Genomic DNA, 54,839 nt, shown 5'->3' with positions numbered 1-54,839 from the left:
CCGAAAAAGAAACCAATATTCTTAAGTTCCTGTACCGTTCGACCGATGGCGTGGTTGCCCGCGACGTTCTGCTGCATGAGGTCTGGGGTTATAACGCCGGTGTCACCACCCACACGTTAGAGACGCATATCTATCGTCTGCGCCAGAAAATCGAACCCGATCCGTCAAATGCGCGCCTTTTGGTCACAGAATCGGGTGGATATCGCTTGGTCTCATAACTCGTTGTGGATTGACGTGGATCAAAGTGATACTCTGGATACGAAATTAGATTACTCCCAACCCGCGCATGTCCGGGTAATGACATGCACCTCCCTGTTGGACTGCCGGGCCTGATGGCCCGGCCTTTTTTTTGAAACAAGCTGGGTCGAAGATACAAATCCGATGGCCAGATTTGTTCCCTCAAACACAGTTTAGCTGGTGCCGTCGTTTTCCAGAACGGTACCGTAGGTTATGCCGCTGCGCAGGCTACGAAAATCAGCATAAATCTTGCCATCTTCAAATGTGGCATCGATCAACCCGTTGACCTGGCGGTCTTCTCCGACCCGGGTTTCAACCATGGCGATTGAACCAGTGCCATCGCGGCTGATTGTTCCGGTAACCTGACCTTCGTTCCACCGGTCCGAGCCGATCCGGCTCCATTTGCTGGTTCCCCAGAACGCATTGTCCTGCTGTTCTTTGATCTCAAGAACCCACTCAGATTGATTAAAACGCGGGGCTCCGTCGCTGTGTTCGTTGGGCAGGGCCGCAACGGTGTGGGTGCCGCTCCAGACGCCGCGCAAATCAGGTGTGTTTTCCGCAACTGCATGGGTTGCAAAGGCAAGGGTGCTGGCCAGCGCGGCGGCGCCAAGTGTCTTGAATCTGGTCATGGTTTCCTCCGTTTTCTAGTCTTAAATGTTGGGAACCGCTGTTCTGATTTCCATGCTGGCGACGAAACATAAACAGGATTTAACCTGCGCTTTATGTTGCGAACGGTGTGGTGGATTGAGCCCGTTTGCCCTCAAAACCAAAAACTGGCTCAGGACAATTTTTTCTCGTGGCACCGGCGGAAACGCCACGCTAACCTGCGCCAATTGCGACAGAGGAATCCCCCATGCCCTTTACCCTTGCCACCTGGAACATCAACTCGGTCCGCCTGCGCGAGCCTATCGTGCTGAAATTGCTGCAGGAGGAAGCGCCGGATGTTCTGTGTCTGCAGGAGTGCAAGTCGCCGGTTGAAAAGATCCCGACCGAGGGGTTTGCCGAGCTGGGTTACACCCACATGATCGCACGTGGGCAAAAGGGGTATAACGGCGTCGCCATCCTGTCTCGGCTACCAATGGAAGAGGTCGGCGACAAGGATTTCGCGGGTCTCGGTCACGCGCGACACATTGCCGGACGGTTGGAAAACGGGGTCACAATCCACAATTTCTATGTCCCGGCTGGTGGCGACGTGCCGGATCGTGAAAAGAATGAGAAGTTCGGGCAAAAGCTCGACTACCTCAGCGACATGCGCGATTGGTTCCATACGGAAAAGCCGGAAAAATCCATTCTGGTGGGGGATCTGAACATCGCCCCGCGCGAGGATGACGTCTGGTCGCACAAACAACTGCTCAAGGTTGTTTCGCACACACCGATCGAGGTCGAAGCGCTGGCTGAAACCCAGGATGCAGGCGGTTGGGTTGATATCACCCGCCAGGATATTCCCGAGGGGCAATTGTACAGTTGGTGGTCCTATCGCTCGCGCGATTGGGACGCCGCTGACAAGGGGCGGCGGCTGGATCACGTCTGGGCCACGCCCGATATCTCGAACGCGGGCCACTCCAGCCGCGTCCTGCGCGACGCGCGCGGATGGGAAAAACCCAGCGACCACGCACCCGTTTTTGCCAGTTTTGACCTGTAATTACGCAACTCTGCCCTTGGTTTCCGCTGCCAGCGGTTGCATATAGGGCGCAAGTTCGAACCGGAGAGTGAAAACCATGGATCTTCTGAACGCCGCAGCCAGCCCCGAGGCCACCGATCTGATCAAGGACGGGTCCGAGGCGACCTTTATGGTCGACGTGGTCGAGGCCTCTCAGGAAACGCCTGTCATCGTTGATTTCTGGGCGCCTTGGTGCGGGCCATGCAAGACGCTGGGGCCCGCCTTGGAAGAAGCTGTAACCGCTGCCAAGGGTGCGGTGAAGATGGTCAAGATCAACGTGGATGAGGCGCAGATGATCGCGTCGCAAATGCGCATTCAGTCGATCCCGACCGTTTATGCCTTTTTCAAAGGTCAGCCCATCGACGGGTTTCAGGGCGCGCAGCCGGGTTCGGAAATCAAAGCTTTTGTTGATCGTGTGATCGAAGCCGCGGGCGGCGAAAGCCCCGGTGGGCAGCTGGATGATGCGGTCGAAGCTGCCGAAGATATGCTGGCCGATGGCGCCGCTGTTGATGCGGCCCAAACCTTTGCTGCGATTTTGGGCGAAGATCCGAACCATGCCGGGGCTTACGGCGGGCTGGTTCGCGCACACATCGCGTCAGGCGATTTGGAACAGGCCGAAGCCATTCTGAACGGCGCACCTGCCGAGATTTCTACCTCGGCCGAGGTGGAGGCGGCGCATGCGCAGCTGGAACTGGCCAAGCAGGCCGCTGATGCCGGTCCGGTGGCCGAACTGACCGCTGCGGTCGAGGCTGATCCCGACAACCTTCAGGCCCGGTTCGATCTGGCGCAGGCACTGCACGCCAATGGCAATGTGGAGGAGGCCGTGGCGCAGTTGCTGGACCTGTTCCGCCGTGATCGCGAATGGAATGAAGGTGCCGCCAAGGCGCAGCTGTTCACCATCTTCGACGCGCTAAAACCCAATGATCCGATCGTTCTGAACGGGAGGCGCAAGCTCAGCTCGATGATATTTGCCTAATTCGGGATCAGAGCTACACTCGGATACATGATGCATCCCGCTGATCTGCCGGAAACGGTATCCGTTTTTCCATTGCCGGGGGCGCTGTTGTTGCCCCGCTCGCGCCTGCCGCTGCATATTTTCGAGCCGCGCTATCTGCAGATGCTGGACGACGCACTGAAAACGCAGGAGCGGCTGATCGGCATGGTGCAGCCGAACCCATGTCACAGCGACGAAGATAAGCTGCACCAGATCGGCTGTGCTGGGCGTGTGACGCAATTTTCGGAAACCGAAGATGGCCGTTACCTGATTACCCTGACCGGGATTTCTCGGTTCCGCGTCCAATCTGAGTTGGACGCCTTTACGCCTTACCGGCGCTGTGCCGTGTCGTGGGGTGGGTTTGATCGGGATTTGGGCCGGGCCGAGATGGACGATAGTTTCGACCGCAGCGCATTTTTGGGTTTGTTGGAACGGTTTTTCGCCTCGCGCCAGCTTTCGACCGATTGGGATACGTTGAAAGACGCAGATGATGAGTTGCTGGTGAATTCACTGTCGATGCTGCTGGATTTCGATCCCGAGGAAAAACAAGCGCTGCTTGAGGCCCCCTGTCTGCGCACCCGGCGCGAGACACTAACGACACTGATAGAATTCGCCATGCGCGGCGGCACGAATGAGGAAAAACTGCAATGACCGAACCCCAACACCCTTTCGACCGGCATATGCTTGAGGCTCTGATTTGTCCGCAGACACACACGACTTTGCACTACGATGCCGACAAGCAGGAACTGGTGTCCAAGGCGGCCAATCTGGCCTTTCCGATCCGAAATGGGATTCCGGTGATGTTGGTCGATGAGGCGCGAGAACTAGACTAAATCGCGCGACCCTGCAGCAGTTTTGGCAGGTCTCCGGTCAGCCCGGCGGCCTCACGCACGAAGCCGCGGCGCAGGCCGGGCAGCGAACCCACAATTCCCATTCCAATGTCGCGTCCGATCCGCAGCAGTGGGTTGTCGTTGGAAAACAGCTTGTTGAACACGTCTGTCGCCATAGCCAGCGCCGCCGTGTCGAACCGCCGCCATTCCTGATAGCGTTCCAGCACCAGGATAGATCCGATATCCTCGCCGCGCCGTCCGGCCAGTGTTAGCACCTCGGCCAGAGCCCCGACATCGCGCAGACCCGCGTTCAGGCCTTGCCCCGCGATAGGGTGCATGCCGTGGGCGGCGTCTCCGACCAGGGCCATTCGGTCGCCAATGAAGGAATTGGCGATGGTCAGGTTCAGCGGATAGGTGAACCGGTCGCCCTGCAGGCGGATATCGCCCAGAAAATCTCCGAACCGGGGGCGCAGGACCTGCAGGTACTCGTCTTTGGGCAGGGTGTTGATGTGCTGGGCCGTCTCGGTCCGTTCGCTCCAGACGATCGAACTGCGGTTGCCGGTCAGGGGCAGAATGGCTAGCGGGCCGGGTGGCATGAAGAACTGGTGGGCAACGCCGTGGTGGGGCAGGTCATGTTCGATGGCGCAGACCAGTGCGGTCTGGCCGTAATCCCAGCCAGTACGCTTGATGCCCGCCCGAGTGGCGGTCCCGCTGCGGCGACCGTCGCAACCGACCAGCATTGAACCGGTCAGTGTGGTGCCGTCGTCCAAGGTCAGCGTCACGCCGGTCGCATCGCAATCCTGCGCGACAACGGTTCTGCCGCTGATTTCTGTGATGCCTTTTTCCTCGGCCATGGCGCTCATAAAGGCGCGGCGCAGGTGACGGTCTTCGACCATGTAGCCCATCGGACCTTCTTCGATCTCGGCATGGTCGAAATGCATGAAGAACGGGGATGGCCCAACGCCTGCATGCCCATCGGTCACCTTGATTTCCAACATCGGCTGGGTGTGTTCGGCCACGCGATCCCAGACCCCGATCGCATCCAGCAACCTTTGAGAGGCCAGCGCCAGCGCATAGGCACGCCCATCAAAGGCTGCGTTCTTGCGCACTTTTTCCGCCAGCGCGTCAATCACGGTGACCGAATGGCCGGTCTGCGCCAGCGCCAAAGCCAATGCCGGGCCGTTCAGGCCGCCGCCCACGATCAGGATATCCGAGGTTTGTTCCATGCCCCGCAATATGCGCGCCCATTCGGGATTGTCCATGTGCGGTCCTGTCGCTACCGTCCGTCAAAGCGCAATTTTTTCAAGGGGGCGGTGATGCAGGATTGGCTGACCATGACGGCGTGTGATCTGGGTCGGGGCATCGGTATGGAGCGGATTGACCCGGTGGAATTGACCGAAACATACCTGTCGGCCATCGACGAACATCCCCACAGTGACCGAATCTATGCCCGTGTCACCCATGATCGCGCCCGGTCTGAGGCGGCAGCGGCGCAAGCCCGCGCCAAGCAGGGGCAGCGCCTGTCGCTTTTGGATGGGGTGCCGATCAGTTGGAAAGACCTGTTCGACACTGCCGATATCGGAACCGAGTCCGGGTCGGCCCTGCTGAAAGGTCGGGTGCCGGAAGCTGACGCGGTCGTGGTGCGCAACGCCACCGCGTTGGGGGCGGTCTGTCTGGGCAAAACCCATATGAGCGAGCTGGCCTTTTCCGGCCTCGGCCTGAACCCAATTACTGGCACGCCGCCCTGCGTCGATGATGTAGAGGCGGTGCCGGGTGGATCCTCGTCTGGTGCCGGGGCATCGGTGGCCTGGGGATTGGCGGCTGGCGGGATCGGCTCGGACACCGGCGGATCGGTCCGCATCCCCGCGGCCTGGAACAACTTGGTGGGGCTTAAAACCACCGCCGGACGGATCAGCCTGGAAGGTGTAGTGCCCTTGTGCCTGCGATTCGACACCGCCGGTCCGCTGACCCGGTCGGTTGAGGATGCCGCGCATATGCTGGCGCTGTTGGAAGGAGGTACACCGGCGGACCTGCGGGGGGCCAGCCTGAAAGGTCGGCGCTTTGCTGATCTGCAGAACGTCGCCAAGGACGACCTGCGCGATGCGCCCCGCAAAGCTTTTGACGACGCTGTTGACCGGTTGCGCGATGCTGGCGCGGAAATCGTGCCATTGGAAGTGCCCGAACTGGATGAGGCGATGGGGCTTTCGGGCATTCTCTACACCACCGAAGCCTATGGTTTGTGGCGCGACGTGATCGAGGCCAACCCAGACGCCATGTACCCTGAGATTCTGGCGCGGTTCCGCGCAGGTAAGGATAACTCGGGGCCCGATTACATCGCCGCGTGGTCCAAACTGAAAGCCTGCCGTGCCGCTTGGGACGCGGCAACCACTGGCTTTGACGCCGTTCTGGCCCCGACAGCCCCGATTCTGCCACCGAATCTGGAGCGGTTGATGACGGATCACGACTATTACGTCACTGAAAATCTGCTGGCGCTGCGCAATACGCGGATTGGCAACCTGATGGGGCTTGCAGCCCTGACCCTGCCCACCGGCACCCCCGGTTGTGGGCTGATGATGTTAGGTTATCCGGGCTCGGAAGAAGTGCTTTTGCGACTTGGATCAGCAGCCGAAGCAGCATTGGCCTGAATGCCACAATCCCCTGATTCGGCACCTCTTTGTCTGGACGAAGCGGGGTGCGGCCTGTAATCTGCTAAAAAAACGGGGCGAAAATGATCCCGATATTGAGGCAGCAGTTATGAATTTCCCCGAGCGGTTTTCGAACCTACCGGAATACGCATTTCCGCGTTTACGCACCCTGTTGGACCACCATCAGCCGGGCGGAGACGTGATTCACATGACCATCGGCGCCCCGATGCATGACTTCCCGGCTTGGGTGACGGATGTGATCATGGAAAACGCTGCTGGGTTTCAGGGCTATCCGCCAAACGAAGGCTCGCCCGAGCTGCGTGGCGCGATCACCGACTGGATCAAGCGCCGCTATGGTGTGGCGATGGACCCCGAAACCAACGTGATGGCGCTGAACGGCACGCGTGAGGGGTTGTATAACGCCGCCATGGCGCTGTGCCCGGAACAGAAGAACGGCCAAAGACCGGTCGTCCTGTGCCCGAACCCGTTTTATCAGGTCTATATGGTCGCCTCGATCTCGGTTGCGGCCGAGCCGGTCTTTGTGCCTGCGACCGCCGCGACCGGTCATCTGCCCGATTACGCTGGATTGCCCGAGGACGTGCTGAACCGCACCGCTGTGGCCTATATCTGCTCACCCGCCAACCCGCAGGGGGCCGTGGCCTCGCGCGATTATTGGGCCGAGCTGATCCAATTGGCCGAGAAATACGATTTCCGCATCTTCGCGGATGAGTGTTATTCCGAGATTTACCGCAATGATGCCCCAGCCGGGGCCTTGACCGTAGCGCAGGAACTGGGGGCTGATCCCGAACGGGTCACCCTGTTCAACTCGCTGTCAAAACGGTCCAATCTGGCAGGGCTGCGGTCCGGCCTGATTGCGGGCGGGCCTGAGACGATCAAACGGGTCAAGCAGTTGCGCAGTTACGCGGGCGCGCCCTTACCAGCCCCCTTGCAGGCCGCAGCGGCACGGGTTTGGGCGGATGAGGCGCATGTCGCTGAGAACCGCGCGCTGTATCAGGAAAAATACGCGATTGCCGATGAGGTATTTGCCAATGTTCAGGGTTACATGCCGCCAGAGGCGGGGTTTTTCCTGTGGCTACCTGTCGAAAACGGCGAAGAAACCGCATTGAAGCTTTGGCAGCAGACCGGGGTACGGGTGCTGCCGGGCGCATATCTTTCTCAAGGCGATCCGGGGCAAAACCCGGGCGAACAATTTATCCGGGTCGCCATGGTGGCCCCAAAAACAGAGATGAAGCGCGGGCTGATCACGCTCCGCGACTGCATCTATTCGTGAGGTACGAGGGCAAAATGGCATCTTATAACGCGCGCAACCGCGATCCATTGCTGGACAGCACGACTCAGGCCGCGATTGAGCGGCGCAGCAAAGAGCTGATCGGGATCGCCCTGATCCTGCTGGGGCTGGCCGCCGCCGCGATGATCTGGTCCTACACGCCGGATGATCCGAATTGGATGGTTTCAACGGACGCGCCGGTGCAAAACTGGATGGGGCGGATTGGTGCCTCAATCGCCGCACCGTTGTTCATGATCGTAGGTTGGGGCAGCTGGAGTATCGCGCTGGTGCTGATCGGCTGGGGCGTGCGCTTTGCTGGGCATTTCGGCGAGGAGCGCGCGGTTGGCCGCCTGATCTTTGCGCCGATCTGGATTGCTATAGTCTCGGTCTATGCCGCGACGCTGGTGCCGGGGGAGGCGTGGCGTGCGACCCACAGCTTTGGTCTGGGTGGCCTGTTTGGCGATACCGTAATGGGCGCGCTTCTGACGCTGCTGCCGATTTCCTCGCATTTCATGGTCAAGCTGATGTCACTGGCCATGGCTGCTGGGATGTTGGCGCTGGGTGTTTTTGTGCTGGGTTTCACCAAAGCGGATGTGCGCAAGGGCTTCCGCGCCTTCTTGCTGGGCTTGGTCATGTCCTATGACATGCTGATGAACCTGCTGGGCCGTGGGGCCACTGCCACCGCGCAGGCCGCTCGCGACCGTCGCACGCAGTGGGAGGAACGCAAGGCCGCCCGTACGGAAGCGGCGGAAGCCGTGTTTGACGATGATCTGGCCTATGCCGATCCGGTGTTCGAAGAGCCGGACTATGACGAACCCGAGCCCGCAAAGCCGGGCTTGTTGGCGCGGATGCCCAACCTGATCCGCCGTCCCGATCCGATGATCGAGCCCGAGCTGGTCGATCCTGAACCCGTTGCTGGGTTTGACGAAATGCCGGGTGAGGATCGTATCCGATCCAAGATCTCTGCCGCTGTGCGCAACCGCAAGGTCGCGATCGGCGAAATGACCCCCGAGCCTGATCCGAACCTGCCGCTGACCAAGGGGCGGGGCCGGGGGCCCGATCCGCTGATCCTGAACCCCAGAGGTGGCGACGAGCTGCCGCCCGAACCGCCGATGACCTCGGCTGGACTGCCGCCGGAACCGATGCTGACAGCGGAACCTGCGCCCGAATGGCAGCAAGAACCGCTGCATCAGGATTTTGCGTCCGAGCCGGATTTCGAAGACGAAGCCGTGTTCGAGGATGCGCCACAGTCTGAACCCGCGTCGCAGCAGCGCCCTGCGATGAAAATCCCGGTGGCCGAGCCGCGCAAACCGGTGGTGGCACAGCCCGTGCGCCGGACCCCGCCGCCCTCGCGCCGCGCTCAGGCCGAGGCACAGCCGACCTTGTCCTTCGAGGAACGGCATTCCGATTTTGAATTGCCGCCGCTGAGCCTGTTGTCCAACCCCGCCAGCATTCAGCGCCATCACCTTAGCGACGAGGCGTTGGAAGAAAACGCGCGGATGCTTGAAAACGTGCTGGATGACTATGGCGTCAAGGGTGAGATCACCAGCGTCCGCCCCGGCCCGGTTGTCACCATGTACGAACTGGAACCGGCGCCGGGCCTGAAAGCCAGCCGTGTGATCGGTCTGGCCGACGACATTGCCCGTTCGATGTCGGCGTTGTCGGCTCGGGTTTCGACTCTGCCGGGCCGCTCGGTGATCGGTATCGAACTGCCGAATGAAAACCGTGAGATGGTGGTTCTGCGCGAAATTCTGGCCAGCCGAGATTTTGGTGACGGTAACCATGCGCTGCCTCTGGCATTGGGCAAAGATATCGGTGGCGAGTCCGTTGTGGCGAACCTGGCCAAGATGCCTCACTTGCTGATCGCGGGGACCACCGGGTCCGGTAAGTCGGTAGCGATCAACACCATGATCCTGTCGCTGTTGTACAAGTTGTCACCGGACGAATGCCGCCTGATCATGATCGATCCGAAGATGTTGGAACTGTCAGTTTATGACGGCATCCCGCATCTGCTGTCGCCCGTTGTAACCGACCCGAAAAAGGCGGTTGTGGCCCTGAAATGGGTCGTGGGCGAGATGGAGGACCGCTATCGCAAGATGTCCAAGATGGGCGTGCGTAATATCGCGGGCTACAACGGCCGTGTGAAGGACGCGTTGGCCAAGGGCGAGTTGTTCAGCCGCACGGTCCAGACCGGGTTCGATGACGAAACCGGCGAACCGATGTTCGAGACCGAAGAATTCGCTCCCGAGTCGATGCCCTATATCGTTGTCATCGTCGACGAGATGGCCGACCTGATGATGGTCGCGGGCAAAGAGATCGAAGCTTGCATTCAGCGTCTGGCGCAAATGGCGCGGGCCTCGGGCATTCACTTGATCATGGCTACGCAGCGTCCCTCGGTCGATGTGATCACCGGTACGATCAAGGCGAACTTCCCGACCCGGATTTCGTTCCAGGTAACCTCGAAAGTCGACAGCCGCACCATTCTGGGTGAAATGGGCGCCGAGCAACTGCTGGGGCAGGGCGATATGCTGTATATGGCCGGTGGGGCCAAGATCACCCGCTGCCACGGGCCATTTGTCTCGGACGAAGAGGTCGAAGAAATCGTCAACCACCTGAAACAGTTCGGCCCGCCGGATTACATGAGCGGCGTTGTCGATGGACCGGCAGATGAGAAGGCTGACAATATCGATGCCGTTCTGGGTCTGAACACGGGTGGCAATACGAACGGCGAAGATGCTCTCTATGATCAGGCCGTGGCGATTGTGATCAAAGATCGCAAATGTTCGACCTCATACATCCAGCGGAAACTTGCCATTGGCTACAACAAGGCCGCGCGGTTGGTTGAGCAGATGGAGGACGAAGGCGTTGTTTCTTCTGCAAATCACGTCGGTAAGCGGGAAATCCTCGTCCCCGAGCAGTAGGATATTTAATAACACGGGCAAAGCGCTTATCTGGGTTTTATGAAACAGATTGCTTTTGCCCTTGCTCTGACCCTGGCCGCACCTGCCGCCTGGGCGGCCGACAAACTGCCATTGTCGCAGATATCCAATTATCTGAACGGTCTGAATACCGTTGAGACGACATTCACTCAGGTCAATGATGACGGCTCGTTGAGTACCGGCAAGCTGTGGATGCAGCGGCCGGGCAAGATGCGGTTCGAATATGATCCGCCCAACAGTGCCGTTGTTCTGGCCAATACGGGCACGGTGCAAATCTTTGACCCCAAGTCGAACCAGCCGCCCGAGCAATACCCGCTGAATCGAACACCGCTGTCACTGGTGCTGGCGCGTAACGTGAACTTGGGGCAGGCAAATATGGTTGTGGCTCATGACTTCGACGGCACCGCCACAGTTGTCACCGCCCAAGACCCGAAAAACCCCGATAGCGGACGGATCGAGCTGATGTTCACCGACAACCCGGTTGAGCTGCGCAAATGGGTGATCCATGACAATGCGGGTACGAAAACAACTGTGCTGTTGGGTCAACTGGATACAGACAGCAGCCTGAGCCGAGATCTGTTTACCAAAGCGAAAAGAAGCGGGTCAGGCAATCGCTGACCCGCGTTCTGGTCAATAGCGGCAACCGGACAGTTGCGCTTGGTAAAGTTTGGCGCGCGCATCCACATCATTGGCGACATTCAGCAACCAGGTCTTGCTATAGTGGCTGCCCCGGGCATAGCCGGTGTGGCCTTCGTGATAGGCTAGATACTGGTTGCGGGTGTCGCTGGGGTGAATGCCGTTCCGCTGATAACTTTTGTTCATATACCAGCCGATAAAGTCAGACGCATCGCGGATACGGTCACGCTTGGCCCGGCGCTTGCCGGTCTCGCGCTGGTATTCATCCCAGGTGCCATCCAACGCTTGGCTGAAGCCATATGCGCTGCTCTGCCGGCCCATCGGAATCACACCCAGAACGTAATTATGCGGCGTGCGTGCGTCATGCTTATAGCGGCTTTCCTGATAGATCGTCGCCATTTGTACATGAACCGGGACGCCCCATTTGCGCTCGGTGCTCTTAAAGGCCTTCATATAATCGGGCCGTTCGCGCGCAATGCTGCACGCGTCATTCAATTTGCTGGGTGGTTGCTTGGACCCACCACCACAGGATGCCAAAAGCAGCACCCCGAAGAGTACGATTAGAATTCTGCTCATGTGCCTCGTGCCTTTTTTCTTTATTCTAGCGCAGATTGAGCGTTTAGGGAATCACAATCGCTACAGAATAATCGCGAGAATTATAGGTAATGCGCCCACGGACAACGCTGTTGAGACCATGACCATCCCGGCAACCGCGTCGGAATCGGCATCGAACCGCTCGGCCAGCAAGTAAGAGGTTACTGCCACCGGAGTACACATCTGCAGCACCAGAACGCCAAAGGCCACGGCTTCGAGTTTGAAGATCAGCGCAACAGACCAGCCCAGGGCGAAACAGACAGCCAGTTTAAGAAATGACAGCCAGACCGCCTGACTCAGCCGGTGCGTTGTCAGCCGCGCAACCGCCACGCCCAGCGTTATCAGCATCAGGGGCACTGCCATCTGGCCCAACAATTCCAATGTGTTAGTCAGAAACAGGGGCGTCTGCCATCCGCGCCACAAAAACACCGCCCCCAATAGGGTGGCCCAGACCATCGGTTCGCGCACGACTTTGCCGAACGCGCCTTTTCCGGCCACAAGGTAGATGCCGTAAGTAAACGAAAACAACGCTGTTACTGACAGGAAAATGACCGCATAGCCCAACCCGGCCTGGCCAAAGGCGAAAATGCACAAAGGAAGACCCAAATTTCCGGTATTTCCGAATATCAGCGGCGAAAGATAGGTGCGCTGTTCAAGTTTCAGCCCCCGGACGATCAGCCAGAAGACCGCTGCCATCACCAGATTGGCAACGATTGTCGCAACGGTAAAACGGGAAAGATCGCCGCCCGGAATGTCGGTTTGCATCAGCGCCACAAAGATCAGGCTGGGCACAGCAAGGGTCATGGCAAAGCGTGTGACGAATTGCAGGCGATACTCGAATCCCAGCTTGACCCAAGCAAAACCGATGCCCGCCAGAATAAACACCGGGGCCACGATTTCGAATACTGTCAGCAAGAGGTTCACAGACTGTTTCCCTTATTTACGGATCAATGATTGGCATTTCGGCCTGGAAAGAGGTAGTAAGTTCAATGGGGGCATAAACTATGCTGAAGACACACGCCAAGTACGGCCTGGGACAGATCGTCCGTCATAAAAAACATCCCTTCCGAGGGGTGATTTTTGACGTGGACCCCGAGTTTGCGAACACGGAAGAATGGTATCAGGCCATCCCCGAAGACAGCCGCCCGGTCAAAGATCAGCCGTTTTACCACTTGTTGGCGGAAAACGACCAATCCTTCTATGTGGCTTATGTTTCTGAACAAAATCTGATCGCTGACCAGTCGGGCGAACCGGTCGAACACCCCGATATCCCCGATATGTTCGGCCCGTTCGAAAACGGCGCCTATCCGCTCCATTTCCATCTGAACTGAAGGTGCTTGGCCGGGCGTCGGCCCGTCAGTATCCAAGGGCGCACCCGTCTTTTCGCGGATCGCTTGCGCCTTGCAAAACGCCATCCTCACAGATTCGAATAGCTTGTGCGCCACCCAATGGCGTTTCTGGAATCTCTACAGTGTGTCCCAAATCACGCAATTGTTGGGCGGTGCTGGGCGAAATTCCGCGTTCCAGCTTTAATACGCCATTGTCGGCAAAGGCGCGCGGTGCCTCGATGCTGACCTGAAGGCCCAACCCGTGGTCCGTCAAATTTGACACAAACCGGGCGTGGCCGGTGGGTTGATAGGCGCCACCCATCACGCCGAACGGCATCAGCACACGACCATTTTGCGTCAACATCCCCGGAATGATTGTGTGCATGGGGCGTTTGCCGCCGCCCAGTTCATTCGGATGACCCGATTGCAGGGTAAAGCCTGCGCCTCGGTTTTGTAGCAGAATGCCGTATTTTTCGGATGCGATCCCCGAACCGAAGCTGTGAAAGATGGAATAGATCAGCGAAACCGCCATTCTGTCCCGATCCACAACGGTGATATAGACGGTGTCCTTGTGAATCGCCTCGGTCAGCGGGGCGGCGGCGGGCATGGCGCGTTTCAGGTCGATCAGCGCGGCCAACTTGTCGGCCACATCCTGATCCGTGAACCGATCCGCGTGTGTTGTATGATCGGAATCGGCGATAAAGCGGTTGCGCGCGTCATAGGCGAGTTTCGAGGCTTCTGCCTCGATATGCAGACGCTGCGCCCCGAACGGGTCCATGCTGGCAAGGTCGAAGTTCTTGAGGATATTCAGCAAAAGAATGGCCGTGGCGCCCTGGCCATTTGGTGGATGTTCAACCAACTCCAACCCATTGTAGTCACCGCTGACAGGCTGTGTTTCAGTGCATGCGGTGGCCAGAAAATCCTCAATCGTGTGAACGCCGCCCAGTTGAGTGAGTGCAGCGACCATGTCCTCGGCGATGTCGCCGGAGTAAAACGCATCCCGCCCGGTGCGAGCAATCTGGCGCAAGACTTCGGCTTGCCCTCGAGAGCGAAACACATGCCCAGTCTTAGGAGCACTGTCATTGATCAGGTATTGCGTCCGCGCGGCCCCCTGTAGAATGGCTGCCCCCGTTTCCCAATCAAACGCCACCCTTGGGGCAACCGGCACCCCAGCTTCGGCATAGTGAATGGCGGGTTGCAGAATGGCCTCAAGCCCCAGCTTGCCCTCGGTTTGCGCCAGATGACAGAACGCATCGACGGCGCCGGGAACGGTTACAGCGTCTGCTGTGTTCAAAGGCACTTTTGTCAGCCCCTGTGACCGCAGTTTTTCTGCGCTAGCTGCTGCAGGCGCGCGGCCCGAACCATTCAGGGCGCGTATCTGATCCTCACCCGCCCGGTTGTACAGCACGAAACAATCGCCGCCCAGCCCGGTCATCTGAGGTTCACAAATACCCAGCAGCACCGCCCCGGCGATGGCGGCATCCATTGCGTTGCCACCCCGGGTAAGAATGTCCACAGCGACCTTTGCGGCCAAGGGATGCGACGTGGCGCACATCCCTTCGGCTGCCAGAACTTCGGATCGGCCCGGTGAGTGAAAATCCCGCATGACATTATTCCCCGATTGAACGCGCCGAAGGTATCGCGCAGTCAGGGGTTGTCCAGTCAAATCAAAGGGAAGTTCCTCGGCGCCGTTCACTGGGTGGGGGCTGTGACACGTGGCGCCGAGGGAAGCTATCTGAGCTACAATTACTCTTTTGCCCTTTGTTTGCGGCGTTACAATGGTTCGATCTGGGCCTTATTGTGACGTTTTCTTGCCGTCAGGCGGGCTCTGGAAAGTCAAAGCGCAGCGACAACCGGTTACAACCATTGCTTCGTTCATAGCGGATATCGCTGGTCAGTTCATGGATTAGAAACCAACCGAACCCACCTTCGGGCAGGTCTTCGACCGTCGATCCCAGTGATGCCGGGATGCCGTCAGGTACCCGAAATCCGGGTAACGGGTTGCCGGTGTCCGAGATCAGAATCTCAAGCCAGTTCTGATGCAGGCGGCACCGAACTTTCACCTTGGCCGGAGTTATGTCGGCATAGGCATGTTCGACCACATTATTGATTGCTTCGGCCAGCGCGATTTTCACATCACCCGCCTTGTGCGCGGGAAGCCCATGCACCGCCAACCCCCGGCTGAGTTGCACGATCCCGGCGCTGGCCTCAGTCTCAGTTGCTGCGAAGCTCAGATCTAAACACTTGCCGTTGTACATGGGCATCGCGCCTATTCAGATAGTCAATTAGGTCAATCCGCGGAGATCGACAGGGCATCATCCAGGGTTGGATACAGTTTGAACACCGTGTCCATACGGGTCAGGCGGAATACCTTTTCAACAAAAGGGTGCAGCCCAGCCAGGTCCAGCCTGCGCTCATTTCCAAGCTGTTTCATCGAGGCGACGATAGCACCCAAGCCACTTGAATCTATGAACTCGACACTGGTCAGGTCCAGCACTACGCGCGTGGCCCCGCCTTCGGCCTGATTGCGCATATCTTCCTTGAACTGGATGGCCATGGCCGCATCAATCCGGTCGGAATGCACTTTGATAATTTGGGTTGCGTCGGTCGTTGTGCTGGTCAAGGCCATGCGCGACGGTCCTCTAATATGAAACTCGCTAGTAGAAATACGCTAGACGACAATTCTTACCATTCGGTATCCATCAAAGCTGAAAGAGGAGGATCATCGCGATGAAACAGGTTGTTATCGCGGGGGCGGCGCGGACGCCCATGGGCGGGTTTCAGGGTATGTTCGACGGTATTGCCGCTGCTGAATTGGGCGGGAGCGCCATTCGTGCTGCGCTGCACGGCGCGGGCGCTGAAACGGTCGACGAAGTGCTGATGGGCTGTGTTCTGCCCGCCGGTCAGGGCCAGGCCCCGGCACGACAGGCCGGATTTGCGGCGGGATTGGGTGAAGAGGTGCCCGCAACAACCCTGAACAAGATGTGCGGGTCGGGAATGAAGGCTGCCATGATTGCCTTTGACCAGATTGCTCTGGGTCACGCTGATACGATGATCGCAGGTGGCATGGAGAGTATGACCAACGCCCCTTACCTGTTGCCGAAAATGCGCGGCGGTGCGCGCATCGGGCATGGTCAGGTGGTTGACCATATGTTTCTGGACGGCCTCGAGGACGCCTATGACAAAGGCCGCCTGATGGGCACCTTCGCCGAGGATTGCGCCGAAGCCTATCAATTCACGCGAGAATCGCAGGACGAATATGCGCTGCAGTCGCTTTCCAACGCCCTGTCTGCACAGGAAAGTGGTGCCTTCGAGGGTGAGATCACACCTGTTACCTCCAAGACCCGCAAGGGCGAAGTCACTTTTGCCCAAGATGAACAGCCGCAATCCGCCCGGCCAGATAAAATCCCGACGCTGAAACCTGCCTTTCGTAAGGATGGGACGGTCACGGCAGCCAATTCGTCATCGATTTCTGACGGGGCAGCCGCGTTGCTACTGGCTTCGGCTGAGGCGGCCGAAGCGCAGGGCCTGACTGTGCGTGCCCGGATCATTGGTCATGCCAGCCACGCGCAGGCCCCGGGTTTGTTCACGACCGCGCCGGTTCCGGCCGCACAGAAACTACTGTCGAATATCGGCTGGTCCAAAGATGACGTCGACCTGTGGGAGGTGAACGAGGCCTTTGCCGTTGTACCCATGGCCTTTATGCACGAAATGGGCCTGTCGCGCGACAAGGTGAACGTAAATGGCGGGGCCTGCGCTTTGGGGCATCCAATCGGCGCCTCGGGCGCGCGGATCATGGTCACTCTGCTCAACGCGCTGGAAAAGCGGAACCTCAAACGCGGCGTGGCTGCCATCTGCATCGGTGGCGGCGAAGGCACGGCCATCGCCATCGAACGCGTTTGACGCTTGGGTTTATTCCACATACTGCTGGATGAACCTTTTCCAAAGAGCTCAATCATGACCGCCGATTACGACACGCTTGCTAAAACCATCGCCGCCCTGACCGAAGGTGAAACGGATCAGGTTGCCCTAATGGCGACAATTACCTGCGAGGTGCATCACGCCGATGACCGGTTCGACTGGACTGGCTTTTACCGCGTGACCCAGCCCGGTTTGTTAAAGATCGGTCCCTATCAGGGTGGGCACGGCTGTTTGGTCATCCCGTTCGACCGGGGCGTCTGTGGTGCTGCCGCGCGGACTGGCGAAGTGCAGCTTGTGCCGGATGTCGAAGCCTTTCCGGGTCACATCGCCTGTGCGACGTCCACCCGGTCAGAATTGGTGCTGCCAGTGCGGGACGCATCGGGAAAGGTGGTAGCGGTGTTCGACATCGACAGCAATCAGCCGGACGCATTTACCGATCAGGACGCCACAGCGCTTGGCGCCATTCTGACCGATGTCTTTGCAAGATAAATTCAGCCGGGACATGTCCCGGCTGATTGATGTTCAAAAAGGGTCGCGATTATTCAGCTTGCCAGGATCTTGGCCTTTTGCGTGGCGAATTCCTCTTCCGTCAGATGGCCGCTCTCCTTGAGCTTGGCTAGCCGTTCCAATTCATCCGCGGCGGATACGCTCGCGACCGAGCGGATGTAATCCTTCTGCGCCTCTTCTATCTGATTCATGGTCTCGACATTGTGCTGGTGCATCTTATCCCCGCGCACGATGAGATAGCACAGCACGCCCAACCAGGGGATCAGGATCACAAAGGCGATCCACAACGCTTTGCCTCCGCCGCTCAGGTCCTTTGAGCGGAAGACATCGGCAACGACCGAAATCATCACCCAGAACCAGGCAACCATCAGGAACAACCAGAAGATTGACCAGACTATATCGAAGAAACCGATCCCATTTTCCATATTCATCCAACCCTTTGCATAAAAAATAGAAATCTCTGCGCACAGAGACACCTATTTGTAACAGACAGTTGGCGATATGGTTAGATATTGTTTTAGGTGAATATAATATTTTTACAGTAGTTTTTCCGAGGCTTCGGTCATCACCAAGAATACTAGAATCATTTGAACTCCAGTTATCGCGAACAGCCAGACTGAGAACCCGCGTTTGCGGGTTTTGTGCCTGAAAATCCATCGCCCGACCACTGCGCCGGGGCTGCCACCAAGCGCGGCCAGCCATAATAGGCGGCGTTCCGGCACCCGGTTTTTGCGCCGTCGCGCGCGGGCCTTGTCCCAGCCAAAGGCCAATAGTGTCAGGGTGTTGATCCCCCATAAATAGATCACTGCAATCCACATGCGAAAGGCATACCAAGCAAACTGATCAAGTGAAATGAAAAAACCCTTGGAAATTTCATGATTCTCAGCCATCGTGAAAAAGGAGAGGAAATTTTCACAAGAATCGGAGCGGCCCTGGTGAATACCCAAGCCCCCCACAGCGCGACACTTGGTGCGGATATCCGCGCCCTGCGCAAGGCGCGAGGGTTGACCTTGACCGAGATTGCAGCGCGGCTGAACCGGTCGGTCGGATGGCTCAGCCAGGTTGAGCGCGACATGTCCGATCCCTCGATCTCGGACCTGCGCCAGATTGCTGAGTGTCTGGGTGTGCCGATGTCGATGCTGTTTGCGCATTCCTCGGTGCCGGTGGCCGAACAGGGTTATGTGGTGCGCGCCGGATCGCGCCGTCCGATGGGCTCGGGTGAGGAAGGGTTGATCGAAGAATTGCTTTCGCCCGATCTGACTGATGATTTCGAGATGGTACATTCCACATTCGAGCCCCGCTCCAGCATGCAGAAACCGGCCAATCGGCCGACGCAAGAGGTTGGTTACATGATCTCTGGCCGATTGGATCTGACCATAGGCTCCAACCAGTTCACGGTGGGGCCGGGTGACAGTTTCCGCATCAGGCATGAATCCTATCAATGGGCCAACCCCTATGATGAGCCCGCCGTGGCCATCTGGGTCATCGCCCCGCCGGTGTACTGATGAGTTTCGAGGCCTGGACCATATTCGCGCTGTTTTGGGTAGTGTTCGTAACTACCCCGGGGCCGAATGCGGTCAATTGTATTTCGAATGGGATGAGCCTGCCGTTTCCAAAGGCGATGCTTAGCGTTCTGGCAATCCTGACGCAGGCCAGCGCGTTTCTGATCCTGTCAGCGCTGGGTGTGACCGCGCTGATCGCGGCCTCTCCAACCGGGTTCTTCATCGCAAAGCTGGTGGGCGCGGGTTTCCTGATCTGGGTGGGTATTCGTGGCTGGATGAATGCTACGAAACCTGCGCCAGCTTCGGAACGGCCTGCACGTCATGTCTATCTGCACGCGCTGGCCGTGGCGACGATCAACCCCAAAAGCGTGGCGGGATATCTGGCGGCCTTTTCGCAATTCGTGCAGCCCGAGGTGCCGATCTGGCAGCAGATGGGGGTTATCATGCCCACCGCGCTGGTCATCACCACGCTCAGCTATACCGGGTTCACCTTGCTAGGTGCGCTTATGGGCAAGGCGGCACTGGGGGCGGTGTTCAACATCTGGGTGCGCCGGGTCATGGCGACCTGTTTCATCATCTATGGCGTGTTGCTGGGGGCCAGCTCCACGCCCGCAACAAGGGGGTAATGACATGCAAGCCGGTTCCTGCCTGTGCGGTGCGGTCGCGTTCACGATTGACGGAGAGTTGTCGCCGCCCTCGGCCTGCCATTGCGGTCAGTGCCGCAAGCAATCAGGGCATTATTGGTCTTCGACCTCGACCCATCAGGACAACCTCAGCTTCGCTGCCAGCGACACGCTGAACTGGTTCCGTGCCTCGGACATTGCTCGGCGTGGCTTTTGCAACGCCTGCGGTTCGTTCCTGTTTTGGCAGCACAATGACGAAGACACGATTTCGATTTCCATGGGCGCACTGGATGAGCCCACAGGACTGCACCTCGCCCGGCATATCTTTGTCGATGACAAGGGCGATTACTACAACATCACAGACGATCTGCCCCAACGGGCACAGTAACAAGGATCAAGACCAATGAGCGATTTTCCGACAAAAGCCCGCGTGGTTGTTATCGGTGGCGGTGTGGTGGGGGCCTCCTCGCTGTACCATCTGGCCAAGAAAGGCTGGACCGACTGCGTTCTGCTGGAAAAGAACGAGCTGACCGCAGGCTCGACCTGGCACGCGGCGGGTAACGTACCGACCTTCTCGACCTCATGGGCGATCATGAACATGCAGCGGTACTCGACCGAGCTGTATGCGCGGCTGGGTGAAGAAGTCGACTATCCGATGAACTATCATCAGTCCGGCTCGATCCGTTTGGCGCACAGCAAAGAGCGGATGCAGGAGTTTGAGCGTGCCATGTCGATGGGCCTGTACCAGGGCATCCCGATGGAGATGTGGACCCCAGAAGAGGCCAAGGAACGCTATCCCTTCCTTGAAACGCATGATCTTGAGGGCGTGCTGTATGATCCGACCGATGGTGACATTGACCCGGCGCAGTTGACACAGGCGTTGGCCAAGGGTGCCCGTGACATGGGACAAAAGATCATCCGGTTCTGCCCGGCAACCGGCGTGACCCAGCACGACGACGGCACTTGGACCGTACACACTGACAAGGGCGATATCGCCTGTGACTATGTGGTCAACGCTGCTGGGTATTACGCGCAGCGCGTGGGTGAGTGGTTCAAGCCTTACGGTGGCCGCACTGTGCCCGCGATGGTCATGAGCCACCAGTACCTGCTGACCGACGAAATCCCCGAGGTTGAAGAATGGTCCAAGGAAAACGGCGGCAAGAAGCTGCCGCTGCTGCGCGACGTAGATATCTCGTACTACCTGCGGCAAGAGAAGCACGGCTTCAACCTTGGCCCGTATGAGCCCAACTGCAAGGGCCACTGGATGAGCGAAGACGACCCGATGCCCGAGGATTTCTCGTTCCAGCTTTGGAATGACGATCTGGATCGGATTGAGGACATCGTCACCGACGCGATGGAGCGGGTGCCGCTGATGGCAACCTCGGGCGTTGGTCGCGTGATCAACGGCCCGATTCCTTACGCGCCGGACGGTCTGCCACTGATTGGCCCAATGCCGGGCGTCAAAAACGCGTTCGAGGCGCACACCTTTACCTTCGGCATCGCGCAAGGCGGTGGTGCAGGCAAAGTGCTGGCCGAATGGATTGTCGATGGTCACACCGAGTGGGATATGTGGGCCGTCGATCCGCGCCGCTATACCGATTACACCGATCAGGATTACTGCAACCAGAAAGGGCTTGAGGTCTATGGCAACGAATACGCCATGCACTATCCCCAACACGAATGGCCGGCCGCACGCGACAAGAAACTGTCGCCGGTCCACGCCAAGGTGAAGGAACTGGGCGGCGTCATGGGAGTATATAACGGTTGGGAACGGGCCAACTGGTTCGCACAACCCGGCGATGACACCTCGCTTGAAGCCACCCATACCTGGGGCCGCTCGGGCCCGTGGGAGCAGCGCGTCAAAGAAGAATGCGAGGCTGTACGCGACCATTGCGGTGTGTTGGATCTGCCGGGCTTTTCGCGCTTTATGGTCAAAGGCGAGGGCGCGGCCGAGGCGTTGCGCGGGCTGGTCGCGGGTGGTTTGCCCAAGGTCGGCCGCATCAATCTGGTTTATATCTCGGACGATCGGGGCCGGATTCTGACCGAGATGTCCTGCCTGCGTTTGGGCGAGGATGAGTTCGTCATGATAACGGCCGCGACGGCGCAATGGCATGACCGCGATATTCTGGTGAATGCGATGCCTGCTGGTGTTTCGGTCGAGGATGTCACCACCACACGCGATACACTGATCGTCACCGGACCGAAATCGCGGGATATCCTGTCGGGTTTGACGGATGCCGATCTGACCACAGGTTGGCTGACCCACCAAGCGGCCACCGTCGCCGGGCAACCTGCCTATTTGATCCGCGTGTCCTTTGCCGGCGAGCTGGGCTGGGAAGTGCATGCCCTGAACGAGCATATGCCTGCGATCTATGACGCGATCATTGATGCCGGGGCCAAGCCGTTTGGTATGTATGCCTTGAATTCGCTGCGGATCGAAAAGGGATATCGCGCCTGGAAAGGCGACCTGTCGACCGACTATTCGCTGCTGGAAGGTGGACTGGGGCGGTTCGTCAAGCTGGACAAGCCGCAGGACTTCCCCGGCAAGGCCGCGATCCAGAACGAAAAACAGCAGGGCGTGAAGAAATCCTTTGTCACCCTGACTGTGGACGCAGGCGATTGCGACGCACCCTACATGTCTTGCATTTGGCAGAATGGTGAGATCGTTGGCGAAACCACCTCGGGCGCATGGGGCTACCGTGTTGGCAAATCCATTGCGCTGGGCATGATCAAGGCCGAGCTTGCCAACCCCGGCACCGAACTTGAGGTCGAAATTTACGGCCGGAAATGCCGCGCCGTGGTAGAAGAGGATCAACCGCTGTGGGATCCTCAGAACGAGCGGCTGCGCGCCTAACCCCTGTCGGAGGAGCCATGAGCAAGCGATATTCCAAATTGGGGCCCGGTGAGGGTCCCAACTATGACTGGGAAAACGACCATACGTTCGTAAAGGTTTCGGCCCGGGATACGAATGGCGCCTATACGCTCATGGAAGACAATCTGAAGGCCAGCTTCGCGCTTGGCCTTCATCGCCACGATACCCATGCCGAGTCCTTCTATTTCTTGGAAGGTGCAGTGGATTTCTATGTCGACGGTGACTGGCATCGATGCGGTCCGGGTACCACGATGCATGTCCCGCCAGGGGTTCCGCATGCTTGTCGCGTGGCCGATGGGGCACCGGCGCGGATGCTGATGATTTTTCAGCCTTCGGGGTTTGACGGTTTCCTTGCAGAACTTTCGACTATGACCAACGCCGATTTCGCTGATGAGGCTAAGATGGCAGCACTAAACGCCCGCTATGACATCATCCCGATGGGTCCCGTTCCGTCGCATCCAGACGATCAGGCATAAAGGCAGTATCTGATGACGACACCCACAGTCATGTCCGGCGTTTATCTGACCCAACACGGCGGACCCGAGGCGTTGGAATGGCGCGACGACCTTCCGGTACCGCAACCGGGTCCGGGGCAGGCGCTGGTTCGGGTGTTGGCCGCAGGAGTGAACAACACGGATATCAATACGCGGGTCGGCTGGTATTCCTCGGATGTGACAGGCGCGACGGATTCTGTTGATCAGGACGTCGATGCCGGAGGTTGGGGCGGTGCGCTGCAGTTTCCACGCATTCAGGGTGGTGATCTGTGTGGTGTCGTTGAACAAGTGGGTTCAGGGGTGGCGTTCCAACCGGGCCAACGCGTGACATGCCCGATCAACCTGCCACGCCCCAGACCCGGTCACCCGACCGGTTTCGTTGCGCTGGGCTCGGAGTTGGACGGCGCATTTGCGCAATACTGTCTGGTTGAGGCGGATGATCTGTATGACGTCAGCGCCTCGCCCCTGTCTGACGTGGAAATCGCCGCCATCCCCTGCGCTTTTGGCACGGCCGAGAACCTGCTGGCCCGCGCAGGTGTGACCTCGGGGCAAAAAGTGCTGATCACCGGCGCGTCAGGTGGCGTCGGTCTGGCGGCCGTACAGCTGGCGGTGTTGCGGGGGGCAACCGTCTGGGGCGTGACCAGCCCGTCCAAGGCCGAAGTGGTCAAATTGCAGGGCGCCGCAGATACGTTCGACCGTGATGCGGCACTGCCAGCCGATATGTTCGACGTGGTGATCGACGTTGTGGGCGGCCCGGCATGGCCCGGCCTGATCCTGGCGTTGAAACCGGGTGGCCACTACGCGGTTTCAGGTGCCATCGCCGGCCCGATCGTAAAGGCCGACCTGCGAGATATCTATTTGCGCGACATCACCATTCACGGCTGTACGCATCAGGCGTTCGAGGTGTTCGGACGGCTGGTTGAGATGATCAATGGCGGGCGCATCATGCCCTTGATCGCAAAGACTTATCCGCTAAAGGACATCGCAACCGCGCAGGCTGATTTTCAATCCAAGGCGTTTGCGGGCAAACTTGTGCTGATTCCCTGAATAGGATGAGATATGGCGGATATCACTCTTCTGGATGGCTCAATCGGACAGGAACTGGTCAAGCGCAGCGGGGACCGGGCCACGCCACTGTGGTCGACGCGGGTGATGATCGACTATCCCGAACTGGTGGGTGACGTACATGACGACTACTTTCGTCGTGGTGCGACTGTCGCCACCACAAACACCTATGCCGTCCACCGCTCGCGTCTGGTGCGGGTGGGGATGGAGGATCAGGTCGCAAACCTGATCGACACTGCCCTGACCCAGGCAGAACGAGCATGTGCAGGAACCAGAGGGCGGATTGCCGGATCGCTAGGGCCGCTATTGGCTTCGTACCGACCCGACCTGAACCCTGACCCGACAGATGCAGCGAATAAGTTTCGGGAGCTAGTGTCGCTGATGACCACGCGCGTCGATCTTTTCCTGATTGAAACGGTGTGTTCGGTGCGGGAAGCCCAAGGCGCTTTGCGCGGGACAGAGGGCTGCGGCAAACCTGTCTGGCTGGGGCTGTCGGTGATGGATGAGGACGGAACCCGCCTACGCTCGGGCGAGCTGTTGAGGGATATCGAACCGGTTGTGGCACGCTTTGCGCCCGACGCCATCTTGATCAACTGTTCGCGTCCCGAGGCGATTCCCGCGGCGCTGCCGATCATTGCGCAGATTGGCCGCCCGTTCGGGGCCTATGCCAATGGGTTCACCGGAATATCAGAAGGATTTCTGAAAGACGCACCCACAGTCGATGCATTGGAACAACGTCAGGATCTTGGACCTGATGCCTATGCCGATCACGCCATGGCCTGGGTGGCGCAGGGGGCGACGATTGTGGGTGGCTGTTGCGAAGTTGGCCCGGATCACATCGAAACGCTGGCCGGCCGGCTGCGCGCAGCCGGCCACCGGATTGTCTGAGGAAAAGGCGATGCGGACACGTTCGGACAACTTACCGCAGACACAGCAGCACTTCGATATCCTGGTGGCACCCGGCTATGTGTTGTTGGAACTGGCCTCGCTGGTTGAAGTTCTGCGACTGGCCAACCGCGTGTGCCCAACGCCTCCGTTCTCCTATGCCTACCGGTCACTGAAAGGGGGCCCGATATCCAGCAGCAGTGAAGCGATGGTTCAGACCGATCCCGTTCCGGCGCAGCCCAAGGCGGATTACCTGTTCGTGATCGGCAATTCTGACCCGGATCACCCTGACCTTTCACTGGGGCGCGTCGTGTCGAGTTATACGTTCCGCGGGGCCAAGGTGTTCCTTCTGGCCGAGGCCGCCAGCCGCTATATCAACGAACACGGCACGGGCGACATGGCGACCCATTGGGAGAACGCCTCGTTCCTGCGTGAGCGCGGCGCCCGGTTCGAGGCCAAGCTGTCCATTGCCACCGAACAGGGCGCGGTGGTGACCTGTGCCGGGATGGAGGCGACAACAGATGTGGCGCTGGCGGTGATCGGTCGCCATATCTCGGGACCTGCCAAGATGACGGTGGCCGATATCATGCTGCATGAAAACATCCGCGATTTTTCATCAATGCAGCCGTTTTCCGGGGCGAAACTGACCGCGACGGGCGACGCCAGACTGGATCAGTGCATCAAGCTGATGCAGGCCAACATTGAAGACCCGATGCCAATCCATCAGATCGTCGAGTCGCTGCACCTGTCGAACCGGTCGCTAGAGCGGAAGTTCAAAACCTTTTTCGGTACCACGCCCAATGGATTCTATCGTGAAATGCGACTGGCCAAGGCCAATAACCTGCTGCTGAACACCACAATGAGCGTTCGTGAAATCGGGCTTGCCTGCGGATTTCCCAACGGTTTTTCCTCGGTCTACAAAAGCTTCTTTGGGGTTACGCCCTTTGTTGTAAGGCGGGAAAAACGGGCCGCGATACAACGGTGAAAATCGCCAATACAGTGACGGTTTTGGCGCATTTATTGTCGATCTTCCGTGGCATTTTGGCGCAAACCTGACACATCGGAGATTCTCAGGATGGTTGATCTTCCCAGCAAGGCCAAAGTGGTCATCATCGGCGGCGGCGTCATCGGATGCTCTGTCGCATATCATTTGACCAAGAAGGGCTGGAATGACGTTGTGCTGCTGGAGCGCAAGCAACTGACCAGCGGCACCACATGGCATGCCGCCGGTCTGATCGCGCAGCTGCGCGCCACGGCGAACATGACCAAGTTGGCGAAATACAGTCAGGAGCTTTACGGCTCGCTTGAGGAAGAGACCGGTGTGGCCACCGGTTTCAAACGCTGCGGGTCGATCACTGTGGCGTTGACCGAAGAGCGCAAGGAAGAAATCTATCGCCAGGCCGCCATGGCTCGCGCTTTTGGGGTGGAAGTCGAAGAGATTTCCAACGAACGCGTTCAGGAACTTTATCCGCATATCAACCTCGAAGGTGTGACGGGCGCGGTTTACCTGCCGCTGGACGGGCAGGGCGATCCGGCGAACATTGCGCTGGCTTTGGCCAAGGGCGCACGCCAACGCGGTGCGGTTGTCAAAGAGCGGGTGAAGGTTGCCGATATCGTCAAACAGGGACGCAAGGTGACCGGTGTCGATTGGGTTGCGGATGACGGCAGTGCCTCGGGTCATATCGAATGTGACATGGTGGTGAACTGTGCGGGAATGTGGGGGCATGAGGTCGGTCGCATGGCGGGCGTCAATGTCCCGCTGCACGCGTGCGAACACTTCTATATCGTCACCGAGAGTATTGACGGGTTGACCCAGTTGCCGGTGCTGCGGGTGCCGGATGAATGCGCCTATTACAAGGAAGACGCAGGAAAAATCCTGCTAGGGGCCTTTGAGCCCAACGCCAAGCCATGGGCGATGAACGGCATCCCTGACACGTTCGAGTTTGACCAGCTGCCTGAAGATTTCGATCACTTCGAACCGATCCTCGAAGCTGCCTGTGAACGGATGCCGATGTTGGCCGAGGCCGGTATCCATACCTTCTTTAACGGACCGGAGTCTTTTACACCCGATGATGCATACCATCTGGGCCTCGCGCCCGAGATGGACAATGTCTGGGTTGCCGCGGGGTTCAACTCGATCGGTATCCAGTCCGCCGGTGGCGCGGGTATGGCGCTGGCTGAATGGATGGATACGGGCGAGAAGCCGTTTGATCTGGGCGATGTGGACATCAGCCGGATGCAACCTTTCCAGGGCAATAAGCAGTATCTGTTTGAACGCTCTAAGGAAACGCTGGGCCTGCTTTATGCCGACCACTATCCCTATCGCCAGAAAGCCTCCGCGAGGGGTGTGCGGCGGACCCCGTTCCACCATCATCTGCTGGAAAAGGGCGCCGTGATGGGCGAATTGGCTGGTTGGGAGCGCGCCAACTGGTTTGCCAATGAAGGGCAAGAGCGAGAATACCATTACAGCTGGAAGCGCCAGAACTGGTTCGAGAACTCGGCCACCGAACACCACGCCGTGCGTGAGAATGTGGGCATGTACGATATGTCCTCGTTCGGTAAAATCCGCGTCGAAGGACCGGATGCTGAGAAATTCATGAACTATGTCGGCGGCGGCGACTATTCGGTGCCGAATGGCAAGATCGTCTATACTCAGTTTTTGAACCGCACCGGCGGGATTGAGGCGGACGTGACCGTCACCCGGTTGACGGAAACTTCCTATCTGGTGGTCACTCCGGCGGCGACCCGTCTGGCGGACCAGACCTGGATGATGCGTCACACAGGCAACTTCAACGTAGTCATCACCGATGTCACCGCGGGCGAGGGCGTTCTGGCCGTTATGGGCCCGAATGCGCGCGCGCTGCTTGAAAAGGTCTCGCCAAGCGACTTCTCGAACGCAATCAACCCGTTTGGCACCGCGCAAGAGATTGAGATCGGGATGGGTCTGGCCCGCGCGCATCGCGTGACCTATGTGGGTGAGCTTGGTTGGGAAATCTATGTTTCATCCGACATGGCAGGGCACGTGTTTGAAACCCTGCATGAGGCCGGGCAGGACATGGGTCTGAAACTGTGTGGCATGCATATGATGGACAGTTGCCGGATCGAGAAGGGCTTCCGCCATTTCGGCCATGACATCACCTGTGAGGATCACGTGGTCGATGCGGGCCTGGGCTTTGCCGTGAAGGTCGACAAGGGCAGCGACTTTATCGGCCGCGAGGCGGTGATTGCGCGCAAGGAAAACGGGCCCAAAAATCGCCTGGTGCAGTTCAAACTGACCGACGCCGAACCGCTGCTGTTCCACAACGAACCGATTATCCGGGATGGCGAATATGTGGGCTATCTGAGTTCAGGCAACTATGGCCACACGCTGGGCGGTGCAATTGGTCTGGGCTATGTCCCGTGTGAGGGTGAGAAGGCAGCAGATGTGCTGGCTTCGACTTATGAGATCGACGTGTGCGGCGTGAAGGTCCAGGCAGAGGCATCGCTAAAGCCGATGTATGACCCGAAATCCGAACGCGTTAAAGTGTAATCAAAGTGTCGGGGCGCTGTAGCGCCCCGGCTCTTATTTGCGAGTAACACAATTGGCGGTGTGACGTATCAAATATCCTTATGACCGTCTTCACAGATTTGGCGGTTTCCAAGCCTGTCTGAATTGCCGTAGAGAAACACGGTATCAGCCGGAGACCCGCCGTGGCAGACGCCCCCCTACCATCGAACAATGCAGACACGCCCAAAGGGCTTGCGCTGGCTGTGACGGCCTATGTCCTGTGGGGATTTTTGCCCCTGTATATGAAGGCACTGTCGCACGTTGGCCCGGTTGAGATTGTTGCGCATCGCGTCATCTGGTCGGTGCCTGTGGCCGGGTTGTTGCTTGTGGCGCTGGGGCGTACGCGGGATCTGAAGGCGGCGCTGGTAAACCCAAAGATGTTAGGGATGGCTTGCCTGACGGCAGCGCTGATCTCGGTGAATTGGGCAATCTATGTCTGGTCGATTGCCAATGACCGGGCTTTGGATGCAGCGCTGGGATATTACATCAACCCGTTGTTCAGCATTGCGCTGGGCGCGGTTCTGCTGCGCGAGCCGTTGACGAAAACGCAGCTGATGGCAGTGGCGATTGCGGCCCTTGGAGTGCTGACTTTGATCATCGAGGCTGGTAGCCTGCCGTGGCCAGCACTGGGGTTGATGGTAACGTGGGGATTTTATGCCTTTTTCAAGCGGTCACTGCCCATTGGCCCCAACCAAGGCTTTTTGCTTGAGGTCCTGATCCTGCTGATCCCGGCGTTGATGTACGTCACGTGGTTGGGTGTGAAAGGTACTGGCAATTTTGGGGTGGGTGCATCGGACACCTTGCTGCTGGCTGCGGCAGGGGTGGTGACGGCGGTGCCCCTGCTGGTTTATGCCAATGGGGCCAAGCTGGTACGGTTGTCGACCATGGGTATTCTGCAATACATCGCTCCGACCATGATTTTCATCACCGCCATTACCGTGTTTGGTGAACAGATTGACCGAGGACGCCTGATTGCATTTCCTCTGATCTGGACGGCTCTGGTTGTGTATTCGATTCCGATGATCCGGCAGATGCGGGCTCAGGCTTGACGTAGAAGACGGGCCGCCTCTTCGGCCCAGATCGCATAGGTTTTTGGACTTGGGTGATATCCGTCCAGCGCGACCAGTGCCGGATCGTCGGCCAGATCCATCGCCAGATACCGCGCCTGCGCGAAGCTGGCCGCAACATGCCGTAGGCCCTGATCCAACCGTCTTGCCTGATGGCCTAAGACCCAGGCCAGCGGCTGCGGCAGGGCCGGGAACCGGTTCATCTGCGGTACCGCTGTGACGGCCAATCGTTTTACGCCCAGAGGGCCGGTCAAATGCTTCAACAATTGGGTCTGGCGGTCCACGAAGCGCTTGTACGTCACGCCGCGCGTCACGTCATTTACACCGAGCGCTGTCACTGCCATGTCGAACTGGCCGCTCAGGCCGCGCAATCGGTCAATCGTATCCTGAGTTGTGTGTCCAGTGGTGGCCTCAAGCCGCCATTCGACCGTGTAGTGACTGGCCAGTCGGGACACGAGATGCCCGGACAGCGCTTGCGCCTGTGTCCCCGCACCGACCCCGGCGGCCGAGCTGTCGCCCGTGATAAGCAACCGCAACCGGGGTCCACGCCCTTCGCGCCCTTCGCGCGGGCCAATTGGTTCCGGCAGCAATTGGGCGTTGCGGCGCACCGACAGGCCCTGCATCGCCAGAACCGGCAGTAAGGGCACGCGCAACAGCTGATCCGGGGCAAAAGGCATGGTCAGTTGAGCGCGTCCTTGAATTCTAGGAACCGCGCATCGGTCATAATCCGCGCCATCATCGCCTCGCGCAGGGCACCGATGGTTTTGTGGGGGCGCATGACGACCTCGAATTCCTGGATCAGTCCATCATCGTTCAGGGTGATCAGATCGACACCCACCGCATCCAGGTCACCGACCTTGCACTGAAACTCCAACGCCCAGTCCTTGCCCGCACCCAGCACACGGCGATAGCGGAAGTCCGAGAACACTTGCCCCACGTGCCCCAGTACCGCCGCCACCGGTGCGCGCCCTGTCCAGGTACTGTAATAGGTGGGCGGTGAAAACCGCACATCCTCGGCCAGCAACTCGTGGATCAGGCTTTCATCGCCCTTGGCCACCACTTCTTGCATGTGTTTGATCGTAGGATGCATGGTCTCTCCTTCCGTATTGGAGCGAGAGTTGCTGAACCGTTCCGTTCAGGCAAGCGCGACGTTGCGGGAGGTCGCGCGCTGCGATAGGCAGGCGCGCATGAGCGAGACCTATGATCCCCCGATGACCCCCTTGGACGTGTTGCACGAGGATGCGCAGCTAATTGTGGTGAACAAGCCCTCGGGCTTATTGTCCGTGCCGGGGCGGGGCGAGCATCTGGCCGATTGCTTGCTGACGCGGGTTCAGGCGACGTTTCCGCAAGCGCTGTTGGTGCATCGGCTGGATCGGGACACTTCTGGCGTCATGGTCTTTGCTCAGACACCCCACGCTCAGCGGCATCTGAGCATGCAGTTCGAAAATCGTCAGACCCGCAAGACCTATGTGGCGCGCGTCTGGGGGCGGGTCGAGGACAAGACTGGAACCGTCGATCTGCCGCTGATCGTGGACTGGCCCAACCGCCCGCTTCAGATGGTGTGTCATGAGACCGGCAAAGCGGCCGTCACCGACTGGCGCGTGGTCAAGCATGAAGGCGAAACAACCCGCATGCGGCTGTTTCCAAAGACCGGCCGGTCGCACCAACTTCGGGTACATATGCAGGCGCTGGGTCACCCGATCCTGGGTGACCCGTTCTATGCCGAAGATGCGGCGCGGCAATTCCCGCGCCTGATGCTGCATTCCGAAGAGCTACGCCTGAAAAGCCCCGAAGGCGGGGTTGCAATGAAGTTTCGCGCCAAGGCGGATTTCTGATCTTAAGCCGTGCTGGTCCAGAACAGTTTCAGATTGCCCAGTGAAAACCGCTTCGCTCGTTTCTTAGGGACGCAAGGTCGGCGAGCGGCCATGATTTCGCGTTCGATTTCAAAGGCACGTAGGGTGTGATCCTGCGCCCAGCGGTCCAATTTCAGGGTCATCATCACGTGATTGTCGCGGCTTGGCATGGGAATTCTCCTTTCAACTGATCCCAAGTCTGGCCCATCACTCCTGACACCACCCTGTCAGGGGGGTGTGCTAGTGTGTCAGCAGATCAATCGGAGACCCCCATGCGCCGTTCGACACGCCTGTTTGAAATCATCCAGATTTTGCGTTCAGCCGAAACGCCGGTGACGGCCGAGATGTTGGCAGAAAAGCTGGAGGTGTCCGCGCGCACCGTCTATCGCGACATTGCGGCCCTTCAGGCGCAACGTACACCGATCGAGGGAGAGGCTGGTGTCGGCTATCTGATGCGGCGCGGCTATGACCTGCCACCGCTGAATTTCGATGCCGAAGAGGTCGAGGCCCTGTGGGTCGGCCTGTCGATGCTGGCGCGGACCGGGGATAGCACGCTGCAGCAGGCCGCCGACCGTGTGTGCCGCAAGATCGAGGCGTTGCGCGTGCCGACAGACTGGTTGCAGGTTGCCCCATGGGGCGCGCCGATGGACGATCCTGAAAAGGGTTGCGTACCGGTTGTGAACTATCGCGAGGCCATACGGAACGAGCGCAAAATCCGCATCACTTATGTCAACGCCAACGAAGATCGGACCGAACGGATCGTCCGGCCCGTTGCGCTGATCTATCATATCGAGTGCACCATGCTGGCCGCGTGGTGCGAGTTGCGGAACGGGTTCCGCCACTTCCGTACCGACCGTATCTGGGCCTGCGAGTTGATTGACGATCACTTTTGCGGGCAGGGTGAGCCGTTGCGCGCGATCTGGCAGGAACAGAATCACTGGGATGTCCCCACAGGTACGTCGTAATTGGCAGGTATTTGCCGATTTCACTTGATTGTTGCTTGAGCCCACCTGCGGGCAACGCGATATACTGCGCCAAACAATACGCGCCCGAAGAACGGGCGCCGGAGCAGAAGGTGATATCATGACGATTTCCAAATTTGTTTTGTCTGCCGGGCTATCCTCGGCTCTGGTCTTGGCGGCCTGTACGGACCCTGGCACGCTGAACCTGCCATCCGACCCCAATCAGAACACCAGACAAGGTGCGATTCTTGGTGGTCTGGTCGGGGCCGGAGTTGGCGCCATTGCAAACGACTCGGATCCGCTGTTGGGCGCGCTGGCAGGTGGTGCCATCGGTGCTGCAGGTGGTGGTCTGGTCGGCAACCAACTGGACAAGCAGGCGGCGGAACTGCGTCAGCAGCTGGCCAATCAGGGCATCACCGTCACCAATGCCGGAGATCGCCTGATCGTCACCGTGCCGAATGATATCAGCTTTGACACTGACAGCGCGACCGTGCGCCCGGCGCTGCGCGCCGATCTGGTGCGGGTAGGGCAGAACCTGACGCGGTATCCGAACTCGAACATTCAGGTCATCGGCCATACCGACAGCGATGGCGAGGCGTCCTATAATCAGGCCCTGTCCGAACGCCGTGCACGGTCCGTGGCAGATATTCTGCAGGCCAATGGGGTGAGCAGCGCCCGTCTCACGACTATCGGGCTGGGGGAAAACCGCCCCGCTGCGTCGAACCTGACGCCCGAAGGCAAGGCCCGCAACCGCCGGGTTGATATCGAGATTGTCCCCAGCGGCCAAACCTGACGAAACGGGGCACCTGCGGGTGCCCCTTTTTCGCACATTGACTGCGCGTCACATGGGCTTTGGTGCGCGCGTGCTTTGGGCTAGCTATTGGGAAACCCAAACCGGAGTTCCCCAATGTCCGCACCAATCCTTCTGAGCCTGTCCGGTTCGCTGCGTCAAAGCGCCACCAACCGCAAACTTCTACGCGAGGCGGCGCGGCTGTTCGACCCCGGCACCCATATCGAAGCCGACCTGAACCTGCCGCTCTATGATGGCGATCTGGAGGATGGTGAAGGCATTCCCGCGCCTGTTCAAACTCTGGCCGATCAGATCGCGCAGGCGCATGCGGTGATCATTTCCACACCCGAATACAACAAAGGCCCGTCAGGCGTGCTGAAAAACGCGTTGGACTGGGTCAGCCGAACCAAGGGCCGCCCCTGGGCTGACAAGCCGGTCGCTGTGATGTCGGCGGCGGCGGGTCGTGCCGGGGGTGAGCGCGCGCAGATGGTGTTGCGTGGCTATATGGTGCCGTTCCAGCCGCGCATCCTGCAAGGGCCCGAGATCCATCTGGCCAACAGCTCTAACGAGTTTGATGAACATGGAAAACTGACCAGCGACCGCTATGAAAGCAGCTTGCGAACCCTGATGGAGAAGCTGCGGGCCGAGGCGGGGTTCTAACGCTTGTTCACACAGGTCGGGCTGCCTAATCTACGGCCATGGCAGAGGAAATTCAGACCGATGTGATTGACCCGGCCCGCGCCGCCGCGTTGCAGGTGGCGCTGGGGCAGGAGGGAAGGGTGACCGACGGAACGCCGCTGCCGCCGTTTTTCCATCAGCTCTATTTCTGGTCGCCTCGCCCGCCGTCCGAATTGGGTCGTGATGGTCACCCCAAGGTTGGCGGGCTGATCCCCGATATGGGGTTGCCGCGCCGGATGTGGGCTGGGGGACGCTTGGAATTCAACTCGCCCTTGATCGCGGGCCGTAGTGCCAAACGTCGGTCGACCTGCGACAGTGCAACCTCGAAAAACGGGCGCAGCGGGCCGCTCGGTTTTGTCACTTTGCGGCATGAAATCTGGCAGGGGGATACCCATTGTCTGACCGAATGGCAGAATCTGGTGTACCGTCAGGACCCTTCGCCAGGTCAGGTCAAGCCCGCCCCACCCACGGCGCGCACCGATGAAACCGACCGGCACGAGGTCACGTTCGATTCCACCTTGCTGTTTCGCTATTCGGCGCTGACCTTCAATGGCCACCGCATCCATTACGATCTGGATTATGCCCGCAATGTCGAAGGTTATGCCGGGCTGGTCGTGCATGGCCCGCTGCTGGCGCAGCTGCTGATGTTGTTTGCCGAAGAATTGATGGGGCCTTTGGCGCGGTTCTCATTCCGTGCAACCGCGCCGTTGATGCATTTTGAAACCGCGACCTTGTGCCGGGAAGGGCAAACCCTGTGGGTGAGCGGCCCCGATGGGCGGCAATGTATGATCGCCGAAGCTGTTGCCCGGTCAGAGTGAGGCTTCGGGCAGGAAATCGTCGGGGATGTTATCGCGTCCGTCCAGAACCAGATCGGCCATGGCCTCGGCCACTTTGGGTGCCATGCCAAAGCCGATCTTGAAGCCTCCATTGGCAATGAACTGCCCCTGATGTAGCGGGTGTTCCCCCAGCAAAGGTGCACGACTTTTGCTGCGGGGGCGCACACCGGCCCAGCGGTCGATGACCTCTGCCCCATGCAATACAGGCACCGCGCGGGTGGCGCGATCCAGCACATCATCCAGCGCGGCATCCGTACTGGCCGGGTCATCATATTCGCGTTCCGAGGTCGAGCCGATCGCCAGTGTGCCATCCGCATGGGGGACGATATGGATCGCATCCGCAAACAGCTGTGGCACTTCCCCAGCATCGAACCGCAACAGCGCAGCCTGTCCCTTGACGCCATTGCCGACTGTTTTGCCGAAGGCTTGGCTAAGTTCCAGTAATCCGGCCAGACCAGTGGCATGGACAACCTGCCCCTTGTTCGGCGCGTCTGTCACCACCTCGACACCCATCACCGCAAGCGCAGAAACCAGCGCAGCGCAGGCGCGGCGGGGGTGCATCCGGGCACTTAGCGTATCGTGGATCACGAAACCGGTTGGGCTGGGTGGGCACCATGACCCAAGCGTATCAGTCGCAACAACACGCCATTCGGCTTGACCCTGCCACAGCTTGTCCGCCGTAACCGCGCGGGCATGGGCAAGCTCCAATGTGCGGGCGTCAGTGACGGGCTGCAACCGGCCCAGACGCGCATACCCGGCGGAAACCCCGCCGGTGGCTTCGACCTGTTTCCAGAAGGGTTCGGCCAGGATCAGGCTGTCGAATTGAAAGGCCTTCTTGGCGTTCCAGTTTTCAGGCACATGCGGGGCCAACGCGCCGACCAAACCACCGCTGGAGCCTGATCCGGGTCCGAACGGATCGACAACCTGCACCTTGGCGCCGCGCCGGGCGCAGGTCCAGGCAATGGACAGGCCAAAGATGCCCGCGCCGCGCACCGTTACATCGACCATTGCCATTCCCCTTATCCTTGTTCAGTGTCGCGCCGCTTAGCTACAGGATTCCCCGATGGCAGACCAGCGCGCCGAACTGACATGGACCGAGGATCAGATCCCGGTCTCGGACCGTTTCGACGATCCTTATTATTCGTTGCAGAACGGGTTGGAGGAAACGCGGCATGTCTTTCTGGCGGGTAATGATCTGCCCGCGCGATTTGCGCCGGGGTTTCGTATCGCCGAGCTGGGTTTTGGCACGGGTCTAAACATGCTGACTGTGTGGTCCGAATGGGAGAAATCTGGCCAAACCACGCCCCTGACCTTCACCAGTTTCGAAGCCTTTCCGATGACGCCCGAGGACATGTCCCGCGCAATGGCATCGTTCCCCGAATTGACACCGTGGAGCGACCGTTTTCTGGCGCAGTGGCAGAGTGGCGGGTGCGATCTGGGGACCCTGCGCCTTGAAGTGATCGAGGGCGACGCTCGTCAGACATTGCCTGACTGGGCTGGTCGGGCAGATGCATGGTTTCTGGACGGGTTTTCCCCGGCAAAGAACCCTGAATTGTGGGGGGCTGATCTGATGCAGCAGGTGGCGGATCATACGGCAGCCGAGGGCACGGCAGCCACCTACACTGCCGCCGGATTTGTGCGGCGCGGGCTGGAAGAGGCGGGCTTTACCGTCGCCCGAACCCCCGGCTATGGCCGCAAGCGCCATATGACCCGGGCGCGCAAGCCATGACGCAGCAGAATAACGTGCGGGCCGGAATTGGCCTGATGATCGCGGCCACCATCGTGTTTGCCTTGCAGGATGGTATCTCGCGCCATCTGGCCGGGACCTACAACACCTACATGGTTGTGATGATCCGCTACTGGTTCTTCGCCGCGTTTGTCATTGCGCTGGCAGCGCGCGCGCCGGGCGGGTTACGGGCCGCAGCGCAGACGAGCCAGCTTGGGCTACAGGTGTTTCGTGGCGTCTTGCTGGCGGCAGAGATTTGCGTGGCCGTGTTTGCGTTCACCGTTCTTGGCCTGATCGACACGATGGCTGTGTTTATCTGTTATCCATTGCTGGTCGCAGCCTTAAGCGGACCGGTGCTTGGTGAGAAAGTAGGTTGGAGACGCTGGTCCGCTATTGGTGTCGGTTGCATCGGAGTGCTGATTATCCTGCAACCCGGGGTCGGGGTGTTCAACCCGTGGGCCATCGTTCCGCTCATATCCGCGCTGATGTTTGCACTCTATGGTCTACTGACCCGGTTCGCTGCCCGTAAGGACAACGCGGCCACCAGCTTTTTCTGGACCGGAATTGCGGGTGCTGTTGCGATGACTTCGGTGGGAATGTGGTTCTGGGAGCCGATGGCCCGCCCGGACTGGGTCTGGATGGCGGTGTTGTGTGTCAGCGGCGTGTTAGGCCACTGGTTGCTGATCAAATGCTATGAGATGGCCGAGGCCAGCGCGGTGCAGCCCTTTGCCTATTTCCACCTGGTCTGGGGTACGATTTTGGGCATCACGGTCTTTGGCGAGGCGCTGCGGCCAGAGGTCGTTCTGGGCGCAGCTTTGGTCGTGGCAGCTGGTCTTTTCACGCTATGGCGCGAACGCCGCCAAGGTTGAGCCAACCAATTCCTGCGAGAAGGGAATCGGCAGAGCGGGCTGACCCAGGCGCGCACGATAGACTGGCAGGCTTTCGGCCACACGCATCACGTAGTTGCGCGTCTCGCTGAACGGGATCGTCTCGATCCAATCGACCACGTCAGTCTCACCGGCGCGGGGATCGCCATATCGATCCATCCACGATATCGGACGGCGCGGCCCGGCATTATAGCCTGCGGCCATCATCACCACATTGCCGTTGAAATCCTCTGCCAGCCCGGACAGGTAATTGGCGCCCAGCTTGGCGTTGTATTGCCAGTCCGAGGTCAGCTTGATTGTCTTGTGACCGCTGAGAATTCCCAGCTCCTTAGCTACCAGTTGCGCCGTGGCCGGCATCACCTGCATCAGCCCGCGCGCGCCCGCGCCGCTGATCACCACCGGGTCGAACTCGCTTTCGCGGCGGGCGATGGCCAAGGTCATCTCTTTCGCCATGGGCAAGCCCATATCGGCCACCGGATGCACCGGGTAATAGGCGGCGGGCAGAACAACGCCTGTTTTCGCCGCCCGTTTGGCGATCATCACCGCCAGATGCGGCTCCTTGAGTTCGATCACCAGATCGCCCAATTGCGTCGCCTGCACCTGATCCAGTTCTTCTACCAGATGGGTTAGGAAGCGTTCGGACAGGTTGTCTTCGCCCGCACGCAACAGCAGCAGCCCGGCTTCCAACACGCTGGAGTCGGCAAACTCGGCCTGTTTCCAATGCGGCGCGCGGCGAGGGTTGGCCAATTCGCTGTCAAACGGTCGTCCAATGCGTTCAGCCGCCAACAGGCCATAGAACGACGTCTGGTAATCCGCACCCATCGCATAAGCTTCATAGGCTTTGTCGGCATCGCCTTGCGCGCTATAGGCCCGACCTAGCCAGTATCCGCCGCGCCCTTTTGAGATCGGAGACTGCACCGCGCCTGAAAAGTTCTGGAAATGCCGCACGGCCGTGGCCGGATCGTTCAGCTTGCGCAGGGCCAAGAACCCCGCCAGCCATTCCAGATCGGCATAGGCATAGCCCATTTCCGGCGTCATGTGATGGTTCGCAGCGATCTGATAGGCGCGATTCACGTCGCCATTGCGCATCTCAAGCCGGGCCAGACGGCGGCGGCCCTCGGCCCATTTGTCAGGTTCACCCAGCGCCTCAGGCCCGGTCGAGCGTGCCAACATCAGGTCAATTGCGCTGTCGTCCAGCTCTTTCCGGTCGCGCCAGACAAAACGGTCAAAGGCCAATCCAGGCGCGTCGGCCAGGGATTTTGGAACGGCTGCAACCTTGCCATCGACGCCGGGCAGGCGTTTTTGCAGGGCAATCCGCGCTTCGGCCAGCTTGCGCTGATCGGCACTGACCAAGGGCAGCATCTGCCCCGCGCTGACCAGATGGTTGTCCCAAAGCATCCGATCCAGCCGCGCCGCGTGGTGGGGTCTCAGCAGCTTGCTGAAATTCTCAAGGTAATTCTTTTGCAGACCCTTACCCATCGGCATGGTGCGCCATGCAGCCACAATGTCAGCCTCGGCATCACCTTCGCGCCCTTTGGCCATCAAGGCGACAGCATAGTTCAGCGCCCCTTCGGCGGTTTGCGGCGGTACGTCGGCGTAGAATTTCAAGACCCGATCGGGATCAGCCCCGCTAAAGACCGGCTCGCTTTTGCGCCGCAGCCAGGCCAGACCCGGCCAATCCGGTCGGCGTTCCAGAAACACCAGCACATCGCCAGAGCTGCCATAGCCTTCGCGCAGCCAGTGCCAGACAATGATATCGCGGCTGACCGACCCCCGATTGCCCGAAACCCGCAGGGCGGCATTCCAGTCGCCCTTACGCATTTCGTTCATCCCGGCCCGCAGATCACCGACCGAGTCGGCCTGCGCTTGCCCAATTGACCCAAGAATCATTGCTATCAAAAGCGCTAGAACGCGTGTCATGCCTTGCATTTCCCAACCAACCAAGGATAGAGCCATTCAGGATAAACCTTGTGCCGACGGTATCAACTCACATCGCCATGATTGTGACGATCCTTGGGCACAAAAAACACAAACTGCACACTAAGGAGCGTGTCATGTTCAAAGGCTCAATGCCAGCCCTCGTCACACCGTTTTCAAACGGCGAGTTGGACCTGAAGACGCTCAAACACTTGGTGGAATGGCAGATTCAGGAAGGCTCGACCGGGCTGGTTCCTGTGGGCACCACCGGTGAAAGCCCGACCCTTAGTCATGAAGAGCATGAAACCGTGGTGGAAGAGGTGGTCAAAGCGGCCGCCGGTCGTGTTCCGGTTATCGCCGGGGCGGGGTCGAATAACACGGTTGAGGCAATCCGCTTTGTGCGATTCGCAGAACGGATCGGCGCCGATGCAGCACTGGTGGTGACGCCGTATTACAACAAGCCGACCCAAAAGGGTCTGGTGGCACATTTCCGTGCGCTGCATGATTGCGCCGATATTCCGATCATCATCTACAACATCCCCGGTCGGTCGGTCGTCGACATGACCCCGGCAACCATGGGTGAACTGGCTGAACTGCCGCGCATCGTGGGCGTCAAGGACGCCACTGGTGATCTGGCGCGCGTCAGCCAGCAGCGTGCGGCCTGTGGGCCCGCGTTCTGCCAGCTGTCCGGCGAAGACGCGACCGCGCTGGGCTTTAACGCGCATGGCGGTGTTGGCTGCATCTCGGTGACCGCGAATGTCGCACCGAAGCTTTGCGCCGAGTTCCAGCAGGCGACGTTGGCAGGCGATTTTGCCAAGGCGCTGGAATATCAGGATCGCCTGATGCCCCTGCACGAGGCGATTTTCCTCGAGCCGGGTCTGGTCGGGGCAAAATACGCGCTTAGCAAACTGGGTCTGTGCAGTGACGAGGTCCGCTCGCCTCTAACACCGCTGGAAAACAGCACCAAGGCCGCCATTGATGCCGCAATGGCCCATGCCGGTCTGATTTGAGCCCGGCCTGACCGGATGTTTTCACCCGGTTGGCAATCCCTTGGAAAAGATGGATTGGCCTGTCAGGTCAAAAAAGAAGGGGGCTTAGAGCCCCCTTTTATTATCGTTTTCCGTAGTACAGTCCAACGACGTGTTCGGCCTGTGCAAAGAATAGCCATCGGGAAATTGCAACGCCGGTCAGATGGGATAGGACGGCGAGCAATGCCAGTATGTGATGGAATGGCAGCATCAACAGGATCAGCGGTACGAAAATGGCCAACGTGAACGAGATGATCCGCAGCTTTTCGGCGTGTTTGCGCCCGACCACGTGGACGAACTCGCGCAGCAGATAGTTGGTGCCGGTATGGGGTGGTTCAAACGCCCGAACCGAACCGCGCCCGCCCAGGCCTGTAGCGGTGCCTAGATCAGTGCCGGATTGGACAAAGGCCTTGTCCCCTTGCCGCCAGTACATCAGTTGCACCGCGCCGGCGATCAACAACAACGGCATCGCCCAAGCAAGTTGCCCGGACAGAAGCGCCCCGCCCGCAAGGCTGAAGCTGAGGAACATGGCGGGTGTCAGCTTCATGTTCCAGCGCGGGATGGTCTTGAGCTGGGTATAGATCATCGATGTCGTGAACACTGTTGCCAGTGAGAACAAGGAACCGAGAACGCCCAGAGCGCCCCAGCGCTGCCCAAAAAACACCGCGCCGATGGCGTAAAGCCCCATCAGGATCAGGGCGATGACTGCGCACCAGCCTTCACGGCTGAGCCAGCTTGACCGCCATTGCGTGAAGGCCTTCATTGCGCGTTCCGGGTGGCCCAGGTGGAAGGTCGAGGCCAGCAAGCCGCCGACGGAAAGACCAAAGCCGATGGCAAAAAGCGCAAAGGCGACCCAGCCGGTGACGACGGGCAAGCCGAGGCCGAGGAAAAACAGCAGGCCAAAACCCAGGCCCGAGAGGGTGGTGAAGACGATGACGGAAGGTGCGGGATGCATCAGAGCTTCTCCAGAGTTTTGTCGAGCCAGCCAAGGAATCCTTTGGGTTCTTCGGCGACCGGGGCCAGCAGTGGGGCCAGAATGTCGATCTGATCCTCGATCTGATCCTTGGGCCGGGGTGGCAGGTATTTGTTGACGGGTTTGGTGTCCATTTCCGGCATCAGGTCCATGCCCTCACGCTCAGCCACCAGTTTGCTGACGTCGCTGTCAGGATCGCCAAGATCACCGAAATGCCGGGCCCCGGCGGGGCAAGTGCGCACGCAAGAGGGGACACGATCCACCTCGGGCAGGTTCTCGTTGTAGATGCGATCAACGCACAGGGTGCATTTCTTCATCACACCTTCCGCCTGATCCAGCTCGCGCGCGCCATAAGGGCAGGACCACGCGCATAGGCCGCAGCCGATGCAGTCGCTTTCATTGACCAGAACGATGCCATCCTCGACCCGCTTATAGCTGGCCCCGGTGGGGCACACGGTGACGCAGGGCGCGTCTTCGCAATGCAGGCAGGATTTGGGGAAATGGATCAGCTGTGCGTGACCCTCATCCGGTGTCACCTCGTAGGAATGCACACGGTTCAGGAAGGTGCCCGACGGATTGGCGCCATAGGCATCCTGATCCGACAGCGGCGCGCCATAGTTTTCGGTGTTCCAGCCTTTGCAGGAAATCACGCAGGCATGGCAGCCAACGCAGGTGTCCAGGTCGATAACCAGACCCATCTTACGTTCGGTGGATTGGGGGAGTTGGGTCATTTGCCTACCTTCCACGCCAGATCTTTCGGGCCGGTTCCCACCGGCGATTTTATAGGATCGAATTCCGGTTGGCTTTCGGCGTCACCCGGGGCTTCGGCTTTTTCGATTTTGACCTTCAGGTCGAACCAGGCGGCCTGACCGGTAATGGGGTCGGAGTTGGCCCACCGCATGCCATCGCCTTTCGGCGGCATCAGCTCGTGAATCAGATGGTTCAGCAGGAAGCCCTTGGTGGCCTCGGGCGCGTCCTCTTGCAGGGCCCAGGCGCCTTTGCGCTTGCCGATGGCGTTCCAGGTCCAGACGGTGTTTTCATTCAGCGCCGCCATTTCCATGACCGGCACCGTGATTGCCCCATGCGGCGAGCTGACCTTGGCCCAGTCACCATCCTGCAGCCCGTGCTCGCGCATCAGTTTGGTTGGGACATAAAGCGGGTTGCGCCCATGCAACTGGCGCAGCCAGGCGTTCTGGGTGCCCCAGCTATGGTACATTGCCATCGGGCGTTGGGTCAGGGCGTTGACCGTGAAACCTTCGTTGCCTTGTTGATCGGTCTCGTACCAGATCGGCAGCGGGTCCATCACATCCTTGATGCGCTGGCGCAGGTGCTCGGGCGGTTGCCGCTCGCCATGTCCCTCGGCCGCCAGTTGGAATTTGCGCATCGGTTCCGAGTAAAGCTGGAACAGGTATGGTTGCGGGCTGTCATAGATACCCATGCCCACGGCCCAGTCCTGATAGGATGCGTTCCACGGTTTGTAATAATCCGCGCCCTCGGGAATATGCGCGACGTAGAATCCGCCGTTGTCGATATAGCGGTTCAGCTGTTCCGGGTTGACCTCGCCACGGCCTTCCTTGTCGCCATCGGGGCCACGGAATCCGGCCAGCGGGCCAATGCCCGGGCGGCGTTCGTGGTTGACGATGTAGTCGGCATAGTCCTTCCACTTGGCGCTGCCATCTTCGTTGGTGAAGCCGGGCAGGTTCATGCGGTTGGCCAGTTCGATCAGCACCGACTGGAACCCCCGCACGTCGCGGTCGGGTTCGATCACCGGCCAGCGGATCGCATCGGCGGCGGCATCAGCCTCGCAGATCGGGCGGTCCAGGAGCGAAATACAGTCGTGCCGTTCCAGATAAGTAGTGTCGGGCAAGACCAGATCGGCATAGGCCACCATTTCCGAGGAATAGGCATCGGAATAGATGATGTTCGGAATGACGTAATTTCCGTCATCATCTTTGGCGGTCAGCATTTCCATCACGCCTTTGGTGTTCATGGACGAGTTCCACGACATGTTTGCCATGTACATAAACAGCGTGTCGATCTTGTAGGGATCACCCGCAGCAGCGTTTGAAATCACCATATGCATCAGCCCGTGGGCCGACATCGGGTTTTCCCAGGTGAACGCCTTGTCGATGCGAATGGGGCTGCCGTCATCGTCCAGCAGCAGATCGTCGGGACCGCGTGGAAAGCCCAGATGCGGCCCGTTCAGCGGTCGGCCCGGACGGCGGTCGCCATGCGGTGTCGGGTGCGCCTCGACCGGTTTGGGATAGGGCGGTTTGAAACGGAAACCTCCGGGCACTTCGACAGTGCCCAGCAGGATTTGAAGCACGTGCAGCGCGCGGCAGGTCTGGAACCCATTTGCATGGGCCGATACCCCGCGCATCGAATGGAAGCTGACCGGACGACCGATCATCTTGGAGTGCTTCTCACCCCGGAAATCGGTCCATTCGTGGTCCAGTTCGATCGCTTCGTCAAAGGCAACACGGGCGATTTCGGCCGCGATGGCGCGGATGCGTTGCGCCGGGATGCCACAGCGTTCGGCCACGGCCTCGGGCGCGTTGTCGTCGCTGAGGTATTTGTCCGCCATCAGGTGGAAGACCGGGCGGTGGGTGACGCCATCTTTTTCGTAAGTCGCCGACAGGTCAGGGCGCACACCCGGCTTGTCAAAGGCGGTCAGCTCGCCTGTGGTGCGGTCGATCACCAGCGGTTTTCCATCGGCGTCGCGCAGGAACAGGCCTTTCTCGGGGCCTTCGGCGGCATTCACCAGAACCGGCGCATTGGTGTAGCGGCTGAGGTAATCAAGGTCGATCTTGCCCGCCTTCATCAGCACGTGGATCAGCGACAGGATGAACAGCCCGTCGGTGCCCGGCGTGATCCCGACCCAATCATCGGCCACAGCGTTATATCCCGAACGGATCGGGTTCACCCCGATCACCCGCGCGCCGCGCTTTTTGATCTTGCCGATGCCCATCTTGATCGGGTTGCTGTCATGGTCCTCGGCCACGCCGAACAGCATGAACAGCTTGGTGTGATCCCAGTCGGGCTGACCGAATTCCCAGAATGCGCCACCCATGGTGTAGATGCCACCCGCCGCCATGTTGACGGAACAGAACCCGCCATGGGCCGCATAGTTGGGGGTGCCGAAATTCTGCGCCCAGAAGCTGGTGAAGCTTTGGCTTTGGTCGCGACCGGTAAAGAAGGCCAGTTTCTGCGGCGCAGTTTCGTGCAGCTCGTTCAGCCAGCCAACGGCAGTGCTGATCGCTTCGTCCCATTCGATCTCGCGAAACTCACCCGAGCCGCGCGGGCCAACCCGGCGCAGCGGCTTGCGCAACCGCGACGGCGCGTTGACCTGCATGATCCCGGCCGAGCCCTTGGCGCACAAAACGCCCTTGTTCACCGGATGGTCGCGGTTGCCTTCGATATAGGCGACCTTGCCGTCTTTCATGTGAACGTTGATGCCACAGCGGCAGGCACACATGTAACAGGTGGTGCGCCGAACCTCGTCCGAGACTTTAGGGCTGGTGTCTATCTTCGGTTGCTGGATGGTCATCTGGCGTCCTTCTGTCGGGGCGGATCAGGTCAGGAAAGTTATTCCGGCTAGGATAGTTCCTGCAATGAAAAGAGTTTCTAAGACGATCAGGGCAATGGCTGCGCCGCCGACCGACAAGATTTGTTTCAGGTTGGTCTTCATGCCGACCGCCGCGATGGCGATCAGCAGCAGCCACCGTGATGCCTGGCTAAGCAGTTCAGTGATGAAAGGCGGGATCAGGCCGAATGAGCTGGCGGCAGCCAGAATAAGAAAACCAAGGACAAAGCCCGGAAGGATCGGGGGCCGTTTGCCGGTTTCATCCATTTCAGCAACGCCGCGGATGATAAGCGACGCGACCAGAACCACCGGGGCCAGCATCGCCACACGGATCAGTTTCACCAGCGTTGCGGTATCGCCGGTCTGTTCCGAGATCGAAAAGCCTGCGCCGACCACTTGCGCCACGTCGTGGATCGTACCGCCCAGAAACACGCCCCCTGCGACATCGCTCATGCCCAGAATGCGCACTAAGATTGGATAGGCGATCATCGCAATGGTCGATAGAACGGTGACACCCAGAACGGTAAAAATCAGGCGCTCTTCGGATCGTTCATCTTTGGGTAGAATGGCGCTGATGGCCATCGCGGCAGAGGCCCCGCAAATCGCGACAGAACCGGCGGTCAGAAAGGCAAAGCGCCATTTGTGGCCAAAGAATCGGGCAACCAGAAGGCCAAAGCCAATTGTTGCTAGAACCCCGCCCACGACCAGAGCGATCAGGTCCCAGCCCAGCCCCATCATCAGCGTCATTGAAACCCGAACACCCAACAGCGCCACGCCCAGGCGTAGCAGCGATTTTGCGGCAAAGCCGATACCAGGGACGGTTTTACCCTCTTCCCCCAAAAAGCTAAGCGCAATGCCCAAAAGTAGAGCCATCAGCATGGCTGGCGTCGCGTAATGCTCAGACAGGAATTTGGCAGATACGGCAACGATGATCGCCACCAGAATGCCCGGGAAAAGGGTGCGGGCCTTTTGGGTGGCGTTTACACCGACAAGATTTGAAATCTGGGTCATGGCCAGCATTTATTCGACGGTCCTTCCTGACGCAGCGGCGTCATCGGCGAGTATGCCGCCGAAGTTATGCTGGTTCCGGATCAGCATGTCTCGGGCTCGGCATCGTCGTGCTGGGCCTGAACAGCGGTCACTGCAATCATGTGCAGAACATCATCTGCCGAACAGCCGCGTGACAGGTCGTTTGCTGGTTTCGCCAGTCCTTGCAGAACCGGCCCGATGGCCTCGGCCCCGCCAATACGCTGTGCGATCTTGTAGCCGAGGTTCCCGGCATCGAGATTCGGGAAGACAAACACGTTGGCTTGCCCCTTCAACGGCGAATCCTTGGCCTTTTTGCTGGCAACTTCGGGCACGTAGGCGGCGTCGAACTGCAGCTCTCCGTCGATCAGCAGATGCGGGCTTGCGGCTTTGGCGATCCGGGTGGCTTCGACCACCTTGGAAACTTTGGGATGGTTGGCGCTGCCGCCTGTGGAAAAGGACAGCATGGCAACACGGGGTTCTTGGCCGGTCAGTGCGTGGTACGACGCCGCCGATGCCTGCGCGATTTCGGCCAGTTCCCGTTCGTCGGGATCAACAACCAGACCGCAATCGGCAAAGATGTGAACACCCTGAACCGCGTGGTGGTCGCGGTCATAAATCATCAGAAAGAAGCTGGACACCATATGGGCGTCGGGCGCTTTGCCAATGATCTGCAAAGCGGCGCGCACAGTGTCCGAGGTGGTTTCAACCGCCCCTCCGACGGTGCCATCAGCCAGTCCCAGGTGGACCAGCATGGCGGCATAGTTCAGGCGGCTTCTGATCAGTTTCTGCGCGTTCTCTGGCGTCATGCCCTTGTGCTTGCGCAGCTCATAATAGGTCGTGGCGAACCGATCTGTATGGGGGGATGTCGCGGGGTCATGGATGGTAATCCCGTCCACATCGGATCCGCCTTTTTCCGCCAGCAAGGCGGTGATCTTGGCGTGATCGCCCACAAGGATGATATCGGCGGCATTTTCGGCACGCGCTTTCAGCGCACCTTCCACCACACGTGGATCATCGCCCTCAGCAAGGGCGATGATCTTTTTGGAACTGGTCGCAGCCCCAAGTATTTGGCGCAGGGGCTTCACAGTGATCAGGCCCCGGCTTGCGGTGTCATGTCGCCAGCTTCGACGCCTGCAACAGCGACCGGCTTTTTCATGGCGTCGCGGCGGAAAGGCTCACCCAGTTCCTGGTTGATCAGAGCTTCGATCAGGGTGGTGATGCCGTTCTTCTGGTCCTCAATCGCCTGGTTCAGCGCTGCGGTCAGCTCTTCCTGGGTGCGTGCAACGACGCCCTTCAGGCCGCATGCAGTCGCGATACCGGCATAGGACACTTTGGTGTCCAGCTCGGTGCCGACGAAGTTGTCGTCGAACCACAGGGTCGAGTTACGCTTTTCCGCGCCCCACTGGTAGTTGCGGAAAACGATTTGAGTTACGGCGGGCCATTCTTCGCGGCCGATCGCTGTCAGTTCGTTCACGGCGATACCGAATGCACCGTCACCGGCAAAGCCGACAACCGGAACGTCAGGCTGACCGATTTTCGCACCAACGATGGCGGGCAGGCCGTAACCACAGGGGCCGAACAGGCCAGGTGCCAGGTACTTGCGGCCTTCTTCGAACGCCGGATAGGCGTTACCGATGGCGCAGTTGTTGCCGATGTCGGACGAGATGATCGCCTCTTTCGGCAGCGCGGCCTGGATTGCGCGCCATGCCATGCGGGGGCTCATCCAGTCGGGCTTGGCTGCACGCGCACGCTCGTTCCAGGAGGTGCCCGGATCGTCGTCCTCGTGAGTCATCGAGGTCAGTTCCTGTGCCCATGCCGATTTCTTCTGGGCGATGCGGTCCTTACGCGCCTGACGGCCTTCGTCGCCGGCGGTGTCGCTCAAACGAGACAGGATGCCATTGGCCACTTTGGCGGCGTCGCCGATGATGCCGACGCTGACGTCCTTGGTCAGGCCGATGCGGTCAGGGTTGATGTCGACCTGAATGATCTTTGCATCCGCAGGCCAGTAGTTGATGCCGTAACCGGGCAGGGTCGAGAACGGGTTCAGACGGGTGCCGAGGGCCAGAACAACGTCGGCCTCCGAGATCAGCTCCATACCGGCTTTCGAACCGTTATAGCCCAGAGGGCCAGCAAACAGCGGGTGCGAACCGGGGAACGCGTCATTGTGCTGGTAGCCAACGCAGACCGGGGCGTCCAGACGCTCGGCCAGGGCTTTCGATGCTTCGATGCCGCCTTCGGCCAGAACAACGCCCGCGCCGTTCAGGATGACAGGGTTTTTGGCGTTCGACAGCATTTCGGCAGCTGCGGCAACCGCATCTTCGCCGCCCGAGGGACGTTCGAAATCAACAATTTTGGGCAGTTCGATGTCGACCACCTGGGTCCACATGTCACGCGGGATGTTCAGCTGAGCCGGAGCGCTGGCGCGCTTGGCGTTCATGATCACGCGGTTCAGAACTTCGGCAACACGCGACGGATCACGTACTTCTTCCTGATAGGCAACGCAGTCTGCGAACATGCGCATCTGCTCCATCTCTTGGAAGCCGCCCTGACCGATGGTCTTGTTGGCCGCCTGCGGGGTGACCAGCAGAACCGGCGTGTGGTTCCAATAGGCGGTTTTTACAGCAGTGACAAAGTTGGTGATGCCGGGGCCGTTCTGCGCAATCATCATCGACATTTTGCCGGTGGCGCGAGTGTAACCGTCGGCCATCATGCCGCCCGAACCTTCGTGGGCGCAGTCCCAGAACATGATCCCGGCTTTCGGGAACAAATCCGAGATCGGCATCATCGCCGAGCCAATGATACCGAATGCATGTTCGATACCGTGCATTTGCAGGACTTTAACAAAAGCCTCTTCAGTCGTCATTTTCATGTGTGTGATCTCCGCGCATGTGTGGAATGGCCGGGCCCGGTGCCCCGCCCTTGGATACGGTTTTGACCCATGGGGCAGGGCTGCGTTAGGGCCAGAACGCTTCGCGGAATAGGTCCAGTGTGGCGCTAACAGGCGCGGATGGCGTCGGCGATCAATTTCACACCCGGTTCAATTCGGTCCTGCCGGATCGAGGAATAGCCGATACGGTAGAAATTCTTCGGCTGATCCGGCCCCGAAAAGAACGGCGCGCCGGGCTCGATATGAACGCTCTGGCCCTGCAGCGTGTGGGCCAGTTGCGTTGTGTCGACGTGTTCAGGGGCAGACATCCACAGGGATGATCCGCCCATGATGCCACGCCCGGCCACTGTCAGCCCGTGTTTGTCGATCGCTTGGTCCAAGGCCTCGCGCCTGCGCGCCAATGCCTTGGACATGCGTCGGATCTGCGCGTCGTAATGGCCCAATGACAGGAAATAGGCGGCGGTGCGCTGGATGTGCCCCGGCGGGTGGCGCAACACCAACGAACGCAGCGCCCGCGCCTCGCGGATGAAAGGTTCCGAGCCGACCATGTATCCCAGGCGCAATCCCGGAAACAGCGATTTTGAAAAGCTGCCAACATAGATCACGCGGCCATCGCGGTCCATCGACTTCAACGCCGGAGAGGGCGCGCCCAGAAAGGCCATTTCGAATTCATAATCGTCTTCGACCACCATCGCGTCTAGGTCATGCGCGCGTTCCAGCAATTTGTGCCTACGCTCAACGGGCATAGTTGCAGTGGTTGGGCTTTGGTGACTGGGCGTCGTAAAGATAACGTCGGCGGTGTCAGGCAATGTCTCAGGGGGCAGCCCGTCGCGGTCGACGGGTATCGGAGTCACGTCGCAATCCCAATGCTCTAGCAGGCTGCGCAGAGAGTAATAGCATGGGTCTTCGATCACCGCGGTGCGATTGTGTGTCAGCAAAATGCGTGAGGCCAGCCACAGTGCGTTCTGCGCGCCCATGGTGATCAGAATCTCTTCGGGGCGGGCGGCGATGCCGCGGCGGGGCAGGGTGTGACGGGCAATGAATTCGACCAGCAGCGGATCATCCTGATCCACGTAATCGGTGGTGAGGGATTCGAAATCCTTGTGCCCAAGGGCGCGTACGGCACACAGGCGCCAGTTGGCGTGGTCAAAAAGATTGCGATCCGCCTGCCCGTAAATGAATGGATAGCGATAGCTGCGCCAGTCCCGTGGTTTCGACAGCATGTCCCCGCCCGAGAATCGGCGGGCCAGCGCAGCATCCCAATCCACGGTTTCGGCACCACGCTGAAGGGGGGTGTATTTCGGCGGCACCGGTGCGTTTTGCGAGACGAAATAGCCCGAACGTCCCTTTGCCGTCAGATAATCATTGGCCAGCAGTTCGGTATAGGCCAGCGTCACCGTAATTCGGCTGACACCCAGATGGGCGGCCAGTTTGCGTGATGAGGGCAGCTTTTCCCCGACATGAAACCTGCCGGACAGTATGCCTTCGGCAATCATCTGCTGGATCTGCGCCTGCAGCGTACCTTGCCCGTTCAGCTCAAGAAAGAATGTGTCGACCGATATTGCCATGAGGTCTTATAGGGTGGACCTAAAAGATGAGCAATCTGGACTTATGACTTTTGCAAAAATTCCCGCGTTGCCGTGGTTGACGGTGGGTTTGAATTCACCTAAATAACTAGAAATCTAGTTCAATGGAGAATCGAATATGTGGGAAACTGCTGCAGCAGGATTTTCGGCCATGGGGTCCGAGGCCCGGTTGAAGGTTCTGAGAACTTTGGTCCGCGCCGGGCAGGCGGGCCTGACGGTTGGTGAAATTCAAGAGCGGACGGGAATAGCACCGTCAACCTTGGCGCATCACCTTCGGTTTTTGGCCGCGGGCGGTGTCGTGGAACAAGAGAAAGTCGGGCGCAGCACGATAAACCGTGCCTGCTATGACGAGTTGAGAAATCTGGCGCAGTTCATCCTTGCCGAATGCTGCGCGGATGAAGTGGGAAAGGCTGCGAACGATGGCTGAACTGACGCAAAATCCCAAAGTGCCCGTGAAGGCGCTTGATCTGATCAAAACCCCTTGGGCATTGATCGTTGCAATCCTGGCCGCCGTGGCTGTTCTGGACCCTCGTAATTGGGTTGAAGTCGTGACTTTTGCTGGTCAGGCGCTGATCCATACCGGCCAGTATATCCTGTTTGCCGTTTTGTTGCTGTCCTACCTCAAGGCGACCGGGGCCGAGGTGATGGTCGCGCGCGCCTTTGAAGGGCGCGAGACGCGAATGATATTCCTTGCTGCGGTGTTTGGTGGATTGGCACCGTTCTGTTCCTGTGAGGTCATCCCGTTCATTGCCGGATTGCTGGCGCTGGGTGCGCCCCTGTCTGCTGTGATGGCGTTCTGGCTCAGCTCTCCGTTGATTGACCCGCCAACCCTATTGATCACCGCCGGTGCGTTGGGATGGCCGTTTGCGATAGGCAAGGCGGTTGCTGCGGTGGCGCTGGGTCTGTTCGGCGGTTTCGTTGTGCGCGGCCTTATGCGCTCGGGCGCCTTTGCCCAGCCGCTGCGGGAATACAAACCGGCCGGATGCGGTGCCTGTGGTGGTCCAAAACAGGATGACAATCCGGTTTGGCGGTTCTGGCAAGAGCCTGAACGTCGTCAGCGGTTCCGGTCGGAATTTGTTCACAACGGGCTATTCCTGCTGAAATGGCTGGCCCTGGCTTATGTACTTGAGGCGCTGTTGGTCAGCTATGTTCCGGCCGATCTGATCGCTCGCGTGGTGGGGGGCGAAGGTATCGTACCCATCGTGATCGCGGCGTTGGTTGGGATGCCTGCCTATCTGAATTCCTACGTCGCGCCGCCACTGCTAGCGGGGCTGACAGAACAGGGGATGAGTGCGGGGGCCGCGATGTCGTTCATGATCGCGGGTGCGGTCAGCTCGATCCCTGCGATGGCAGCGGTGTGGTCACTGGTCAAACCACGGGTCTTTGCCACCTATCTGGGTCTTGGGATTACCGGGGCGATCATTGCTGGTATTCTGTTTCAGATGATCTAAAGGAAAAAACGCCCGGAGATACCTCCGGGCGGTTTTGCTTATTGGTTGGCCTCGCACAGGCTCGGCAATTTGAACCTGTACCGTGCCTCTCCGCTGTTTACGTAGACACGTTTTTCGACACAGGCTGTGGTGCCTACTGTTCGTGCGACATGCTCTTTGGGTTCGTTGATGGAGGTGGCCGACCCATCCGGCAATTGAATCGAGGCTATGACACCGTTCTTCAAGTCACCGTTCACGGGTGTTGCCGACAGAACCGAAACGGTCAGGTACGAGTCATGTTCGTGCGCGCCGTTGTCATTGAAAACCAGCAATGCGGTAGCAATCGAGACGGTGCCGACGATTGCAACCGCCAACAAACCCCATGTCTTCAAAAAAGCATAGATTGATACGGCGCGGTGAGGGCCAAAGATTTTGGACAGGATGGTCAGCATGGAATCCCTGCGGAAAAAAGCCCCGGCCTGTTCGGACCGGGGCCATCTGTGCCTTAGGGGCGCAGATCGTCTTCGTCTTCGTCCTCGGTCCCGCCTTTGGGCAGGTTGAAGAAGCTGTCGGCGTCGATGACCGGCTCTTCTTCTTTCTCTTCCACAGGCTCGTCAGACAGTGAGAAGGTTTCCAGACCTTCGATGGCGGTCGGGATCTTGGGTGCTGCGTCCATTTCCAGCGACTGTTCGGTCGAAACCAGCTTGCGACGTTCGTCATCGCTCATGACGCCACCTTCGGCTGCCTTCTTGGCCGCGGCTTTCTGAACGATGGCGTCCAGCTCGGATTGCTTGCACAAGCCCAGCGCAACCGGGTCGATCGGTTGCATGTTCGAAATGTTCCAGTGGGTGCGCTCGCGGATCGATTGTATGGTCGGCTTGGTGGTGCCAACCAGCTTGGCGATCTGACCGTCGCTAAGCTCGGGGTGGAATTTGACCAGCCACAGGATCGAGTTCGGACGGTCCTGCCGTTTGGACAGCGGGGTATAGCGCGGACCACGACGTTTTTCTTCACCGCTGGCAGCGGGGTTGAACTTGAGCTTCAGCTTATGCAGCGGGTTACCCTGCGCCGAGTCGATCTCATCCTGGGTCAGCTGGTTGTTTGCGATGGGATCGAACCCTTTCACGCCCGCGGCCACGTCGCCATCAGCGATGCCTTGCACTTCCAGCTCGTGCATGCCCACGAAATCCGCGATCTGCTTGAAGCTGATCGTGGTGTTGTCCACCAGCCATACGGCTGTTGCCTTGGCCATAAGCGGTTTTGCCATCAGCCCGTCTCCTATAAATACATCTGTCCCGTCGCCGGAATTCGGCGGCCCCGTGGTTTTGGGGCAGGTTTCCGTTGTCGGGGAACTTGGGGCCTATATAGTCGCGGCAAGGCAAGAAGGGAAGAGGCGAATGCGCTGGGTGATTTTGTGGGTCTTGAGCGCGGTCGCCGCACTGGCAGACGGAGAGAAGGCTGGCGAGTTCGACTACTACGTTCTGTCGCTAAGCTGGTCGCCCAACTGGTGCGCCCGCGAAGGCGATGCGCGCGGGTCAGACCAATGCGATGCGCGCCATGATCACGGTTGGATATTGCATGGGTTGTGGCCGCAATATCACCAGGGCTGGCCGGCATTCTGTCGCACGGCTGAGGCGCCGCCAACACGCCGCATGACACGCGAAATGACGGATATTCAGGGCTCTTCGGGTTTAGCGTGGCACCAGTGGAAAAAGCACGGAACCTGTTCGGGGCTGTCCGCGCCCGACTATTTCGCGCTGTCTCGGGAGGCTTATGACAGAGTCGTGCGTCCGCAAGTGTTCCGTCAATTGGAGACATCGGTCAAATTACCCGCCTCGGTGGTCGAAGAGGCGTTTTTGAAGGCCAATCCCGGTTTAGAGCGGGACATGATCACAATCACCTGCAAGCAGGGCTATATTGAAGAGGTCCGTCTGTGCCTGTCGCGCGACCTTAATCCGGTGCCTTGTGGACGCGACGTTATCCGCGATTGCACAGCCAAAGACGCGCTGTTCGATCCGATTCGTTAGAGCTTCCGGTTCTGGCAGTCGCGGGCATAGTCCAGCGCTTTGGCGGTGCCCTTGAGATCAATTGCCATCACCACTTCGCCTGCCGGGTTATAGACGGTCATGGTTTTGTTCTGCGCGATGGCGTTAACGAAACTGCGGTCGGTGAAGAACACTGTCGCGCCCGGCACGTCACGCTGATTGAAGCCGATGGCAGTGGCATCAAAGCTTTTACCATCGAGTTCGAAGCGGATTGGGTAACTCTTACCCTGCTCAATATCGCCCCAGGCCTTGTTGTAGACGGCGAAATACCCGCGATTGTCCAACGCGTCATAGCCGATACGCACCACCGAGAGGTCTTGATAGATCGTCTGGATCAGACACCCATTGCCCAGCGCGGGGTCCATCATGATGTTCCAGCCTTCGACAAAGCCTTTGTCGATGAGTTCCTGCGACCAAGCTGCAGTTGCGGTGAAGGCGGCGATTGTGAGGGCGAGAAGGCGGGTCATCAAACAACTCTCAAACTAATAGGGTTCTATTGACGTTATTAATTTTTTATTGAATTACAAAGGTATAACTTCTTTGTAAGAAATTACAGTGACTTGGAGCCGATGAAGCTGTTGCTCACCGCGCTATTCAGCGTTTTCGCATACTCTATGACTTCTCTATTCCTGTTCGGAGGTGTTTTTCAGCCAATAGCATTTATTACGATTTGGAACGGTCGATTGGGTGCCCCATTTTGGTTGGCTTTTGTGTTTCTCGGCGGTTTTTTTGGTTTTTTTGTTGGTGCGTTCTTAAGTAAGCTTGGTTTCAAGTCCCAAGTGACCCTGCCGGTGTTTATTGTCATGGCTATGAGCCTTTCAGGCGTGTTTGTCGGGTCGTATACAAGCTTTCTACGTGCCCGAGAAATCAATGCCTTCGGTACGGACGTAGAGTTTAGGAATTCGTTCTTTCAAACGCTTCGAAATGCGCCAAGAGAGTTTCAGTTCTATTTACATGCAGCAGCCCTAAAAGACTGCGTTCCATATGCTTGGAGT

At 59.1% G+C, this 54,839-nt stretch carries 58 protein-coding genes (2 of these 58 running past the window's edge); 34 read left to right on the top strand and 24 right to left on the bottom strand.

The features are described 5' to 3' along the window. On the top strand, positions 1–218 hold the end of the coding sequence (locus ACR0LY_RS16720) for a response regulator transcription factor (RefSeq protein WP_058283107.1). Its footprint begins 469 nt before the window's first position; the window shows 218 of its 687 coding nt (coding positions 470–687); the start codon falls outside the window, past its left edge; the stop codon is at positions 216–218. Positions 219–410: 192 nt separating this feature from the next. Here ACR0LY_RS16720 and ACR0LY_RS16715 read toward each other — a convergent pair whose 3' ends face one another. Next, complete coding sequence (locus ACR0LY_RS16715; RefSeq protein ID WP_170351051.1) at positions 411–866, bottom strand: hypothetical protein; 456 nt, start codon at positions 864–866, stop codon at positions 411–413. Positions 867–1,090: 224 nt separating this feature from the next. Here ACR0LY_RS16715 and ACR0LY_RS16710 point away from each other — a divergent pair, with 224 nt between their 5' ends. From ACR0LY_RS16710 to ACR0LY_RS16695, 4 genes are all read left to right on the top strand, one after another. After that, on the top strand, positions 1,091–1,879 hold the full coding sequence (locus ACR0LY_RS16710; RefSeq protein WP_170351050.1) for an exodeoxyribonuclease III: 789 nt from the start codon (positions 1,091–1,093) through the stop codon (positions 1,877–1,879). 76 nt (positions 1,880–1,955) lie between these two features. Further along, positions 1,956–2,873: a thioredoxin gene (gene trxA / locus ACR0LY_RS16705; protein ID WP_170351049.1), complete on the top strand. Its 918-nt coding sequence runs from the start codon at positions 1,956–1,958 to the stop codon at positions 2,871–2,873. Between the two features lie 27 nt (positions 2,874–2,900). Beyond that, positions 2,901–3,542 carry an LON peptidase substrate-binding domain-containing protein gene (locus tag ACR0LY_RS16700; RefSeq protein ID WP_170351048.1) on the top strand — a complete coding sequence of 214 codons (642 nt, stop codon included), beginning with the start codon at positions 2,901–2,903 and terminating at the stop codon, positions 3,540–3,542. Continuing rightward, the gene (locus tag ACR0LY_RS16695; RefSeq protein ID WP_170351047.1) at positions 3,539–3,724 is read left to right on the top strand and encodes a Trm112 family protein; all 186 of its coding nucleotides are present in this window, start codon (positions 3,539–3,541) and stop codon (positions 3,722–3,724) included. Before ACR0LY_RS16700 ends, ACR0LY_RS16695 begins: the two co-directional genes overlap by 4 nt. Here ACR0LY_RS16695 and ACR0LY_RS16690 read toward each other — a convergent pair. Then, entirely contained in the window at positions 3,721–4,983 is a 1,263-nt protein-coding gene (locus ACR0LY_RS16690; protein ID WP_254440251.1) for an FAD-dependent monooxygenase, read from the bottom strand. The genes ACR0LY_RS16695 and ACR0LY_RS16690 overlap by 4 nt on opposite strands. A gap of 54 nt (positions 4,984–5,037) precedes the next feature. On the opposite strand from ACR0LY_RS16690, the gene ACR0LY_RS16685 reads away from it, so the two are divergent. The 4 genes from ACR0LY_RS16685 to ACR0LY_RS16670 all read left to right on the top strand — a co-directional run bounded on the left by ACR0LY_RS16685 (position 5,038) and on the right by ACR0LY_RS16670 (position 11,211). Then, entirely contained in the window at positions 5,038–6,366 is a 1,329-nt protein-coding gene (locus tag ACR0LY_RS16685; RefSeq protein WP_170351046.1) for an amidase, read from the top strand. Between the two features lie 109 nt (positions 6,367–6,475). After that, the gene (locus tag ACR0LY_RS16680) at positions 6,476–7,657 is read left to right on the top strand and encodes an aminotransferase class I/II-fold pyridoxal phosphate-dependent enzyme (protein WP_170351045.1); all 1,182 of its coding nucleotides are present in this window, start codon (positions 6,476–6,478) and stop codon (positions 7,655–7,657) included. Between the two features lie 14 nt (positions 7,658–7,671). Continuing rightward, positions 7,672–10,575, top strand: coding sequence for a DNA translocase FtsK (locus ACR0LY_RS16675; protein WP_170351044.1), 2,904 nt, complete (start codon positions 7,672–7,674; stop codon positions 10,573–10,575). A gap of 39 nt (positions 10,576–10,614) precedes the next feature. Further along, positions 10,615–11,211: a LolA family protein gene (locus ACR0LY_RS16670; protein ID WP_170351043.1), complete on the top strand. Its 597-nt coding sequence runs from the start codon at positions 10,615–10,617 to the stop codon at positions 11,209–11,211. A 12-nt stretch (positions 11,212–11,223) separates the two neighbouring features. Here ACR0LY_RS16670 and ACR0LY_RS16665 read toward each other — a convergent pair whose 3' ends face one another. Together ACR0LY_RS16665 and ACR0LY_RS16660 are read right to left on the bottom strand one after the other, a co-directional pair. Next, a complete protein-coding gene (locus ACR0LY_RS16665; protein ID WP_170351042.1) occupies positions 11,224–11,805 on the bottom strand; it encodes a transglycosylase SLT domain-containing protein in 582 nt (193 codons plus the stop codon). A 60-nt stretch (positions 11,806–11,865) separates the two neighbouring features. Continuing rightward, positions 11,866–12,747, bottom strand: a complete 882-nt coding sequence (locus ACR0LY_RS16660) for an AEC family transporter (RefSeq protein ID WP_170351041.1) — start codon at positions 12,745–12,747, stop codon at positions 11,866–11,868. 80 nt (positions 12,748–12,827) lie between these two features. Between ACR0LY_RS16660 and hspQ the strand changes: the two genes are divergently transcribed. Next, positions 12,828–13,154 carry a heat shock protein HspQ gene (hspQ, locus tag ACR0LY_RS16655; protein WP_170351040.1) on the top strand — a complete coding sequence of 109 codons (327 nt, stop codon included), beginning with the start codon at positions 12,828–12,830 and terminating at the stop codon, positions 13,152–13,154. A gap of 25 nt (positions 13,155–13,179) precedes the next feature. Here hspQ and ACR0LY_RS16650 read toward each other — a convergent pair whose 3' ends face one another. From ACR0LY_RS16650 to ACR0LY_RS16640, 3 genes are all read right to left on the bottom strand, one after another. Continuing rightward, complete coding sequence (locus ACR0LY_RS16650) at positions 13,180–14,757, bottom strand: gamma-glutamyltransferase family protein (RefSeq protein ID WP_170351039.1); 1,578 nt, start codon at positions 14,755–14,757, stop codon at positions 13,180–13,182. 211 nt (positions 14,758–14,968) lie between these two features. Continuing rightward, positions 14,969–15,415, bottom strand: coding sequence for an ATP-binding protein (locus ACR0LY_RS16645; RefSeq protein ID WP_480641156.1), 447 nt, complete (start codon positions 15,413–15,415; stop codon positions 14,969–14,971). Positions 15,416–15,441: 26 nt separating this feature from the next. Further along, the gene (locus ACR0LY_RS16640) at positions 15,442–15,780 is read right to left on the bottom strand and encodes an STAS domain-containing protein (protein ID WP_170351037.1); all 339 of its coding nucleotides are present in this window, start codon (positions 15,778–15,780) and stop codon (positions 15,442–15,444) included. 101 nt (positions 15,781–15,881) lie between these two features. On the opposite strand from ACR0LY_RS16640, the gene ACR0LY_RS16635 reads away from it, so the two are divergent. Both ACR0LY_RS16635 and ACR0LY_RS16630 read left to right on the top strand, forming a co-directional pair. Beyond that, the gene (locus tag ACR0LY_RS16635; RefSeq protein ID WP_170351036.1) at positions 15,882–17,054 is read left to right on the top strand and encodes an acetyl-CoA C-acyltransferase; all 1,173 of its coding nucleotides are present in this window, start codon (positions 15,882–15,884) and stop codon (positions 17,052–17,054) included. A gap of 54 nt (positions 17,055–17,108) precedes the next feature. After that, entirely contained in the window at positions 17,109–17,561 is a 453-nt protein-coding gene (locus tag ACR0LY_RS16630; protein WP_170351035.1) for a GAF domain-containing protein, read from the top strand. 53 nt (positions 17,562–17,614) lie between these two features. On the opposite strand, the gene ACR0LY_RS16625 is transcribed toward ACR0LY_RS16630, so the two are convergent. Both ACR0LY_RS16625 and ACR0LY_RS16620 read right to left on the bottom strand, forming a co-directional pair. Beyond that, complete coding sequence (locus ACR0LY_RS16625; protein ID WP_170351135.1) at positions 17,615–18,010, bottom strand: SHOCT domain-containing protein; 396 nt, start codon at positions 18,008–18,010, stop codon at positions 17,615–17,617. A gap of 105 nt (positions 18,011–18,115) precedes the next feature. After that, positions 18,116–18,526, bottom strand: a complete 411-nt coding sequence (locus tag ACR0LY_RS16620) for a DUF1294 domain-containing protein (RefSeq protein ID WP_480641153.1) — start codon at positions 18,524–18,526, stop codon at positions 18,116–18,118. On the opposite strand from ACR0LY_RS16620, the gene ACR0LY_RS16615 reads away from it, so the two are divergent. The 10 genes from ACR0LY_RS16615 (at position 18,515) to rarD (ending at position 29,616) form a co-directional block, all read left to right on the top strand. Continuing rightward, complete coding sequence (locus ACR0LY_RS16615) at positions 18,515–19,084, top strand: helix-turn-helix domain-containing protein (RefSeq protein WP_170351033.1); 570 nt, start codon at positions 18,515–18,517, stop codon at positions 19,082–19,084. The two genes, ACR0LY_RS16620 and ACR0LY_RS16615, sit on opposite strands and share 12 nt — an antisense overlap. Beyond that, entirely contained in the window at positions 19,084–19,707 is a 624-nt protein-coding gene (locus ACR0LY_RS16610) for a LysE family translocator (protein ID WP_170351032.1), read from the top strand. The genes ACR0LY_RS16615 and ACR0LY_RS16610 overlap by 1 nt, the downstream gene beginning before the upstream one ends. A 4-nt stretch (positions 19,708–19,711) precedes the next feature. Beyond that, positions 19,712–20,092 (top strand): GFA family protein, encoded by a 381-nt coding sequence (locus tag ACR0LY_RS16605; protein ID WP_170351031.1) that lies wholly within the window; start codon positions 19,712–19,714, stop codon positions 20,090–20,092. A 15-nt stretch (positions 20,093–20,107) separates the two neighbouring features. Then, complete coding sequence (locus tag ACR0LY_RS16600; RefSeq protein ID WP_170351030.1) at positions 20,108–22,558, top strand: GcvT family protein; 2,451 nt, start codon at positions 20,108–20,110, stop codon at positions 22,556–22,558. 17 nt (positions 22,559–22,575) lie between these two features. Then, positions 22,576–23,052, top strand: coding sequence for a cupin domain-containing protein (locus tag ACR0LY_RS16595; protein WP_170351029.1), 477 nt, complete (start codon positions 22,576–22,578; stop codon positions 23,050–23,052). Between the two features lie 12 nt (positions 23,053–23,064). Continuing rightward, positions 23,065–24,117: an alcohol dehydrogenase catalytic domain-containing protein gene (locus tag ACR0LY_RS16590; RefSeq protein WP_170351028.1), complete on the top strand. Its 1,053-nt coding sequence runs from the start codon at positions 23,065–23,067 to the stop codon at positions 24,115–24,117. 12 nt (positions 24,118–24,129) lie between these two features. Continuing rightward, positions 24,130–25,023, top strand: a complete 894-nt coding sequence (locus ACR0LY_RS16585) for a homocysteine S-methyltransferase family protein (protein WP_170351027.1) — start codon at positions 24,130–24,132, stop codon at positions 25,021–25,023. 10 nt (positions 25,024–25,033) lie between these two features. Next, on the top strand, positions 25,034–26,005 hold the full coding sequence (locus ACR0LY_RS16580; protein WP_170351026.1) for a GlxA family transcriptional regulator: 972 nt from the start codon (positions 25,034–25,036) through the stop codon (positions 26,003–26,005). A 90-nt stretch (positions 26,006–26,095) separates the two neighbouring features. Further along, entirely contained in the window at positions 26,096–28,549 is a 2,454-nt protein-coding gene (locus ACR0LY_RS16575) for a GcvT family protein (RefSeq protein WP_170351025.1), read from the top strand. Between the two features lie 161 nt (positions 28,550–28,710). Continuing rightward, positions 28,711–29,616, top strand: a complete 906-nt coding sequence (gene rarD / locus ACR0LY_RS16570) for an EamA family transporter RarD (protein WP_170351024.1) — start codon at positions 28,711–28,713, stop codon at positions 29,614–29,616. On the opposite strand, the gene ACR0LY_RS16565 is transcribed toward rarD, so the two are convergent. Together ACR0LY_RS16565 and ACR0LY_RS16560 are read right to left on the bottom strand one after the other, a co-directional pair. Continuing rightward, a complete protein-coding gene (locus tag ACR0LY_RS16565) occupies positions 29,607–30,311 on the bottom strand; it encodes an SGNH/GDSL hydrolase family protein (RefSeq protein WP_170351023.1) in 705 nt (234 codons plus the stop codon). The two genes, rarD and ACR0LY_RS16565, sit on opposite strands and share 10 nt — an antisense overlap. A gap of 2 nt (positions 30,312–30,313) precedes the next feature. Next, a complete protein-coding gene (locus tag ACR0LY_RS16560) occupies positions 30,314–30,724 on the bottom strand; it encodes a nuclear transport factor 2 family protein (protein WP_170351022.1) in 411 nt (136 codons plus the stop codon). Positions 30,725–30,821: 97 nt separating this feature from the next. Here ACR0LY_RS16560 and ACR0LY_RS16555 point away from each other — a divergent pair, with 97 nt between their 5' ends. Next, positions 30,822–31,469 carry an RluA family pseudouridine synthase gene (locus ACR0LY_RS16555; RefSeq protein WP_170351021.1) on the top strand — a complete coding sequence of 216 codons (648 nt, stop codon included), beginning with the start codon at positions 30,822–30,824 and terminating at the stop codon, positions 31,467–31,469. Positions 31,470–31,471: 2 nt separating this feature from the next. On the opposite strand, the gene ACR0LY_RS16550 is transcribed toward ACR0LY_RS16555, so the two are convergent. Then, entirely contained in the window at positions 31,472–31,657 is a 186-nt protein-coding gene (locus ACR0LY_RS16550; RefSeq protein WP_170351020.1) for a hypothetical protein, read from the bottom strand. A 102-nt stretch (positions 31,658–31,759) separates the two neighbouring features. Here ACR0LY_RS16550 and ACR0LY_RS16545 point away from each other — a divergent pair, with 102 nt between their 5' ends. The 4 genes from ACR0LY_RS16545 (at position 31,760) to ACR0LY_RS16530 (ending at position 34,735) form a co-directional block, all read left to right on the top strand. Next, on the top strand, positions 31,760–32,452 hold the full coding sequence (locus ACR0LY_RS16545; RefSeq protein WP_170351019.1) for a helix-turn-helix transcriptional regulator: 693 nt from the start codon (positions 31,760–31,762) through the stop codon (positions 32,450–32,452). A gap of 118 nt (positions 32,453–32,570) precedes the next feature. Next, positions 32,571–33,242, top strand: coding sequence for a YiaD family glycine zipper/OmpA-like lipoprotein (locus tag ACR0LY_RS16540; protein ID WP_170351018.1), 672 nt, complete (start codon positions 32,571–32,573; stop codon positions 33,240–33,242). Positions 33,243–33,356: 114 nt separating this feature from the next. Then, positions 33,357–33,899, top strand: a complete 543-nt coding sequence (locus tag ACR0LY_RS16535; protein ID WP_170351017.1) for an NADPH-dependent FMN reductase — start codon at positions 33,357–33,359, stop codon at positions 33,897–33,899. 38 nt (positions 33,900–33,937) lie between these two features. After that, on the top strand, positions 33,938–34,735 hold the full coding sequence (locus ACR0LY_RS16530; protein ID WP_170351016.1) for an HTD2 family dehydratase: 798 nt from the start codon (positions 33,938–33,940) through the stop codon (positions 34,733–34,735). Here the strand turns inward: ACR0LY_RS16530 and ACR0LY_RS16525 are convergent. Continuing rightward, on the bottom strand, positions 34,727–35,767 hold the full coding sequence (locus ACR0LY_RS16525) for an NAD(P)/FAD-dependent oxidoreductase (protein WP_170351015.1): 1,041 nt from the start codon (positions 35,765–35,767) through the stop codon (positions 34,727–34,729). The genes ACR0LY_RS16530 and ACR0LY_RS16525 overlap by 9 nt on opposite strands. Positions 35,768–35,816: 49 nt before the next feature. On the opposite strand from ACR0LY_RS16525, the gene mnmC2 reads away from it, so the two are divergent. Together mnmC2 and ACR0LY_RS16515 are read left to right on the top strand one after the other, a co-directional pair. Further along, the gene (gene mnmC2, locus ACR0LY_RS16520) at positions 35,817–36,482 is read left to right on the top strand and encodes a tRNA (5-methylaminomethyl-2-thiouridine)(34)-methyltransferase MnmC2 (protein ID WP_170351014.1); all 666 of its coding nucleotides are present in this window, start codon (positions 35,817–35,819) and stop codon (positions 36,480–36,482) included. After that, entirely contained in the window at positions 36,479–37,348 is an 870-nt protein-coding gene (locus ACR0LY_RS16515; RefSeq protein ID WP_170351013.1) for a DMT family transporter, read from the top strand. The genes mnmC2 and ACR0LY_RS16515 overlap by 4 nt, the downstream gene beginning before the upstream one ends. Here the strand turns inward: ACR0LY_RS16515 and ACR0LY_RS16510 are convergent. Further along, positions 37,322–39,286, bottom strand: coding sequence for a lytic transglycosylase domain-containing protein (locus ACR0LY_RS16510; protein ID WP_170351134.1), 1,965 nt, complete (start codon positions 39,284–39,286; stop codon positions 37,322–37,324). The genes ACR0LY_RS16515 and ACR0LY_RS16510 overlap by 27 nt on opposite strands. A gap of 134 nt (positions 39,287–39,420) precedes the next feature. Between ACR0LY_RS16510 and dapA the strand changes: the two genes are divergently transcribed. Then, entirely contained in the window at positions 39,421–40,293 is an 873-nt protein-coding gene (gene dapA / locus ACR0LY_RS16505; RefSeq protein WP_170351012.1) for a 4-hydroxy-tetrahydrodipicolinate synthase, read from the top strand. 100 nt (positions 40,294–40,393) lie between these two features. On the opposite strand, the gene ACR0LY_RS16500 is transcribed toward dapA, so the two are convergent. From ACR0LY_RS16500 to pdxR, 7 genes are all read right to left on the bottom strand, one after another. Beyond that, a complete protein-coding gene (locus ACR0LY_RS16500) occupies positions 40,394–41,266 on the bottom strand; it encodes a dimethyl sulfoxide reductase anchor subunit family protein (RefSeq protein WP_170351011.1) in 873 nt (290 codons plus the stop codon). Then, entirely contained in the window at positions 41,266–42,015 is a 750-nt protein-coding gene (locus ACR0LY_RS16495; RefSeq protein WP_170351010.1) for a 4Fe-4S dicluster domain-containing protein, read from the bottom strand. Before ACR0LY_RS16495 ends, ACR0LY_RS16500 begins: the two co-directional genes overlap by 1 nt. Beyond that, positions 42,012–44,831 (bottom strand): molybdopterin oxidoreductase family protein, encoded by a 2,820-nt coding sequence (locus ACR0LY_RS16490; RefSeq protein WP_170351009.1) that lies wholly within the window; start codon positions 44,829–44,831, stop codon positions 42,012–42,014. Before ACR0LY_RS16490 ends, ACR0LY_RS16495 begins: the two co-directional genes overlap by 4 nt. A 24-nt stretch (positions 44,832–44,855) precedes the next feature. Next, complete coding sequence (locus ACR0LY_RS16485) at positions 44,856–45,878, bottom strand: YeiH family protein (RefSeq protein WP_217360549.1); 1,023 nt, start codon at positions 45,876–45,878, stop codon at positions 44,856–44,858. 80 nt (positions 45,879–45,958) lie between these two features. Beyond that, positions 45,959–46,981 (bottom strand): phosphate acetyltransferase, encoded by a 1,023-nt coding sequence (gene pta / locus ACR0LY_RS16480; RefSeq protein WP_170351007.1) that lies wholly within the window; start codon positions 46,979–46,981, stop codon positions 45,959–45,961. Between the two features lie 5 nt (positions 46,982–46,986). Next, positions 46,987–48,765, bottom strand: coding sequence for a sulfoacetaldehyde acetyltransferase (xsc, locus tag ACR0LY_RS16475; RefSeq protein WP_170351006.1), 1,779 nt, complete (start codon positions 48,763–48,765; stop codon positions 46,987–46,989). Between the two features lie 125 nt (positions 48,766–48,890). Further along, positions 48,891–50,351, bottom strand: a complete 1,461-nt coding sequence (pdxR, locus tag ACR0LY_RS16470; RefSeq protein WP_170351005.1) for a MocR-like pyridoxine biosynthesis transcription factor PdxR — start codon at positions 50,349–50,351, stop codon at positions 48,891–48,893. A gap of 136 nt (positions 50,352–50,487) precedes the next feature. Here pdxR and ACR0LY_RS16465 point away from each other — a divergent pair, with 136 nt between their 5' ends. Beyond that, on the top strand, positions 50,488–50,796 hold the full coding sequence (locus ACR0LY_RS16465; protein ID WP_058283064.1) for an ArsR/SmtB family transcription factor: 309 nt from the start codon (positions 50,488–50,490) through the stop codon (positions 50,794–50,796). Beyond that, positions 50,789–51,820, top strand: a complete 1,032-nt coding sequence (locus tag ACR0LY_RS16460) for a permease (protein ID WP_170351004.1) — start codon at positions 50,789–50,791, stop codon at positions 51,818–51,820. Before ACR0LY_RS16465 ends, ACR0LY_RS16460 begins: the two co-directional genes overlap by 8 nt. A 38-nt stretch (positions 51,821–51,858) precedes the next feature. Here ACR0LY_RS16460 and ACR0LY_RS16455 read toward each other — a convergent pair whose 3' ends face one another. Both ACR0LY_RS16455 and ACR0LY_RS16450 read right to left on the bottom strand, forming a co-directional pair. Beyond that, entirely contained in the window at positions 51,859–52,251 is a 393-nt protein-coding gene (locus ACR0LY_RS16455) for a hypothetical protein (protein ID WP_170351003.1), read from the bottom strand. A 53-nt stretch (positions 52,252–52,304) separates the two neighbouring features. Further along, positions 52,305–53,066 (bottom strand): DUF1013 domain-containing protein, encoded by a 762-nt coding sequence (locus ACR0LY_RS16450; protein WP_170351002.1) that lies wholly within the window; start codon positions 53,064–53,066, stop codon positions 52,305–52,307. A 130-nt stretch (positions 53,067–53,196) separates the two neighbouring features. On the opposite strand from ACR0LY_RS16450, the gene ACR0LY_RS16445 reads away from it, so the two are divergent. Then, positions 53,197–53,826, top strand: coding sequence for a ribonuclease T2 family protein (locus ACR0LY_RS16445; protein ID WP_170351001.1), 630 nt, complete (start codon positions 53,197–53,199; stop codon positions 53,824–53,826). Here the strand turns inward: ACR0LY_RS16445 and ACR0LY_RS16440 are convergent. Beyond that, positions 53,823–54,311, bottom strand: a complete 489-nt coding sequence (locus ACR0LY_RS16440) for a hypothetical protein (RefSeq protein WP_170351000.1) — start codon at positions 54,309–54,311, stop codon at positions 53,823–53,825. The genes ACR0LY_RS16445 and ACR0LY_RS16440 overlap by 4 nt on opposite strands. Before the next feature lie 102 nt (positions 54,312–54,413). Here ACR0LY_RS16440 and ACR0LY_RS16435 point away from each other — a divergent pair, with 102 nt between their 5' ends. Continuing rightward, on the top strand, positions 54,414–54,839 hold the 5' portion of the coding sequence (locus ACR0LY_RS16435; protein ID WP_170350999.1) for a hypothetical protein. It continues 165 nt past the right edge of the window; the window shows 426 of its 591 coding nt (coding positions 1–426); its start codon is at positions 54,414–54,416; its stop codon lies beyond the right edge, outside the window.

It is taken from the genome of Ruegeria sp. BC5 (assembly GCF_056539205.1).
Note: the sequence above shows the minus strand (reverse complement) of the source record. Positions and strands in the feature narration are given on the sequence as shown.

Bases quoted from the DNA above. Each gene is read 5' to 3' on its own strand.
- ACR0LY_RS16715 (WP_170351051.1), bottom strand. From the start codon at position 866: ATGACCAGATTCAAGACACTTGGCGCCGCCGCGCTGGCCAGCACCCTT.
- ACR0LY_RS16710 (WP_170351050.1), top strand. From the start codon at position 1,091: ATGCCCTTTACCCTTGCCACCTGGAACATCAACTCGGTCCGCCTGCGC.
- trxA (WP_170351049.1), top strand. From the start codon at position 1,956: ATGGATCTTCTGAACGCCGCAGCCAGCCCCGAGGCCACCGATCTGATC.
- ACR0LY_RS16700 (WP_170351048.1), top strand. From the start codon at position 2,901: ATGATGCATCCCGCTGATCTGCCGGAAACGGTATCCGTTTTTCCATTG.
- ACR0LY_RS16695 (WP_170351047.1), top strand. From the start codon at position 3,539: ATGACCGAACCCCAACACCCTTTCGACCGGCATATGCTTGAGGCTCTG.
- ACR0LY_RS16690 (WP_254440251.1), bottom strand. From the start codon at position 4,983: ATGGACAATCCCGAATGGGCGCGCATATTGCGGGGCATGGAACAAACC.
- ACR0LY_RS16685 (WP_170351046.1), top strand. From the start codon at position 5,038: ATGCAGGATTGGCTGACCATGACGGCGTGTGATCTGGGTCGGGGCATC.
- ACR0LY_RS16680 (WP_170351045.1), top strand. From the start codon at position 6,476: ATGAATTTCCCCGAGCGGTTTTCGAACCTACCGGAATACGCATTTCCG.
- ACR0LY_RS16675 (WP_170351044.1), top strand. From the start codon at position 7,672: ATGGCATCTTATAACGCGCGCAACCGCGATCCATTGCTGGACAGCACG.
- ACR0LY_RS16670 (WP_170351043.1), top strand. From the start codon at position 10,615: ATGAAACAGATTGCTTTTGCCCTTGCTCTGACCCTGGCCGCACCTGCC.
- ACR0LY_RS16665 (WP_170351042.1), bottom strand. From the start codon at position 11,805: ATGAGCAGAATTCTAATCGTACTCTTCGGGGTGCTGCTTTTGGCATCC.
- hspQ (WP_170351040.1), top strand. From the start codon at position 12,828: ATGCTGAAGACACACGCCAAGTACGGCCTGGGACAGATCGTCCGTCAT.
- ACR0LY_RS16650 (WP_170351039.1), bottom strand. From the start codon at position 14,757: ATGCGGGATTTTCACTCACCGGGCCGATCCGAAGTTCTGGCAGCCGAA.
- ACR0LY_RS16645 (WP_480641156.1), bottom strand. From the start codon at position 15,415: ATGCCCATGTACAACGGCAAGTGTTTAGATCTGAGCTTCGCAGCAACT.
- ACR0LY_RS16640 (WP_170351037.1), bottom strand. From the start codon at position 15,780: ATGGCCTTGACCAGCACAACGACCGACGCAACCCAAATTATCAAAGTG.
- ACR0LY_RS16635 (WP_170351036.1), top strand. From the start codon at position 15,882: ATGAAACAGGTTGTTATCGCGGGGGCGGCGCGGACGCCCATGGGCGGG.
- ACR0LY_RS16630 (WP_170351035.1), top strand. From the start codon at position 17,109: ATGACCGCCGATTACGACACGCTTGCTAAAACCATCGCCGCCCTGACC.
- ACR0LY_RS16625 (WP_170351135.1), bottom strand. From the start codon at position 18,010: ATGAATATGGAAAATGGGATCGGTTTCTTCGATATAGTCTGGTCAATC.
- ACR0LY_RS16610 (WP_170351032.1), top strand. From the start codon at position 19,084: ATGAGTTTCGAGGCCTGGACCATATTCGCGCTGTTTTGGGTAGTGTTC.
- ACR0LY_RS16605 (WP_170351031.1), top strand. From the start codon at position 19,712: ATGCAAGCCGGTTCCTGCCTGTGCGGTGCGGTCGCGTTCACGATTGAC.
- ACR0LY_RS16600 (WP_170351030.1), top strand. From the start codon at position 20,108: ATGAGCGATTTTCCGACAAAAGCCCGCGTGGTTGTTATCGGTGGCGGT.
- ACR0LY_RS16595 (WP_170351029.1), top strand. From the start codon at position 22,576: ATGAGCAAGCGATATTCCAAATTGGGGCCCGGTGAGGGTCCCAACTAT.
- ACR0LY_RS16590 (WP_170351028.1), top strand. From the start codon at position 23,065: ATGACGACACCCACAGTCATGTCCGGCGTTTATCTGACCCAACACGGC.
- ACR0LY_RS16585 (WP_170351027.1), top strand. From the start codon at position 24,130: ATGGCGGATATCACTCTTCTGGATGGCTCAATCGGACAGGAACTGGTC.
- ACR0LY_RS16580 (WP_170351026.1), top strand. From the start codon at position 25,034: ATGCGGACACGTTCGGACAACTTACCGCAGACACAGCAGCACTTCGAT.
- ACR0LY_RS16575 (WP_170351025.1), top strand. From the start codon at position 26,096: ATGGTTGATCTTCCCAGCAAGGCCAAAGTGGTCATCATCGGCGGCGGC.
- ACR0LY_RS16565 (WP_170351023.1), bottom strand. From the start codon at position 30,311: ATGCCTTTTGCCCCGGATCAGCTGTTGCGCGTGCCCTTACTGCCGGTT.
- ACR0LY_RS16560 (WP_170351022.1), bottom strand. From the start codon at position 30,724: ATGCATCCTACGATCAAACACATGCAAGAAGTGGTGGCCAAGGGCGAT.
- ACR0LY_RS16555 (WP_170351021.1), top strand. From the start codon at position 30,822: ATGAGCGAGACCTATGATCCCCCGATGACCCCCTTGGACGTGTTGCAC.
- ACR0LY_RS16550 (WP_170351020.1), bottom strand. From the start codon at position 31,657: ATGCCAAGCCGCGACAATCACGTGATGATGACCCTGAAATTGGACCGC.
- ACR0LY_RS16545 (WP_170351019.1), top strand. From the start codon at position 31,760: ATGCGCCGTTCGACACGCCTGTTTGAAATCATCCAGATTTTGCGTTCA.
- ACR0LY_RS16540 (WP_170351018.1), top strand. From the start codon at position 32,571: ATGACGATTTCCAAATTTGTTTTGTCTGCCGGGCTATCCTCGGCTCTG.
- ACR0LY_RS16535 (WP_170351017.1), top strand. From the start codon at position 33,357: ATGTCCGCACCAATCCTTCTGAGCCTGTCCGGTTCGCTGCGTCAAAGC.
- ACR0LY_RS16530 (WP_170351016.1), top strand. From the start codon at position 33,938: ATGGCAGAGGAAATTCAGACCGATGTGATTGACCCGGCCCGCGCCGCC.
- ACR0LY_RS16525 (WP_170351015.1), bottom strand. From the start codon at position 35,767: ATGGCAATGGTCGATGTAACGGTGCGCGGCGCGGGCATCTTTGGCCTG.
- mnmC2 (WP_170351014.1), top strand. From the start codon at position 35,817: ATGGCAGACCAGCGCGCCGAACTGACATGGACCGAGGATCAGATCCCG.
- ACR0LY_RS16515 (WP_170351013.1), top strand. From the start codon at position 36,479: ATGACGCAGCAGAATAACGTGCGGGCCGGAATTGGCCTGATGATCGCG.
- ACR0LY_RS16510 (WP_170351134.1), bottom strand. From the start codon at position 39,286: ATGACACGCGTTCTAGCGCTTTTGATAGCAATGATTCTTGGGTCAATT.
- dapA (WP_170351012.1), top strand. From the start codon at position 39,421: ATGTTCAAAGGCTCAATGCCAGCCCTCGTCACACCGTTTTCAAACGGC.
- ACR0LY_RS16500 (WP_170351011.1), bottom strand. From the start codon at position 41,266: ATGCATCCCGCACCTTCCGTCATCGTCTTCACCACCCTCTCGGGCCTG.
- ACR0LY_RS16495 (WP_170351010.1), bottom strand. From the start codon at position 42,015: ATGACCCAACTCCCCCAATCCACCGAACGTAAGATGGGTCTGGTTATC.
- ACR0LY_RS16490 (WP_170351009.1), bottom strand. From the start codon at position 44,831: ATGACCATCCAGCAACCGAAGATAGACACCAGCCCTAAAGTCTCGGAC.
- ACR0LY_RS16485 (WP_217360549.1), bottom strand. From the start codon at position 45,878: ATGACCCAGATTTCAAATCTTGTCGGTGTAAACGCCACCCAAAAGGCC.
- xsc (WP_170351006.1), bottom strand. From the start codon at position 48,765: ATGAAAATGACGACTGAAGAGGCTTTTGTTAAAGTCCTGCAAATGCAC.
- pdxR (WP_170351005.1), bottom strand. From the start codon at position 50,351: ATGGCAATATCGGTCGACACATTCTTTCTTGAGCTGAACGGGCAAGGT.
- ACR0LY_RS16465 (WP_058283064.1), top strand. From the start codon at position 50,488: ATGTGGGAAACTGCTGCAGCAGGATTTTCGGCCATGGGGTCCGAGGCC.
- ACR0LY_RS16460 (WP_170351004.1), top strand. From the start codon at position 50,789: ATGGCTGAACTGACGCAAAATCCCAAAGTGCCCGTGAAGGCGCTTGAT.
- ACR0LY_RS16455 (WP_170351003.1), bottom strand. From the start codon at position 52,251: ATGCTGACCATCCTGTCCAAAATCTTTGGCCCTCACCGCGCCGTATCA.
- ACR0LY_RS16450 (WP_170351002.1), bottom strand. From the start codon at position 53,066: ATGGCAAAACCGCTTATGGCCAAGGCAACAGCCGTATGGCTGGTGGAC.
- ACR0LY_RS16445 (WP_170351001.1), top strand. From the start codon at position 53,197: ATGCGCTGGGTGATTTTGTGGGTCTTGAGCGCGGTCGCCGCACTGGCA.
- ACR0LY_RS16440 (WP_170351000.1), bottom strand. From the start codon at position 54,311: ATGACCCGCCTTCTCGCCCTCACAATCGCCGCCTTCACCGCAACTGCA.